Genomic DNA, 57,671 nt, shown 5'->3' with positions numbered 1-57,671 from the left:
ATAGCCGTCCTCTGCCAGCCTGGCCAGCAGTCGTTCATAACCAACCTGGCCCATGCCAATCGCAACAGCCTCCGTCCGGCCTTGTTCCCGCACGGCGTCCTTGACGTGAATATGGCAAATATCTCTGCGCAGCGCATCATAAGCGTCCGGATAAGGCAACTCGCCTTCCGGATCCCACATATTGTTGCCGGGATCATACAAAGCTCGAATCCATTGAGAAGACACTTCCTGCACGAGTGCGGCAACCTTTGACCCGTTGGTCGCGAAAACGGAAGGATCCGCTTCCAAGGCAAATTGCACCCCGTATTCCTCCAGTACAGACACGGTGCGCCGTAGCTCCCGCACAATATCCGGATATGCTGCACTGAAATCCCGGTCGTCCGCCCAGAAGCTGAACCCCCGAATAATCCGGGTATCCAGCCGCCGCGCCAGCTCCGCATACCGGCGAAGCAAGCGGTGATGCGCAGCTACCTCCTCTTTGTTTTTCAGATTGCACTTAAAAACCGGAGTGGACAACCCACAGACGCTTAAACCTGCGTCATGAATCATAGCGGCGATCTCCTCCAGCCGTTGAACACTGAGGCGATGCAGCTGTTTACCATCCACTGACCGCAGCTCCAAGCCGTCAAGACCATACTGCTTGGCGATCCGGATCGCATCCTCCACGTTTTGCGAAATTTCATCCGTGATGACCCCCAAATGAAAGCCTGCCATGGCATCGTCCCCCTTTTCTCCACTAACGATTCACGATATTTATTACTGCATATGGATTGACTTTATAGGTTTGCGCCGGTTTCATGGATGTTCAATGGAACAGGTTTACCGGTCATTCTGCTTTCATTCGCTGCCTCAAGGAAAGCTATAACCTCAAGGGTTTCGGTAATAGGAATTGGCGGTGTTTCGGTTTGGAACATTCGGATGACCGCTTCCAGCATACTGGCGTAATAAGGCTTTTCCTGGGCATAGATATCCACATGATCCGTTTCCTTTTCACGGTGCAGCAGAGCCCCGAAGCGCTTGTTACCTTTCCGGTTACCGCGAAGCGTACCGATCCGGCCATCGGCCCAGATGCCAATGGCCAGGTCATGCTCTTCTCCCGTTGTCACCCTCACTTCAGTGCAGCCTGTGCCCATGCAGCGGTAAAGCATTTCAGCCATATGAATTCCGTACCAGAAGAATCCCGGCTGGGTCGGCTGCAGCTCCATCGGACCGTAGCAATCTACACCAAAGAGTTCACCTTTATCCGTCTCACCTGCGGCGGCGGCCAGATTCTCCGCGAAGCGGACAGATGAGCAGCTCATCAATGGTACATTGTATTTGCTGGCAAGACGCGAGATCGCTTGGGCATCCCCGCGGCTAAGAGCAAACGGCTTATCGATAAATACCGGTTTACCGTAAGGAGCCACTGCCTCGAACTGCTCCACATGCAGCCTGCCGTCAACGGTCAGAAGCATCAGCGCATCCGTCTCTTCGGCAACCGCTTCCACAGTTTCAACCATCCGGACACCAAAATCATCACGGATTTGCGCGGTGTAGCCTGGAACTCTGCTGATACTGAGCGGGAAATCCGGTGATCCTCCCGGAAATGCCGTTGTCACCCTTCCACCTGGGACATGATGAGGATGTCCGGAATGATTGAGCATCTCAGCGAACAGGGGAGCATGGGATGTATCAAGACCGATCATGCCAATGTTAAGCAGCCCCGTTTTCATAACGCTGCACCTCCCGGCTTTAGCCGCACTTCCCGGCCGGTCCGGGCGGATTCATAAATGGCCAGAATCAAATCGACCGATTTGCGAGCCTCTTCTCCGGAAATCAGCGGTTCACGGTTCTCCCGCACTGCCTTGATCAAGTCATCGACCAAGATATAATGTCCATCAGACGAGATGGCCTGCGGATCATCGGTACCGTCGGATGCCCCCTTTAACGAACTGCCCGGAGCCTCGTCTCCATCAATGGTTTTCCATACTTTGAATCCGCTGTCCCCATAAATGATGGACCCATGCTCGCCGTGAATCTCAAAACGGGCTTCCTGACCCGGATTCACCGTTGTTGTCCCTTGAATGACGCCATAAGCACCACTAGTATACTTCACGACCGCAACGGCCGTATCCTCCACCTCAATGTCATGAATCAGCGGGGAGGCATAGGCAAATACGCTTTCCACGTCGCCCATCAGCCAGCGGATAATATCCACGCCGTGGACCCCTTGGTTCATCAGCGCCCCGCCGCCGTCGAGCGCCCACGTTCCGCGCCAACCGGCGCTCTTGTAATATTCGCGGCTACGGTAATATTTCAAGTACGCGTCGCCCAGCACCAGACGACCGAGCTTGCCTTCATCCACCGCCTTTTTGGTCAGGAGCGCCAGTTCCGTCGTCCGCTTCTGGAACACGGTGGCCAGCTTCACGCCATGCGTGCGGCACGCCTCGATCATCTCATCCATATCCTTCGCCGTAATGCCCAGCGGCTTTTCGCAGAGCACATGCTTCCCGGCCCTGGCCGCAGCCACGGTCACATCCCGGTGCAGACCGCTTGGAACACATATGCAGACCGCATCCACTTCTCCATCCTTCAGCATCTGATCCAGCGTGGCATATATGGGCGGCGACCCAAACTCCTTGGCCAAGGCCTCAGCCTTTTCCTGCACTTCATCAACGATGGCTGTGAGCTCCGCCTCCGGATGGCTTATGATCGCACGTGCATGGAGCGGGGATATGACACCCGCGCCGACAATGGCAAAACGCATTTTTTTCGTCATTGCAATCTCCTCCTTATCGGTGAGTGCACCATGGTTTACATCCCCCATTCTAGAATGCTGATTCTCCGCCGCCAATCCTCCGTTGTTACGCTTTGCTCACACCTTAGGCGGTATCCGCAGAACGGGAGATGAATCTGAAAAGATGTATACAAAAAGAAGATGCACGAAGCATCCTCTTCATTCCATTTGTTCAAGCTTTTTTTCTATCATCCTCTTGAGACAGTTCCTGTCCATTCCATCTGGCCGCCCAACGTTCCATCTCCTGAAGCGCCGTCTTAAAGTCCATGCCTTTCTCCGTCAGCGAATATTCCACTGTGACCGGCACCGTCGGAAACACTTGGCGCAGAACGATTCCGTTATCCTCCAGATGACGCAGTGCGTTGGACAGGGACTGAGTTTTTACGATTGCCAAATCCCGATTCAGTTGATTAAACCTCTTGGGTCCTTTCGACAACTCCGCAATGATTAAAAATGCCCATTTCGCTCCCAGAATTTGCAGCACCGAGCAAATATTCGAGAAGTCCTGTTCTACCTTCTGATCTTGTTCCATCCTCTTTCAACTCCTTACTATTCGTAAGTTAATCCATTTAATTGGATTATTTCCAAATATTTTGCCTTCTTACCAAAGTAATGTACCGTCATTATAATGCAATCAAGAGCTCTCTAAAACCCTTTGAAAGGAATGAATTACATGAATCGCCTGTTTATATATATTTTGACTTTAGGTGTTTTTCTCACAGCAACCTCTGAATTGGTGGTATCCGGTATTTTATATGTTATTGCCTCGGATCTCCATATTTCCATTGCACTCGCTGGACAGCTGATTACGGCCTACTCGCTTGCCTTCGCTATCGGAACGCCAATCCTAATATTCTTCACATCACGCTGGGAACGCAAAAAGGTGCTGCTCCTTTCCCTCGCCCTATTTATGCTCGGATGTGTCGCTTCCTTTGTCTATCCTCACATTAGCGTTATTCTGGTATCCCGGGTACTGCTGGGTGTCAGCTCGGGCGTATATCTGGTCACGGCCTTCGGGGCCGCCGCCAAATCGTACCTCCCGAAAAAATAGGCGGGGCCATCGGTACCATTGTGCTCGGATTCAGCTCCGCCATGATTTTGGGCGTTCCGATTGGAATTGCCATTACGGGATGGTTAGGCTGGCAGGCTATATTCATCATTCTGGGGCTGCTCAGTTTAGGTATGGCATTCATTATCCACCGCTTCCTTCCCCGCATGTCTGGCGATATGCCCGCCTCATTCCGGCAGCAGTTCAAAGTCCTTGGTTCTACCGTCATCGTCAGTCTACTCGTGCTCACCTTTTTTCGCGAGTCCGGCAATTCCGTTCTTTTGACGTATTTGACGACATTTATTAATGACATCCTCCACCTGAATGCCGCCGCAATCAGCCTCCTCATGCTTGGTTACGGAATACTTGGCGCCCTTGCTGCGAAGCTGGGCGGCTCCGGAGCGGATCGCTGGGGAACCAAGCGCATCATCGTCTTAAGCTTAATCCTCCATGCAGCTGCATTAATTCTGCTGCCCTTGTTCTCTGGCTCCATCATCACCGAATGCCTGCTGATCGCCATCGTCATGTTCTCGATGTTCATGGGCGGGCCAGCCCTCCAGACACACTTCATTCAACAGGCACCCGGGTCCTCAAGCCTTGTTCTCAGCCTGAACACATCGATGATCCACTTGGGACTTGCGGCTGGTGCCGGTTCAGGCGGAATGCTGATTAGCCAAACATCCACGGTACTCTACAATCCATGGCTCGCCGGTATCGTGGTTGTTCTGGGATTGGGAACAGCTGTGCTGAGCTTTTCACTGGGAAATAGGCGTGCTCCACAGACATTGTAAGTTCTTTCTTATGGGACTCGGTATAAAACCTGAATCTTGTGCTTGATTGCCTTCTGACAAATCAATTCAACAATAAAAGAGCCTGCCGTTTGACCGGCAGGCCCTCAATAACGTATTCCAGTTAAAAATCAAAGACCATGAAACCTTCGTAAATCTTATTTTACGACTGCGGAAGGTCCTAGCTTAATTTGTTCATTCCCCGTACTTGTCCGCGTAAAATAATGATCTTGGGAAGCCTCTTCAATATCCCGGTAAGCCCAGTGCTTGGACGGAGCATCCTTCCATGTCGGTACGACCACGCCTTCCAGTGGACCGCGTTTCAGAATGCGGTTCAGTACCGTTACGGCTTCGGCGCGCGTCAGCGGCTTGTCGGGACGGAACGTGCTGTCCGGCATCCCTTTCATAATGCCCGCCTGGATCACCAGCTCCAGATCCTTCTCGGCCCAATGCCCCTGGATATCCTTCATATCACTTGCAGTGGAAGTTTCGGCTCCTTCTTCCAGACCAAGCCAGCGGGTGACGATCGCAGCCATCTCCGCTCGGGTAATCGATCGTTCCGGACCGAATCGTCCATCCGGGAAGCCCTTCATCAATCCCGTCTTGGTCATTTCCAGAACGGCATCCTTGGCCCAATGCGTGGCTGTCATATCCGGATAATTCACCGGTTCCAGGATGCCGGCTTTTCCGGTACCTACCCGCGTCAGCATGGTTGCCATTTCGGCTCGGGTGAGGCTTTTTTCCGGCTTAAATGTGCCATCAGGGTATCCTTTGATATAGGCTCTATGGTTCCCCTCGGAATCCGTTGCCGAAGTGCCGGAGCCTATATTTCCTGCCTGCCCCAGGCTTTGACCGTGATCCTTCAAATACTGGGCAAGATTATCAATGTTTACGATGGTAAACGTGCTGAATTTCGTAATGTTAAAAGAAAGCCCCATTCTGTCTTCATCATATGTGCCGATCTCAGGCTTCACGAGAACCCGCTCGCCATCGCTATGCTCGATGAATACGGCCAGATTGGACATGAATCTTTCCCGTTCCGCGGCTCCCGAAGGAATCGAGGACGGATCCAGCGGCAGCATGATCGTCACGGCGCGGCTGCTCATATTGGTCTCGATCGTCATTGGACGTCCAACAACATAGATGCTGCCGTTGCCGAGAACTTCCCGAACCACTTTCTCCTGCTTGGCACGCGTTTCTACCTGCTTGCGTTCATCTTCCTTTTTAATCGGAACGACACGGAAATACAGGTCCTTAGTTAACCCCAATAAAGATTCAGCAGGTAAATGGATTTGGGCGTTTTCCGTATATATATCCAAATCCAGGCCTGCACTCACCAATTTTTCAATGGCATCTTTGGAAATGTTGACATCAATGGATGATACTTCGTCCTTCGCATCCGGAATGTACAAGCGGGCCGTCGTCGAGCCGTTCGCTTGAGCCATTTTCACCGTTTCCTCGGCCTGGCTCTGCGTGTAATTGACAGTGTCTTTTTTCGTTTTGTCCGGCAGCGTAGTCCGGGTAATGGTCGTTTTGGCCGCGTTTTCGAACTGCGATCCTTTGCCTACCTGGACATTAAGTGTAATCGTCTCGGTCTCAGGCTGTGGAGCCGGCGCTGGAGATGGGTTTGATCCTCCCGATCCTCCGCCGGTGCCGCCTCCTTGGCCGTTACCCGGTGCAGGCGCCTCAGCCTTGACGGTGAGTGTAAATTCTTTCGTTTCAGTAGCGTCTCCTTTTGTAACGGTCGCCTTCAAGGTGATCGTCTGATCCCCTTGACCGCTGGCAGGACGGGTAACTTTCCCGGTAGCCGGATCGACGTAGCCTTCCGGTTCGCTGCTCCATGTGATTTCGGTTCCATGCTCTCCGTGCTTCGGAAGCTCAACGTCGTTTGTTACGTTATTTTTGTCTTCGCCTTCACGATATACGATGTTCAGATCGGCTTTGTCCAGCTCAACGGATTCCTGATCCGACATCGGCAGTGCTTTGACGATCAACGTAAATTCTTTCGTTTCCGTAGCGTCTCCCTTTGTAACGGTCGCCTTCAAGGTGATCGTCTGATCTCCTTTATCATAAGCCGGACGCGTAACTTTTCCGGTAGCCGGATCGACGTAGCCTTCCGGTTCGCTGGTCCAAATGACCTCGGTTCCATGGTCTCCTTGCTTCGGAAGCACGATGTCGCTTGCTACGTTATTTTCGTCCTCACCTTCATGATAGTCGATGTTCAGATCGGCTTTGTCCAGCTCAACGGATTCCTGATCCGTCTTCGGCCGCGCTTTGACGAAAAGCGTGAAGGTTTTGGTATCCTTCGCGTCGCCATTGGTAATCGTTGCGGTCAGTGTAACCGTCTTGCCGTCTGCTGGACGTACCACGGTACCATCCGCCCCGATCACGCCGGAATCGCTGGAGGTCCAAGTAATCCGGGAGCCGTTCGCTCCGCTCGTCTTCAAACCGACATCGCCGGTAACGCTGGTGCTCGAATCGCCGTCCTGATACATAATGTCCAATGTGTTCTTATCCAGCTGCACCACTGTATTTTGACTAGGAACGTCCAAATAGAAGCTGTTGGAGGTCAGGCTGTTCCCCGTCCCCTCCACTCCATTCGGCTGAATCGTGACTGACGCATACTTGGAAACATCATCTTTTACGATGGTCTGGCCAGTAAAAGTTACGATAATAGTCTGATCATCCTTTTGGATGACACTATACGTGATACCTTCAGGCAAGTTATTCACGATCAAGCCCGTTCCCGCTTCAGGAGCAAACTTGCCGTTGCTAAGCGTAACCGTCAGCTCGGGAGCAATCGTTCCATCCGGCTGGTCCATAATACGGTCCGGTGTCACCGTAATGGTTGGCGGCGGGTCTTGGAACATAACACCGAACGAATTCGATGTTACGTCTTCGGTCAACGTGATCTTCTCGCCCGGAGCATCGATTCTTTCCTCGTTCGGGTCAATGCATTCCTTCGCTATGGATAGGACGATATCCGAAACGCTATTCGCCGCCGAATGATCCAGCGCTTTGCCGGTCAGCGTAATGGATAGCTCGTGATCTGTGCTGCTTACGGAGCCGACTTCAAGTCCTGGCGGAAGTTTATCGATCCGAATGTCCTGAACCGTCAGCGGACTGTGAAACGATCCATGATACAATGCTGCGACGATGGTATTCGCGGACTCGCTCAGTGCGCCATCGTTATCATCCGATTCCCGGAGCTCAGGCGTTTGCACCAACAAGTACGGTTCGGGTTCATTGAAATTGATTTTAAAGGAGTTGCTGGTCAGATTGTATCCATTGCTTCCGATTACTTTACTCGCATCAACGACAAGCGACGACATCAGATCGTTAACATTATCATGATCATTCGCATACGTATCGAAAGTCACTGTGATGTGGGAAGGGTCTACGAAAGTCACTTCTGGATCGGCCATTCCGCTTGGCAAAGGATCCAGGTTAACATCGCCGGTAGCGATATCAGCTGCAAAGATGCCATTTTCGACGCTGACATTCAGCGATCCTTGAACCCATCCATGACTGAAATCAGCAACCTCTGCGATCTCGCCTTCCTGGACATGAATCCGTGCCGGATCGGCAAAGCCGATCGAAAAGACAGGGGTCGTCAAATCCTTGGTCGCTCCCGTGATCGCTGCTTTATTGATCGTGATGGAGACGCGGTTCGATGAAAATTCCTTGCTATGGTTTGCCGCTTGCCCGTTAAAGGATACCGCAATGCTCTTTCCATCCCCGCTTGGTACGACGGAAGGGGCCAAACCGCTTGGCAGATTGTTGACTTTTACATCACTCGCTTGAATATTAGGGCTAAACGTTCCGCTAGAAATGTAAATGGTTTGTTCTCCTGCTACGGAACCGTTATTTTCAGGCGCTTCCTGCAGCATTGGTTCACTTAAGCTCAGATTCGGATTCACGTAAGGGAAAATCGTCACCATTTTCTCGGCAAAAATCCCGCCTGGCCCTTCGATCCGCACCTTGGTCGTGATCTGCTTATCCGATATTAAATAAGTAAATGCTTTTCCATCATTACCGGTCGTTACCCGATCCTGGACAATGCGCACTTCGGGATTATCAACCTTAAGGGTCAGGGGAATGTTTCCTGCCGGCGTGTCGTTGACCTCCAGCGTGGAGATGTCCAGCTTTACGCGCTGATCAGCCTCTGCAGTCGGGGTGAACGACACACTTTTCGGCGCCTCCACGTAATTCTGGGAATGGATATCGATCGGGCTATAGGTGTTGGCAAAGTACCACTTGGTAACGTTGTGCTCCTGCCATGCCGAACCAGTCGAAGCCGTAAACCCGACATACACATCGTCCGACTGCAAAATGTTCGTCAAATCCAGGCCGGTTTTGCGCAGAACATATCCTTGAGGACGGATATCGGTCGTGCTCATCCGCACTTCGATGGACTTGTCCTCACCGTTGTAGTCGATCCATGCATGCTGAGTTGCCGTGTTTTGACGCATCCGGATGTCCGGCGTGCTATCCAGGTTGCGGTAATCCCCGATGAAAGAGTTCGCGGCAGTCGCTTCTTTTTGGACTCTATGGTTCACGTCTCCATTGATGTCGACCGCCGTGTGATTCGTATAAATACTGTCCGAGGCATTTGCTCCGAGACCTGCCGGGTCGCCCAGGTTCCCGATGTCCGGACCGTTGCGGAACGTGTCGAACTCGACGCCGACGCTTTTGCCGATTCCGGCATATCCAAGACCCGAACCCACTCCTCCGGCACCATTCGAAGTTGTCTGAACGGTAAAGACCAGGCCGTCCGCCCAAGTCCACGGCTTACCGTTTACGACTTGGCCGCTACCCTTGGTCATATTGAATTCTAAATACGTACTGAAGGACTTATTATTGGACAAGGAAATCCGGTTATTGTTAAACACGGTTCCCCATTGACCACCCACATTCGGCGTCAATCTCAGCACCTTGTTCACGATCGCCGAGTTGCCGTTCAGCTTCAATCTTCCATCCTGGTTGAATTGATCGTATTTAAATGTCAAAAAATTCTGTTTATCCGTTTGAGCATGACCGACAGAAACGAACAAATGACTCGCCTGCAGGCATATCAGCGCAATAACCAACAAGCAGGAAGTCAGTTTTTTCTTAAACATGTTCCAATCCCCTTTTAATATAAAAATTTGTTCGGCGACAATGCGACCTTCCGATCAGAAAATGATTTTATTGAGCACATCATACTCCTTTGAATGAGTCATAATACCTATCCATGATTGAAATGTAACAGATGCCACTGAACCGATTCTGAACATTTTTTTACATGTTTCTACAAATTTAGACGAATTTAGAGGGACCGGAATCGAATCTCATGAATAGTCACTCCTTCTCGCTTAACTCTAGCCAGCGCCATCCCACAACAAAAAAAGAGGACGCCTCAGGCGCCCTCTTTTCACTTCCATCTCGTTTAGATTCCAACTCAGGAAAACGCAATATTCAATGTTTTGATTTCATACGGCGCCAAGGCGACCTCGATGTCCCGTCCGGCAAACGGCAGCGCTATTGGATGCTCCTCCATCAGGTCGGTTTCCTCCGCTGTGCGAATCGTTCCAAGGTACGGGTCAACCGACACCGCCGCTTTCGTCCGGATGCCTCCGAATTCATAGAGGCGTACGATCAGCGTTTGGCCATCCTCAGCTTTCTTAACCGTGTCGATCATGACGTTGCGGGCATCTACCTTGAGCATGCCAAGCACATCAGGGAGTCCGGCGCTGCCTGAAACGGCAGCGGACATCAGCGGCGCATTCAGCTCACAAGCAGTCTGATGCGTTCCGGCTTCATACCATCCCCCGCTGTGCGGATACAGTGAATACGTGAACTCATGCAGCCCTTGATCCGCATTTCCGTCAGGGTACACAGCTGATTTGATGAGGCTCAAGCGGATGACGTGGTTCCGGATGTCATGTCCGTATTTGCAATCATTCAGCAGGCTGACACCGTATCCGCCTTCCGACAGGTCCACCCAGCGCTGGGCCACGGATTCAAACCGGGCATAATCCCAGCTCGTATTCCAGTGCGTCGGTCGCTCCACGTTGCCGAACTGTATCTCATAGGTCGCTTTCGTCGAACGAATCTCCACAGGGAATGCCGTTTTCAGCAGCTGCTGATGCTCGTTCCAGTCCACGCTCGTCTTAAAATCAATGCGCGGATGATCACGGTAAACGGTCAAATGCTGCTCGATGGTAGAGTTCTGGTAGCTGTAGACCAGCTTCAGCACACCCCGCAGCGGACCGGCTTCAAGTACTGTCAGCTCCTGCAGATTGTCCACGACAGTCATTTTATCCTGGTAGTAAATATCGATATCCCAGGCATCATGAGCCATAGGCTTATCCTCAAACACCTGAAGCACGTTTGCCGGCTGATCCGGCTTCAGCACTTCACGTCCGGCCTGCTTGTCAAAAAGTGAGACGATCTGACCGGATGCATTCAGACGGATGCTGTAATACGGCGTTTCCAGATAATCCGTCTTGATGCTCCATGATTCCGAAGCATGGCCTTCACTAGCAGGCGCATCCACTGAGCTGCTATCTTTTTCGCTGCGCCCGTAAATCGTAATATATCCATAAGCAGGGACATCCTGAACTGCTACCAGTACTTTGCCCGCTTGTGCTGCGGATTGCTCCGCTGCAGGCTGAATATTCAGCTTCACGCCGTCTGCGGTATACCAGCTGAAAGCCGCTGTATCATCCAGATCAACTTCAGCCAGGAAGGAGCGCGTCCAGCCAAGCGAATTAAAGATGCGCACAGGCAGTCCTTTTTCCGCACCGTCTTCTGCCTTACTACCCTTATGCCCATTCAGACCGGCTAGCCCAGTTTCAATTGCCGCAAGCGCGAGCTTTTCCGATTCCTCATATTCAATCTTGCTGTCCTCATACACTTCATGGATGGAAGAGCCCGGAATAATGTCATGGAACTGGTTGCGCAAAACGATCTCCCAGCTCTCCGCCAGCTGTGCGGACGGATAAGCATGCTCCGGATTTAAAGCGAGCGCGAAGGTATTCAAATATTCCGCATTATGCAGCAAAAGCTCCATCCACCGGTTCATCCGCTTGTTGTAAGCCTGGGAAGTATAGGTCCCGCGATGGTATTCGAGGTAGAGCTCGCCGTCCCATAAATGGAGCTGCTGCTGATCCTTGACCTGTTCTTCCAATTGGACGAAGAAATCTTCCGCTCCACCCGCCTTAACCTGAGGTGCCCCTGGCATATCCTCATAACGCCGTACAGCCTCGAGCATATCGCGGGTCGGACCGCCGCCCCCGTCACCCCAGCCGTAGGCCAGCAGCAGGTTGTCATTGATATCCTTTTGACGGTAATTATTCCACAAGCCCTGAACCGAAGCGCCTGTCACATTGCCGTTGTACGTATAGAACCAGCTGCCGTCATTATCCGGAGTCGTAATGTAATGCGTCAAAATTTCCGTTCCGTCAATCCCTCTCCAGGTAAAGGTATCATATGGGAAGCGGTTGTATTGGCTCCAACTGATCTTGGTCGTCATGAAATAATCGATGCCGCTCTTTTTCAGGATCTGCGGAAGCGCCCAGCTGTAACCGAACACATCAGGCAACCACAGCACACGGTTATCCACGCCGAATTCATCCTTGAAGAAGCGTTTGCCTGTCAGAAGCTGGCGGACCAGCGATTCGCCGGAAGGAATGTTGCAGTCCGACTCCAGCCACATTGCCCCGGTTGCCTCCCAGTTACCGCTCTGAACACGGTTCTTGATTTTGTCATACAGCATCGGGAAGTCCTTCTTCAGATAGGCATAGAGCTGCGGCTGCGATTGAAGGAATACATATTCCGGGAAGCGTTCCATCAACTGCAGAACCGTTGAGAACGACCGTCCTGATTTCTCGCGCGTATGCTGCAAACGCCACAGCCAGGCCACATCGATATGGCAGTGTCCCACCGCAGTAACCTGCGGGCGAGGCCCGCGCGGGATCGCTTCAAGCCGCTCCCGCAGCGTCTGACGGGCCACCACCGCGGATGCGTAGAATCCCTCGGAGCCAGGCTGACTCCAGTCCAGACAGCGGAACGCTTCTTCCAAGGCTGAGGTCAGCTCATGTCTTTCCAGTTGGCGTTCATCCAGCTGCTTCACAGTTTGCAGCATATGCAGCGATGTATAATACAAGTCATCTACATCTGCGTCCAGGACCGCCATGCTCAGCGAGTCGATACGATGATCGAATGGCGAGCGTCCATCTGGTGCTGTCAGTCCGCTCCAGGCGTAAATAGCCAGCTCGGCGCTGCCTGCATCCACCGTATCTGCCGGGAAAAACAGCTCGGCATGATTTCGGTCCACTGCTTGCAAAGGCTCCCCATTCAAGTAGACCTGGGCTTCATAGCCGCTGCAGTTGCCCCCGCCCGTTTCCCCAAGCTTGATCAGACCAATCACATCACGGCCCTTCCAGCTCTGAGGGAATTCTACTTCTGTCATAAACCAGGCGTACTGGTCTCTTCCGCCCCAATGATCGCCAACGCGGACCACAGGACCTGAAGCAGCCTGCTGCCATGCTTCCTTTAGGTTTTTTACATCGGGCACCATATGAATGGCATCTAAAGTCCGGCCCTCTCTATATCTGAGTCCGGCCAGCTCCCGGATACGATTTTCCAATTTCTGCAGAACGAATCTCATAACTGTTCATCTGCTCCCTTCTCCGTACTTCTGTTTTAATATATATAATATATCATTTATGTCTAATATAAAATATTTGATTTTACTCATTAATAAAAAAAAGTAAAAACCGGTCCCCCTCGGGAAAACCGGTTCTCATTATTCATTGTTTTACTGCTCAGGAAGGTACAGGGCCTGTAGTTTGATTTATCACCAATTCGGGCTGTAAAATGATTTTGCTGTATTTCGGCGTGCTGTCGGGATGTTCAAGCATGCTCAGCAGCCTGCTCGCTGCCTCAAAGCCCATTTGCTCTTCATTCTGGTCGATATACGAAAATACGCTGAATTCCTCCATCATCGGGCTTGGATTATCAAAGGTGATGATGGACACATCCTCCGGTACCCGCAGACCCGTCTTTCGGGCTACGGACCAAATATGCACTCCAAGCCTGCAGTTCAAAGCGATATAGGCGGTCGCCATTCTGCTTTTAATAAAACGGTGCAGCGCGTAATCTTCCTTATAGGGCGCATCCTGGATACTGAAATCGGTCAGTATAAGCGCCGGATTGATCAGAGCCCCCTGCTGCTTCAAGGCCTCGTTATATCCCTGAATCCGCTCCTCCACCGTCACGGTTGGCATCGGCGTATCCGAACAGATCGCAATACTGCGGTGTCCCTGGTTCCATAGATGCTCCACAGCCAGTATAGAACCTTGAAGCGGATCCGACAGGACGACATTCGTCTCAACGCCCGGCAGATGGCGGTCCAGCAGCACGAACGGATAGTTCTGCATTTTCAGCGCAATGATTTCTTCGTTATATACTTCGGCATCAACCGGAAAGATGATCAATCCGTCCACGCTTGCGCGCAGCTCGCGGATCGCTTCCTTTTCCAGCTCCTTGGAATTGTAGGTAAACATCACAATCAGTGAATACTTGCTGTCCTTCAGCGCATTGCGGATTCCTCTTACCATTTGTATGGCGAAAAAATCCTCAATCGACGGGAAGATGAGTCCGATTTTGGGTGCATGCTTGGCATGGATCTCCGAAATGACAGCGCTGCTGCGAGCGCTCCTCATGTAGCTCTCCGGAATGCCTTTGACATAGCTGCCCCGGCCCGGTATGCGGTATATCCAGCCTTCATTCGCAAGATCCGCCAGTGCGTTCGCCACCGTAATGCGGCTGACCTGAAACTGGTCGATCAATTCTTTTTCGGTTGGAATCCGATCATCCTCAACCAATTGTCTGGATGAAATCAATTGCTTGAAGTGATTTTGAATCTGGATATACAGCGGTTCCCGTTCCTGACTCATTAGCTAATCCCCCATTGATGTGTTATCCTTCGCTTCCATACCGTTCTCATTTTTCTTGGCATGTTTATGTAAGCATTATATCATCTTAGCCATGAGACAAGTCAACGGATTGCAACCGCTTTCTGCCTCGCAGCTCCCGGGGAGTACGATTGTATTTCTTTTTGAAGGCACGTTCAAAATGGTTCAACGTCCGGAATCCTGACGCAAAGCATACCTCGGTAACGGGCAGCTCCGTCAGCCGCAGCAGCGAACTTGCGAACTGAAGCCGCTGCTCCTGCACAAAGACTTGAAAAGGCAAGCCAAGCTGCTTTCGGAAGCATTCGCTGAAATAACTGTCTGACAGGCCGGCATGCCTGGCCACATGATGGAGCGTCAACGGCTCCCGGAAATGATGCTGAATATACGTTACCGCGGCCCGGATGGACGGGTGCAGATGCCCGCCTGCCGGATAATCCTGTCCTTCTGATGTCCCCAATCGCGCCAAATCGATCAATACCCGCTCCAGGGCACCCTGGGCGACCCAATCGCTGCCGGTCTGCCTCTGCTCACTCTCTTCCCACATCCGGTCAAACTCGGCGCGAAAGGCTTTCCATTCCTGCTCATTCAAGTCATAAACCCGTTCGGTGGAGCTTTGAAAAAGCCACTGGAACAGTTCCTGACGAAGCATATGCTGGGTAAACACCACATCATACAAAACGATAACACGTCCCGGATCAGGAATGATTTCGTGGAAATCAGCCGGCGTGACCAGGAAAAGGCTGCCTGCTTCAAGGGGCATGCTTTTCCCGTTCAGCACATGCGTGCCCGAGCCTTCGAGTACCAACGCCATTTCAAAAAATTCATGCCAGTGCACCTCGACGGCCCCATCGATCCGATGCCTGAAGATGCGAAAGGGAGAAGATTGGGACAAATAATGCTCATTTAGCAGCCGTTTTGGCTGATTGTCGTCCATATCGTCACCCTTTCTTATTCATTTAATATATATTACACGTTAACAAACGGGTTGCCTGCGATATCCTTGCCCCGAGCCAACCAAATCCGGAAGCCTGCATTTTTCTCCGGCAGAACCTTCGCTTCCGTGGAAAAATAACGCATCGTGTACCCGCAGCGGCGGTATGGACTCGTGTTCGGCTGGGCTCCATGAATAATACGCGAGTCATGCAGGGAGCATTCTCCAGGCTCGAGTTCAAAATACACGGCTTTGGATTCATCCACGCCTTTAATCTGGGTGGAGAACGTGTTTATTTTACCATCCACATCCTCATAATCGGAAAAGCCGTTATCATGCGTGCCCGGAATGACGCGCATACAGCCGTTTTCCTCCCAACTCCGGTCGATCGCGAGCCAGACGGTCACAATCTTGTCGAATCGGTCAAGGCGGCCTTCCCAATAGGCGGAATCTTCATGCCAAGGCGTAGCGCGTCCCGTGTAAGGATCTTTACAAATAAAATGGCTCGACCACAAACCGATATTCGGTCCGATAACCGTCTCCACCAAATCCAGCACCTCGTCGCTCATCAGAAAATCAAACAGGCGCTCATCGCGAAAATGCGGTGTATCGAGCTCATCAGACAGCTTATTTCCCTTTTCGGCCAGCTGCTCCTCGAAAATCTGCTTCAGCTCGCTGAATTTTTCCGGACTAAACAGCTGTTTTTTGTATAATGCATATCCATCTTTACGGTAATCGTTAACCTCTTCCACTGTCAACTTGGCTTGGTTCATATCGTCTCATCCTCCCGGCGGCGTGTGATATTTGTTACACCTTTAATGGTACGGATGCTCTTGATCTCATGCTTCGTTTATTGCCGGGAAAAGTGTGCATATTTTCGGATTGTTGTCATGGATGGTCTGCATCGCCCACGTGTGTACAAGCCCTGTTTGCAGGTATAATAGAAATACTTACTACTGACTACCGATTGGCGGGGGAGTTGACCTCATGATTCATATTTTAGTGGCGGATGACGATGCTCATATTCGTGAACTGCTGAGACATGTCCTGCAGCATGAAGGATACGCCGTGTTTGAAGCGGCAGACGGCATCAAAGCTTCAGAAGTACTGTCCAGAGAGAAGGTTCATCTCGCGGTGATTGATGTCATGATGCCGGGCAAGGACGGCTTGCAGCTGTGCAGTGATATCCGGCAGGACTTCGATTTTCCCGTAATTTTGCTGACGGCGAAGGATCAGCTGCCTGACAAAGAGAAGGGCTATACGGCAGGCACCGACGACTATGTGACCAAGCCTTTTGAGCCGAAGGAGCTGGTATTCCGGATTAAGGCGCTGCTGCGCCGCTATCAGATGGTCAATTCACAGGTGATCAAGCTGAACAATACCGTGATTGACGCAAAAAATTACATGGTGCACTGCGGCGACCATATGTTCATGCTGCCCATGAAGGAATTCGAGCTGCTGACACAGCTGGCCAGCTATCCCGATCGCACGTTTGCCAGAGAGGAACTGATACAGCTGATCTGGGGATCGGACTTTGAAGGAGATGACCGTACGGTCGATGTCCATATCAAAAGGCTGAGGGAACGCTTCGCGGATTTGACCGATGATTTCAGCATTCGCACCGTGCGCGGCATCGGCTACAAATTGGAGGCGGCCAAACCATGAAATCCCTGTACATGCGGATCGTCCTCACAACAATTGCCGTAATGATGCTGAGCAGTGTGCTCGCCTTTGTCGCGGCCAACATCTTTTACCAGTATGAACTAAAGCCTGTAAACGACGGCAAAGTCACGCATGTAGCGGAAAACATCAAGCATTTCTACGAGACCAACCCCGTGGAGGAAAGGGAGCCTTATCTCCAAAACATCGGCACGCTCGGCTACCAGATCTACGTCGTTGACCCGCGGGGCAGCGGCATCTTTTACGGCGGGGAATTCCGCAATCAAGAGCTCTCCCCTTCGATCATTCGGCAGGTGCAGCAAGGGCAAGTGTATCACGGCATCAAGCACTTCCCTTCCAAAGCCTTCATTACTGGTTTTTTTGATAACACGCTGATCAATACCATCGGTATTCCACTGCAAAATGGTACGGAAACCTATGCCCTATTCGTGCGGCCCAATGTGGATATGCTGTTCGGAGAGCTGCATATTTTTCTGGCGGTCATTGTTGTTCTGATTATCCTGCTGAGCATTCTGCTCGTCGTCATCAGCACCCGGTATATCGTCAAGCCGGTCACGAAGCTGACCGAAGCCACGCGGCTGATTTCGCAGGGAACGTATCATTTGAAGCTGAACGTGAACCGGAAGGATGAAATCGGCCGGCTCGCAAGCCACTTTTCCCAGATGGCCAAAGGACTGGAGCAGCTCGAAGCGATGCGCCAGGAGTTCGTGTCTAACGTATCGCATGAAATCCAGTCGCCGCTCTCCTCCATTCAGGGCTTCTCTCAAACGCTGCAATCCGGCGGAGTAAGCGAAGAACAGCGAAAGCACTACCTTGCTGTCATCGAAAGCGAGGCCAGGCGTATGTCTCAAATGAGCCGGCAGCTGCTGATGCTGGCTTCGCTGGATAAAGAGGAAGAGGTGCTGGAGAAGACCCGCTTCAATGTCGCCGATCAGATCAAGGAAGTGCTGCTGACGACCGAATGGAGCTGGCGGGAAAAGGAACTTGCCTTGAATATGCAGCTTCCCGAGGTGAGCATCTGCGCAGATCAGAAGCTGCTGCATCAGGTATGGGTGAATCTGATGACGAACAGCGTCAAATTCACGCCGGAAGGCGGCATTATCTCGATCCGGCTGCATCAGGATGAACAGAACTGTCACGTGGATTTTAAAGATTCCGGCATCGGAATATCCGAAGAAAATCTGCCACATATCTTCAACCGCTTTTACAAAGCCGATAAAGCCCGCAGCCGCCATGAAGGCGAGACGGGCAGCGGGCTGGGACTGGCGATTACTCATAAAATCATCAGCATGCATGGCGGTAACATAACGGTGGAGAGCAGGGAAGGCGCAGGAACCGAATTTCATATCTGCCTGCCGCTCCGATAACTGCATGGACGATATCAGGATGATCTGGTTCGAAAACAGCTCATCCTGATTTTTATTAGATTATAGGCGTATTCGTAGTTTCTGAACCCCGATATCCCGCCTTGCCTCTCAAGCTGGCTTCTCTGGAAATCCGGCAGACCAGCCGCATCAGCTTGCGATGCAGTCCAGGGAAAAGGATAAAAAAGACATCCATGGTACGCCGCATCGGCATGGGACAAATGATCGCCTCATGACGGTGTATTTTCGCAAATGCGATTTTCGCGAATTGTTCCGGGGTCATCGATTTTTGCTTTTTGACCTGCTCGTTGATTTTTTCCTTATCCATGCCAACGGCATCAGCGGTTGCGTAAATCGGCGTGTCCACGAAAGCGGGGCATAGGGCACTGACATGAATGCCGTACGCCTCGGCTTCATAATGAAGCGAGGTTGTCATGCCCACAACGGCGTGCTTGGTGGTTGCATAAGCAGATGTCATCGGTGCCGGTCCGAGACCTGTAGCGGAGGAAGTATTCACAATATAGCCGAACCCCTGCTGCTTCATCAGCGGATAGGCGGCATGCGTACCATGGATTGCGCCCCACAGGTTGATGTTTATGATTTTCTGCCAGTGTTCCAGCGTCATGTCGCAGAGCTCGCCGTACATCGCAATGCCCGCATTGTTGAACATATAATCAAGTCTGCCGTATGTGCCGAATACCCGGTTCACGAGATCCTCCACCGCCGCGGCACTGCTTACATCCACTTTTTCAAAACAAGCCTCTCCCTGCCCCGATTCATTGATCTGCCGGGCTGTAGCTTCGCCGCCCTCCTGATTGATATCCGATACGATCACGACCATTCCCTTGCCCGCAGCCTCCATGCAAAGGGCGCGCCCGATGCCCGATGCACCTCCCGTAATAATTGCCACTTTCCGATCGTTAGTTTGAAGTGTCGTCTCCGCTGCAAAATTCGATGCTGTCCGCTGATTTTCCATAGTCGTTTTCTCCCCTTCTGTTTTGGATCGTTTCACGAGATTAGAATTTTTAGAACAATCGTTCTAATGTGAATAATGAAAAGCAAGCCGGATCAAGCTTTATCTTTTCCGGATGCCTCCCACAAAAATAGTCACCGCCTGCTGAAATAGACGCTGCAGCGGTTCCCCTTCCATCGTCAGCGTAAACTGGCACAACGTTCCCATCCAGGTCCCAAACAGCAGGGTCGTCTCCTCCACATTGTCGATGTCGAACTCACCGCGCGCTACCCCTTCATGAAAAATGGCTGCATAGGCTGCCATCGGCGTAACCGCAAGCCCTTGCAGCGCCTGCAGTGTGTCGGGAGAGGTACCCGGATTCATGGCGAGCTCCTGTCCGACTGGGAGCAAAGGTGTCTTGTAATTGTTCATGACAAAATGGGCCATCCCGTACAGCTTCTCAACCGAGGTGTTGTACGAGCCGGCAATCGCCTGCCACTTTTCACCCCAATGACGCATCGTTTCCAGGGATAAATGCACAAAGAGCTTCTCTTTATTTTCAAAGTGGTAATAGATATGCCCTTTGCTGAATCCTGATTCCCGTGAAATATCCGCGATCGACGTTCCCGCAAAGCCTTTTTGGGCGAACAGCTGCGTCGCCTTCTCGGCGATCACCTGCCTTGTTTCCTCGCTGTTGTAATGACGTTTATTCACTTGAATGCCCTTCTATCCTTCAATTCATTTGAACGATTGTTCTATTTTGAGTATATTTCAAATTTTTACTAACGGCAATTGAAAAGTGTAACGATCCTGTGTCAAATGCGGCATCATGCAAAAAAGCCGGGCAGAGCCCGGCTTTAAGCTTTTTTTATATCATTACTCTACCAAACTGATAATCCGTTTCTTTTTCCATGACAGCCAGTAATAAGAATAGACCAATATCATGCTGACGATAAATGCTGCCGGATATCCCAGCCAAATGCCGCGGATGCCGAGATTTGTATGGTAGGAGAGCAAGTATGCCACCGGCACCTCAACACACCAGATCGAAATCACGCTGAAAATCATCGGCCAGAACACAACCCCGCTCGCCCGCATCGTTGCCGCAATAATCTGCACATGACCAAAAATCAGGTAGCTCCATAACGTAATCATAAGCAACTGATGGGCAATATCCAGCGTCTGCGGACTTGTAATGAACCAGGACAAAATATTTTTCGAGAAAATGTAAATCGGAATCATGAGCACCACGCCGATGATATAGTTCAGGACGATGCCGGCGCGGATGACCTCTTTCAGACGTTCTTGCTGTTTGGCACCAATGGACTGCGCCGCAAGGACGGAAACCGTCATGCCCAAGCTGATTGCCGGCATCTGCACATAGCTCACCACCTGATTGACCGATCCGTACGCGGCGGTGGCATTTGAGCCAAACCGGTTCACGAATACGATTACTGCAATCTCAGACAATGAAACGAGAATCATGCTAACGCTGGATGGAATCCCCAGCCGGAGCAGCAGCTTCAGCATCTCCTCGTTCATACGCAAATGCTTGCGGACTGAAGCATCCAATCGAAGCGGGCTTTTCTTCCAATGCGCATACAGAAGCAACAGAACAAACGTAATGACGGTTGAAATCAAATTCGCATATGCTGCTCCGTAAATCCCGCATTTGGGCAGACCCAGCCATCCGAAAATCAGAACCGGCAGGAATACCAGATTCAAGACCGTACTGACGATCAGTGAATAAAAAGGTGTCTTGGAATCGCCGGTTCCCCGCATGAACGTGGTATATACCATATATAGAAACATAACCGGCAGGCTCCAAAACATAATGCGCGCATAGTTTACCGTGACCTCCATAATGTTAGCCGGGGTGCCGACCAGGCGCAGAATATCCTCCGTAAAAATACCACCCGCTGCAGCGAGCACGATACCGAGCAGGAAGGTAAAGGTCAGCGTCGTTCCCACTATGCTTTTCAGTTTATCCATATTTCCGGCTCCATACGCCTGGCCAATCAGGATTGCGCTGCCTGAACCGATTCCGATCACAAACGATACAAGCAGGAAAAAGAGTGGAAAAAAAGCAGATAATGCTGCGAGTGCATCCACTCCGATCCAGCGTCCGACAACAATCGCACCAGCCAACTGGCCGATGGACTGCAGAACATTGCTAAGAAGCAGGGGAATCAAAAAAGCGATCATTGCACGGTAGACGCCGGGCTGGACTTGAGAAGCCAGCTGGGGCGCCCCCTCAGGCCTTCGGTTCTCCGCCGCATGTCCGGCGGCTTGCTGTGACGAATTCATTACACCATCTCCCTTTATCCTATAAATTGAACGAAAGTAAAGGTAAAGCACCTCATTTACAACAGCTTGGGCCAAGAAGGTGACAGAATAACCATTATTTCGATTTTTATAGACAATTAATTAATTCGTTTGATTAATACTTAGACATTATATTTTATAGTTTATTTATTATCAAGATATAATTAAAAAAAATCCAGAAAGAGATATTCTCCTCCTGGATCACACCGATATTCAAACGCAGTAAAAATCAAAACATTAAGAGCCGAATTCAGGAGCAGTAATGGAATAATGATAATGGAAAGGGGAATTTATATTTTCCTGCTCTTCATCTTCGCCTGTTCCATTAACCATCGACCATTGACCCGTCATGTTATATTCCCCAGACTCTGCACCCAGCCATACAAGCTTAAATCCTTCTTCTGAAACATCGGGTACTTCATTCGCCTGACCATGCAGTTTAGCGATCCCGTCACCGTTCGTCTCTCCGTCCCCGACAAGCTGGCCGTGGTAATATAGCTTAAAATGCTGTCCAAGAGCTGCGCTGCCGCCCTCTTCGAGCTTCTGAAGGCTCAGCTGCAGTCTCAGCTTCAACGGATCCGCCACAGCAGGTGGCTCCAATAGCTGCTCTACATGGCTTCCATGTGTTCCGGTAACAGCTGGATACCCGGATATAACGTTAAACGAGCGTGTATAGGTTCCCAGAGACTTCTGCGTCTCCCCGGCCTGAATGAGCTCTACGGTTATGGTGTATTTTGCAGGCTTCATCCAAATCGTGCGCAAAGAGATTGGATTTACGGAAAGTTCCTGCAGCGTAAACGGGGTCCCTTCACCAGCATCGAGCGTGACGCTGCGATTTACGAAATTCCCTGTGGAAGAATAATCCTTATACCCATAGTAGTATGCGATTCCGTCAAAGCTCATCTCTTTATCCGGAGTATATGTCACCTTTATCTTAACAGGCGTCTGCGGATCCTGCTTTTCCGAACGAAGTTTAAAATTCAGAGAGTGGTCTTCTCCGGCCAGCCTATCTCCCGTAGGATCCTCTTGAAAATTAAGAACGAACTCCGTGGAATCCACTGGTGGTTCAACCGGCGGATTGACGGGCGGCTTCACTGGAGGAGTTACCGGAGGCTGAACAGGGGGCTCAAGTGGCGGGTTCGGGTTCGATACTGTTCCTCCTGCGGAAGATCCAGATCCTGAGGAAGCCGGGGGCTGCTGTGCACTTGCCGGTTTGGGAGTCTCCATCCGGTCCTGATCCTGTTGACGTTGGTCCTGATCCTTCTTGAGCTGCTCTTTCTGTTCATCTGTCAGTTGTTTTCCGTAGTCTTCTCCAGCCTTACGGTCTTTGTCTTCCTGGGCTTTTTGATTCGCTTCATCCAGCTTCCTTTTCATCTCATTGAGTTTATCTAGCTGGTCCTGCAGCTTTTTACTCAGCTCTTCCTGCTGGCGCTTTTTCTGTTCATCCCTCTCTTCCTCTTGCCTTGCCGCTTCTTGCTGCTTTTGCCTTATCGCCTCCTGCTGCCTTTTGCTGACTTCATCAAATGCATCCTTGGATGGATTCAATGCAGAGCCTGGATTCAGATTTATCGGTTTGGTTGAATCAGAGGAATTACGGTTTGCTTCTTGTATGGCCTTTTCCAGCTCCGATTCAGAGAGTTTATTGCTTCCTAATGCCTGTTTGGCAATATCGGAGACTAGCGTATTCAGGTTTTGCTGTACCTTCTGTAACTCCTCAAGTTTTTTGATTTGTTCTGAAAGATCAGAAGGACCACCGGACTGTTCAAGCCCCTTCTTCATTTTGTTAATGAAATCATCATTCTCCTTATCAATCTCTCCTTTACTTCGGATGAGAGCTTCAATGACTTCCGGCGAAGCATTGGATATGAATTGGGAGATATCCGAGATCGCAGTCTCCGGATTACCTGACTCCGAACCGGAAATGGGTGCAAGCTGCTGGCCGGGATACAGGAGCGTTGAAGACTCTTCGCTGCTGGCCGAATTGCCTTGTGGTGCTGCATTTACGGTTCCGGCCGCAACGAATACCGTCGATTGCCCGGTTAAAGGATCCACGCCCACATAAAAATGCGTCCCTTTGACTTCGAGCCTCCGGTCTGAAGGACTGAGCTCGAAGAAATCCCGGGATTGCCTGAGATCATGCACATCTGCATAGGCCTCTCCGCGCACCAGCTGAAGTTTGGTCGCTGTGTGTCCGTTGGAGGCATTCAACAGCACAACATTAAGCTCGCTGTTATCCCCAAGCGTGATTTGATCCCCCTCATCGGGGATGGATAAAGTAATGCCTCCAATGCCGCTGACAATCCGGTCTCCTGTTCTAAGCTCCATGCCTTTGTATGCGCGGATCTGTTTCGTACCGCCATGACTGATATAGGCAGTGCCCTTGATTTCGCTAATCACGATGGAGCGGTTGCCAGTATCCGCAGCGGATGCTGCGCCTGCGGCCGATGACAGCCCCAGCAGGAGCGCTGCCAAGGAGCCTGTAATTTTAAAGGTTAAACGATTCTTTTTCATTTCGGTCCTCCGTTTCCGTTTATTTGTCCCGAATCATAATGACCTGCTGTTTCTGGAGCCACTGCACATCCCTGCCCAGGCTTTCTGCCAGCAGATGCAGCGGGACATACAGCAGATTGTCACGGTTATATATGCTTTCAGGCAGTTTGAATTGTACTTGCCGTCCATTCTGCCGCAGTTCCACCGTACTTTTCGTAATTGACGTTACCGTAAAACCCAATTCCTCTGCCGTCTCACGAAGAGGTGTCATGATCTGCCCATGCTTCATCTCCGGCTGGACCGTTAACCAGCTTGATCCATAAGCTGCAGCGATTGCGCGATCCGGACGCCCCACTGGCAGCTCGGCCAGCTTCCAAGTACGCGTCCCATCACCCGTGATCCATCCACTGGAACCGTCAGGATTGACGCTGACTCCTTCCGGATGATCCAGCTTTGCGCTTTTTTCAGTCCCGTCCGTTTTGCCCGTTTCGCCCTGAAGCGATCCGAGCAGCGTGTATACCGAGTTGCCTTTTATTACGCGCGAATAACACCGTTCTGGGAATCGGCCACATACAGCTGCTGCAGCCTTGAGGACCAGGCAAGTCCTTTGGGAAAACGGAATTCAGCCAGCTGCGTAGGACCATCCTGGTAACCGCCATCGGCATACAGCATTTTGGTGCTTCGTGTATATTCTGAATGGACTTTTCCAGCGACCGTTGAGACCTTGCCTGAACCAAAATCAATATATCGTATGACCTGATTGCCGGTATCGCTGACATACAAATTCCCCTTGTCGTCGAGAGCCAGTCCCGATGGTTCATTGAACAGAGCCTGGGCCATAGGCCCATCCCTATAGCTCCCGGCAGCGGACACCACTCCCGGATATACTTCGACAGCCCGGTCAGAAACAGTGTTCAGCGTGCGGACTTCACCCGCCGCAGTCACTTTTCGGATGGCATGATTCATGGTGTCGGCGACATAGATCGTACCATCCTTGGCTACGGCTACATCCTCCGGAGTATCAAACCGCGCTTCAGCACCTTTTCCGTCGGCAAAGCCCAATACACCATTGCCCGCTACCGTTGTCACTTTTCCCTGCGTATCGATTTTGCGGATGACATGATTGCCTGAATCGGCAACATACACATTGCCTGCCTCATCGGCAGCGATTCCAACGGGTCTATCGAAAAAAGACTTGCCGGTTGCTCCATCGAGGTAGGCACCAAGCGGCCGATCGGTTCCATCATATCCGAGTGGAATCTCCAGTCCGGCGAATACCGACTTCATCCCGTCTTTGACTTTCCAGATGACATGATGGACCGCATCCGTTAGCAGCACGCTTCCGTCCGGTCTCATCAAGGAACGCTCCGTCATTCGCCATTCATGGGGGATCAAATCCAGTCCGCTGCCTGTTCCCGGTACTGTTGGAAGATCCGGCACGGTCCTCACCTCGGTAAGCAAACCCTCTGGGCGGCTGCCTTCTCCATAGGCATACACCGGTATACTTAGTGCCATAAGCAGCGATAAGGACGCGGCAAATATTTTTTTATGGCTACGCAATGATATTCCTCCGTTTCAGCATGTTTCGATGTTTTTGCTCAAAATGCTAGAAGAAAATCCCACATTTCGATATAAAATCATTTTAATATATTAATCTTCGTATATTAAACCAACTAAAGTTTGTTCTTTTGACATCTCAGGCTTATACCGCGCATAGGAAAAGATTAGGCATGCTTCGATACAAAAAAAAAGCCCGCTTGGCTCCAAGCGGACTTCCCGTTTACCGGTCTTGATCATATTTTTACAGATTACATTGAGTCTATCATCCCACGCGCAATCCAAACGCCCGCTGCACCCGCCTGCGCCAGACCCCGTGTAATTCCCGCGCCGTCACCGCCGCAATACAGTCCGCGGATTTCCGTCTCCAGCGTCTCCGACAGCTTCGGACGAGCCGAGTAGAACTTTGCCTCCACACCATAAAATAACGTATGCTCCGAGGCAATCCCCGGCGTCACCTGATCGAGCGCCTGCATCATTTCGACAAGGCTCTTCATCGTATTGTAAGGCAGTACAAGCCCCAGATCCCCCGGCACAGCCTCCTTCAGTGTCGGCTCTAGAAAGCCTTCGCGGATCCGCGCTTCCGTGGATCGTCTGCCGCGCAGGATATCCCCATACTTCTGAACAATAATCCCGCCATTTGACAGGTCATTGGCTCTTTTGCAAATCTCGCGCGCATATTCATTGGGCTTGTCAAAAGGCTCCGTGAACTTATGCGAGACCAGCAGGGCAAAGTTCGTATTGGATGATCCAAGCGCCGGATCCTTAAAGGAATGGCCGTTAGCAGCCATCGCTCCCGTATGGTTTTCCACCACCACATGACCGGATGGATTGCTGCAAAAGGTTCTGACTCTTGTTCCCACCGAGGTGTTGAAGATGAACTTTCCTTCATACAGATGCTCGTTGATTTCCCGCATGACCACATCTGAGGTTTCCACGCGAACGCCCACATCCACCTGATTATTGTACATTTTCAGGCGGCGTTTCTTAAGAATCGAGGTAAGCCAGCCCGAACCGTCCCGGCCCGGCGCAATCATCACCCGTTCCGCTTCGTAACTCTCCCCATTTTTAAGCAAAATGCCGTGCACCGTATGCGTGCTGCCGTCTTTGGTCGTCACAATATCCTCGACTTCGGCTTTGAACATCATATCGATGCGGGTTTTCAAATATTCATATATCGATTTCAGGATCTCCTGATTCTGCTCGGTGCCCAGATGCCGCACCTGTGCCCGCAGCAGCTTAAGTCCGGCAGCATAGCCGCGCTGCTCAATACCGCGGATGACATCCGTTGTCGGGTCGGTGATGTTCGTCGTCGCGCCATGCTCCAGGTTAAGGGCATCTACGTAACGGATCAAATCTATGACCTTGGAAGGCGATAAATAATCCGTCAGCCAGCCGCCGAATTCGGTCGTAATGTTGAATTTCCCGTCACTGTATGCCCCTGCGCCACCAAAACCGGCCGTTATCGAGCATGCTGGCATGCATCCTGCGAATTCTTTACGGCCTCCTGCAGGCGGACAGAGTTTTATTTTGTCCTCTAGAATCGGACAGCTGCGGCGATAAATATCATGTCCTTTATCCACGAGCAGCACCTTCAGATGCGGTGCCTTCAGCACAAATTCATAACAGGCGAAAATACCGGCTGGACCGGCTCCAACGACAATGACATCATATTTGTTCATCGTGACCCTCCCGAAAAATAATGAGTAGTTTGCACAAAAAAATCCCTGACAAATGAATAGGTATGCCAAAAGCAGCCTATTCGTAGCCAGAGATTTACGGTCTCTTGTAGAAACCCTCACACCATATCAATGAGGATATACGAACAATCATCTTTATATAATCAACAACAGTGGTAAGTTTATCGAATAAATACGAATGTGTCAATCAATATATTATAAATAATTCGTATTTTACAAATTTTTAAACGTTTATCATTTCATATATTACAATATTACGCTCAGAAACCGAACATTAACTGAAACGTCCTTTCCACTCAATTATCTGTCGGCTTACATAAACCCTATGAATTATATTGAAAAATAACCCAACCTTGATTACGATGAAGGCGTTACCAAATAAACGCTGCGTTTTCATTTCGCGGAAATTAACGGGAGGTTATCCAAATGATCAAACGAATTGGGCATCTGGCATTTGACGTGGCTGATATGGAGCAGTCCCTGAACTTTTACTGCGGCATCCTCGGCTTCAAAAAGGCATTCTCTATCGAAGATGATCAAGGCAATCCCTGGATTGAGTATATTAAGGTAAGCGATGGCCAGTTTATCGAGCTCTTTTATGGCGGCCAAAATAAACCGCAGAAAATAGCCCATCCGATCGGTTTCTCCCATCTGTGCCTTGAGGTTGAAAGCATCAATGAAATCGCTGCTCATTTGAAAAACAGCGGCGTGCCACTCGATGTGGAACCCTTGCAGGGCAAGGACCATAACTGGCAGTGCTGGGCGAAGGATCCTGACGGAAACCGGATTGAGTTTATGGAGCTGCATCCCGATTCACCGCAGATGAAGGCGTAAAATACAAAAAGGAGTGTCCTCACCCATACCTGGATGAAGGACACTCCGAATCAGTAATTTTAAAATATTATTTTTTACCGGTATCCTGTGTGCTGCTTTGATCGCTGCTTTGTGTATTCTGAGTACCGTTCAGCGAGTCACCTTCTGTGGTATTCTGCGTAGTGTCTTGTGTGCTATCTGCCGGAGGCGTCGTCTTACCCAGTTGGTCCTCCGGTATGATCACATAAGGCACATTATCCACCAGCACCTTATCTACTTTGGTCAGATCGAGCTTTTTGATGAGTTTAAGATTGACCGAGCTGGTGTAGTCAGCTGCACTGCTGGTTTCGGAACCTTCAGAACCACCACTTCCCGAAATACCGGCAGTCCCATCTCCAGTAGTCCCTGAATCCTTACTGTCATCTGATTTACCGGCTCCGCTTGTATCGCTTTTGCCTGCGGTATCCGCAGTGCCGGTACTGCCTGCCGTACCATCTGTCGTACTGCTGCCGTTTTGCCTCGTTGTCGCATCTGTTCCAGCATCTGTTCCCTTACCCTGATCCTGAACCGGATCCGCAGCACATTTATGATCAAATGCAGGCGATGGTATCTCCAGAATGATACTACCGTCTTTTCCCATAATCGTCACTTCACCGGCCGTAAAATCACGGCAGGACGCCGGCTCCTTAAAATGGAACGTCAGCTGGGTCACCCTGGTTTTATCAGCGTTTTTAAGCGTTTTGGATGTTAATACCGGCACTTCTTTTACAATCTCCGGCTCTTTCTGCGGCGTAACTGCAACAGGCGGCTTCACAGCATCCACAGGCTTCTCTACCGGTTCCTTGATGAATCCACCGTTTGCCTTAAGGACGAGCAGCATGCCTCCAACCACGACAATTATCAACATCAGCACGGAGCTGAGCCTGAACACTTTCGGGTTGCCCCGCAGAAACCTAACTAGCGGTGAAGCCTGCTCGTTTTTCACTTTAGCATAGACCGGCTTCAGGACGGGAGCGGCGGTATCGAAATATTTCCGGACATTCTCTTTATTTTTGAATGCATGGTTATCGTAATTTTTAAAATAATTCACGATGGCTGTCGCATAGGCCGGGACAAGACCGCGTGGACGAACAAATGCCGGCTGTGACGCCGACCACTGAATAAACTCGTACACCGTTTCCGGATTCGGAGCATGCTTGTGCATGAACTCCATCAGCCCGCTGTAATCTACGGCCTCGGTATCCACATCATAGTAAAAGGCCATGGTGATGCTTTCAAAACGGGAAGCTCCCACTTCCTTACGAAGCCAGCTTTGCCCAAGCTGCTGCACCTCGTCCCGCTCCGCGGGTGCCAGTCCCTTTAGCACGGAAAGCTCAGGATGCGGATTCGAAAACCACTGGTACGCCGCCAGCATTACCTCTCCCTTGGATCGGGTACGGGAGTCAAAACGGGACACCCAGGTACGGAACTCCTTCGGATTGTTCAGAAAACCGATTTGCAGCAGCTGTTCTTTTGTAAGCTTATCCACCTGAATATCCTTTAGCAGGAACAAGTTAGCCGCATACATCAGCCTGTCCACAAACCGCGAACCGCCTTCGACTAACGAAAAGCCGCGCTGCGGATCCTGATCCAGCTTGTCCAGCTGATCCAGCAGCTGATTAACCGCTTTGACAGGTTCGGCTTCTTTACGGAGCTTATCGGCCATCTGCGTCTCCGCAAGCTTGGTGAAGAAGTCGCTGTCAAGAACAACCGGATGGTTAACTACCCAACGGTTCAGCAGCTCCACAACATCCCGTGCCTTTGGCGCTTTCTTCAGGCGGTTTTCGATATAAGGATCATACAGCAGCTTCGGGAGACCGGGGCTTGCCAGCACTCTGCTGAAAAAGGCCTGACTCAGCTCCGCATCACTCTCAATCATTGCATAGATCGCCGGCAGCAGATCCTTGCGGTTTTTGGAAATGGCATTATTCAAGGTCCGTATAAAATATTCCACAATTTTTCGTTCGCTATGTTTTTTATCGACCCGGTAATAGTCCTTGATGCATTCCATGACCTCAAGCTCTGGAATCTCCCCTTGTTTGACACTATCAAATTCCAGATCGAAGCTCGCCAAAAATAGATCATTCAGGCGCATTTTCGAGGGGAGGGCTCCCGCAGGCGACAAATAATCCAGCATTCCGCGGAGCACAGCCAGCTTATTCGGTTCATACAGCTTTGCATTGCCCTCCTCAATCTGGAAAAGCACCGCGAGCTCATGATAGCTGGCAATCGAAATTTGACGGATCGGTTCCATGTCTTTGAGCATACGGGCTGCGAACTCGTAAAAGCGCTCAGTACGTTCCGGATTGCCAAGGTTGTCCCATGCAAAATCCAGATACGGCTGGTCGCCCCAGTCCAGATCCGCATTGAATACCCGTCCTGCCGCCAGCTCGAACAGAAAATCCTTCTCGATGCTGCGGTCATTCAGGCGCAGGCTTCCTTTCTCTACGAACATGATCTGAATGCCTTTTTTGCTCTGCGGCTCTTTCGCATAGGTCAGGAACCCAAGCTGACGGCGGACACCGTATGGCAGGCTGGCAAAAAGCAGTGTCAACAGCTGCTTGGCTTTTTCAGACAGCTGCTCAATGTCCACATCCAATACGATATATACTTTTTTCTTGCCGGACACCGAAGCCATCGCCGCGAACAAAAGCTGTTTGAACACCTGCTCATCCATCTTAAGCTCCTGCAGCAGTCCCAGCGCCTCATCCCTGGTGAAATTCCCGCCGCGTTCCTTGGACGGGATCGCAGGCAGCTCCGGAAGCTCCATCCCCTGCTCAATATCATACCGTTCTGCGAAGGCAGCATTCAGCCAGGAGCGGTAATCCGTCTCCGGTGAATCCTTGAAGTCGGCAGGAATGACATAGTTATGTGTAAAAAAGGCGCTGCGCAGCCCGGTAAAGTCCGCCGGCTGATACACACTCCGGCCCACGATCGTCTCGCCGGCCTCCGTGTGAACCACATGCAGGGCATCCGGGTACTCCTGTCCCTCTTTTTCCGTACGTGCCGTAAGCTCTGCAGGAGCATCATATTGGCAGAATGGATGCAGTACTTTTTTGATATAAGCGTGATCCAGTCCCGGCGAGCGGGCAATGGTGTCGAAGCCTTCCGTTGAACGGAAAATGCCGCGCCGCTCACGTGTATACATCTGCTGCTGGATCATATTCGGGGTTAACATCACACTTCGTCTCTCCCCTCAATGTACTTCAGCTTATACATCAGCCAAATAAACGGTTCATCCACGCGGATTGGACTGACCACGGATTGCATTTTCTGATTGGTAGGATTGCTGCCGAGCGCAGACACCGCGAAATATGCCGTATCGGAAAAATAGACATCCATCGTGCCTTTGAACGGTCGGTCTACCTTTTCAATGAAGCGGCGGATTTCACCGTCGATATTTTCAAATTCAGTCAAATTCAGAGCTCTGCGATGCACCATATTGTTGAACACGTTACTGTTCGACTTGATATACTCGCCTTCCTCATCCTTCAGGGAGTGGAGCATATCGCTTTTGGTCAGCACCACAGCGGTGGGAATGTCGGTTTTCCCCTTATCCTCATAAGCGATAAAATCGCCAAACATCGTCAGCACCACATCACGTGGTTCGTCATACTGCGACACCCATTCACCGGGTTCATCTCCCATTTGAATGCGGATTTTGTCACGGATAGAGCGGATTTGCAGCGGATCGACCATAAACAGAATACCCGCAGAGTTCTTGATATGCTGGCCATGCAGGCCGAGGTAATCCTCATCAACCATGCCTTCGCCGGCGACATCGAAAAAGACCAGCGTCAGCGGCGGTTTCGTCTCATCCTTGAACACGAACTGGAAAATAAAAGGCTCCTGCATTCTTTCCTTCTGCGTTGAAGCCAGCAGATCTCCCCGCTCAAACAGCGGTTCCTCGTACATTGTACGGAATTTCCGGCTGATCTCAGCATTCAGCGGCATACAGGCCGCATTGAAATGGTCCGCAGTCGAATGTTGAAGCGTATGAATCAATGACGTCATATACACCGATTTGCCCACCTGGGACGCGCCGATGATGGAAATGATATTGCTCGGCACCTTGCCCGACGTGACCGGAAGCTCGTTATGGCATCTCGGGCACAAACGATGGCGCGTAACGACACCGTAGCGATCATTCAAGCCGACCAGCACATGGTCGGAGTAAACATGATGCTCCTCTGGAATGTCGCCTGGACGCAAAATGGCTTCCATGTCGTACACCGAGTCGAGGCCAAAACGTTCGCGGTAGCGATTAAGCGGCTCGTCTTCCTGGAGTGCGTAATCTTCATCGTCTTCCCGGCTGTGTGCCGCGCGGAAAACAACCTCGTCCGGAGCAAATTTGCTGAAGCAGTACGGACATACAATATCGTAAAAAAGCGGCCTTGGCTCAGCGATTTGTTTCTTTTTGAACATATCAAAAATGCCCATGATTTCTTTCTTCCCCCTTAGAAGTGGGTTATGCATAGGAGGCGCTGCGGAGACGGAATCGTTCCGTCCGCTGTGCTGCGGTGACGGATCATTCTTCCGATCGCTGTTGTCATCAGATTTTTTTGATTAATTTTTACAAGGTAAAAATCCGATGACAAAGCTTATGCTTCCGAAGTGAGCTTTCCTCCGGAAAGCTTTTAGGCGACAACTACGTTTCTTCAGAACGATTCCGTCCCCTCCGCTTCGCTATGCATTTGGTTGTGGTATCTTTGAACGAGTCTCAGAACCGACTCGTTATTATAAATTTGATAGAACTTACAAGGATGATTTCCTTAAAGACCCTGGTTTAATTATGGACTAGCTATGCCTCATCAGACAAACTCTATCCTTCATCTTCATGACTATCTATCCATCCTTCCGAAAAGCTCTCGTTAAAATTCGAAATCTCTCGAATTGAAAGCAATTAGATAGGACGCTGATTCAATTTAGAATCAGCCTTTCCTAGATACACATCCCTTAGGAGTAGCGTGCTTCCTTTGAAATCGCGTTATTACCGATAATTGGCTTCAGCGGAGAAGGCGGAATCGTTCTAAAGAAGCGGAGCGTTCGCCTAAAAGCTTTCCAACGGAAAGCTACATCGGAAGCATAGGCTTTCCTTGGATTCCTATTATTTCCCCTTCAATAATAGGAATCCAAGGGCAACAGCGATCGAAAGAATGATCCGCATTCGGAGCGGTGCTCTCCCGATAGCGCGATTTCAACAGAGCACTCGCTCACTCCGGCACCAGCTCATACAACTGCCCATACCTTTTCCCGTCAGTGAAGAACAGCCGCACATAATCGTTTTTCCCCACCTCGATGATGGGCAGTACATTGCGTCCGGCCTCGAAATCAGTGACAAACGGATACATGGTGCCGTCATCTTTATTCGCCGGATATCCGCCTTCCTTCTTGACGTAGCAGAGAGCTTCCTTCGGAATGGGAATCTCCGTCGTTACCTTGATCTGCACCGATTTGTATTTCTGCAGCCAGCCGCTCTTCTGACGGATGGAGAACCACACCTTAGCTTTGCCGGTGCTGAACTCTTTCCGGTTCTGCCCGTCATGCTGACGGATCAGCACCGGACCGTCCTCCGTATCGGTTGACCCGTATATCGTATAAACAACCTTGCCGACTCCATCGATCCGGTCATGATATCCATTGCCGGCTTTATACTCGTTGCGGGTATACAGCTTCAGCTTGCTCATATTCGGTCTTTGGATGTCAGACATCGGCTCTTCTCCCGCAATATTGCGCTCGATGTAGACCGCCGAAATATCCTCCGGCCAGCGCCAGCGGAGTGTGCAGCGGTCTCCATCCAGCTGATGGGTGACACCACGAATGAGCAGTGAGCTTATATCCGCATCAATAAACCGCATCCTTCATTCGCCTCCCGTGTTAAAATCCTCTGCTGCTGTTATCCTTCGATCGTCCTGAAAATCCGTCATGTGCGCGTCCGGCTGAGCCGGGACGCTGCAGGCCGCTCGCCAGCTTGCCGTTTTCCTTCACCGGAATGATTGCTGTGAATAGAGCAAGCACACCCGCGAGCACAAGGCAGGCTAAGAGGCGGATGACCGCATCGCTCCAGCCCTCACCGGATAATCCGAACTCCAGCAGCAAGCCTGCAAGAAGTCCTGAAACCACGCCGCCAACTCCAAAGCTGCGAGCCAGATATCGGTTATCAAAGATTAGTCCCAACGCGAGGCCAATACCTGCGCCAATCAGTGCCAGCGCCGCAATCCGAAGAATCATGTAAACCGGGCTGTTCTGCGTAGGTCCTGTCCGCTCGGTGATGAGCGTGCGCTCACCCGTATCCTGATAGATTTTCTGAAAGACCACTGATAAGTCGCCCGCATTCTGCACATCGTAATATTGTCCGCCGGTTTCCTGCGCGATGGATTTCAGCAAGCTGGAACCGTCCGACTGCACTAGGCTCAGGCCAATTGTATTCACCTGGACATTCTTTTGCTTATACAACGCGAGCGCCGAATTCAGATCAACATCACTAAAGCCGTCGGAGAGCAGAACAACCATCGTCCCACGTCCCGCATCCCCTTTGTCCTGAATATGCTGCATCGTTTCCGATAAAGCCCGGCTGATATCGGTCCCGCCATCCGTTGCTTCCAGCGCATCAATTTCTCCCAGGATCTTATCCTTTGCCGCCTGGTTCTTCACCTGCATAAAAGGCTGCAGCAGATTTGTCTGATCGCTGAAGACCATAACGGCGACCCGGTTGTCGCTGTCCATCCGGCTGATCATGCTCTTGGCTGCTGTGTAGCGCCCATTGTCCGGATCCGTCTCCTGCATGCTGCCTGAGTTATCAATGACAAGTGCAATATCCTTGACCGGCTTCGCCCCGCCGGCATTTATTTCGTACACGAATTCCAGACCCAGGCCAACCACGAACAGCATCACCAGTGTAGCCGGCACAAGCAGCTTCCACGAGGTTCCCGTATAGCGCTGTCTCCATGAGGGGCCATTCAGCCGCGGCGAGATCATCTCGGCAACCAGACAGGATAACCCGATAAACAAGGCTACCAGGCCAAAATAAAGGCCGATCACCACGATCCAAGGCCATTCTCCGCCCCACTTGTCCAGAATGACTTCCGAGACTCCAAAGCCGATGGCGCCCCCGATCAGACTGAAGAGCAGCAGGAGCAAATTCAATTTTCGCTGCATATGACATATTTCCTTTCCAAAATGGGATAGGAGCTAGCTTCACTCACCTTAGCTCCGGCAGCCGTTCAGCCTCAATACCATGAAATTCGTAGCCGTTCTGGACATACGTTTCATAGTATACCCTGCCATTGCGGTAATACATCAGATCCTCCAAGTGAAACCCGCCCATGATGTTCAGCTTCTCCACGCCGCTGCTTCGCTTCTCATGAACGACGCCCAGCTTGTATATGCGGGAGGTCTCGTCTGCAGTTGACGCATATCTTATAAATTCGCTTTCCGCATCGCCGAAGAAATATTTCTCTTCATAACGGTGCTCCTGCGTATATTCAAGGAGACGCGCATTGATGACCGCATTCTCCTCCAGGGTCCGGTACAGCTTTTTGAACAGCTCTTCCTTCGGCAGAACCTGTCTGTTGCTGTATTCCGTGGTGACATTCGCACGGTTCAGCAGCTCTTCTTCAAAGGTCTGGTCAAAAGCTTCCGCATCAAGCAGTTCCCTCCGGCATACCTCGATCAGCCGTGCCAGTATCCGTTCCCTGCCTTCATCCAGAAGCTCAGTGAAGCTTCCCATAAACCGTTCCTCGAAAAAGATATCGGCACCACGCCGGGATTCTAGCTCACGCATCAGTTCTTCTGTGACCACGCCGTAATATTCCATAATGTTCTGCCCGATGTAATCGTCGGCCGTCCGGATGCTCGCTCGGGCTGCATTCAGGATCGTACTCTGCAGCTCCGTCAGCTCCAGCGCCTTATGCTTATACTCCACATGAATCCTTACAAGCTCCGACTCGTAACGGCGATACAGCTTGAGTTCGGTTTCAAGCAGGAGGAGTTCCAGCTTCCGCTGATACACCGTTTCAAAGAAGTAACGGATAAAACTGCGGACATTATGCTTCTCCATCAGCGGCCGCTTCGGAAATGGCTGCTCCTCGACTCGTTCCTCGTAGTAACCCGCCAGCTGTGATCGCTCAGAATCCAAATGAGCCGACAGATCGCGAATGCGGCTCTGTATCGCTTCGAGTACACTCCCCGCGCCATTCTTCTCATCGGTCCATTCCGCAATTCCGAAAATACCGATCCCGGAAGGCTCGCGCAGACGGCGGCGAATCAATGCCCGCAGCTCCTCTCCGGCTTCCATCTGCTGAAGCTTATGCGCGGTATCCTGCACATAGTTGCCCTGGAAGTAAGCCTCAGAGCCTCCGCCGAAGAGTGCTTCTTCCGCCTCGCGCAAGGTCATCCGCTTCAAAGAAGCGTAGCTTACCGGATGTGTCATCATACCGGTCATTTCCGTGATTTTAGTGCTGTCAGGCACAAGTCTCCCTGCTCTCTCCGATACGGCAGCCTGATCCAGGCCGAAGAACGACATTTTCTCCTTCATTCCCCACTCCGGCAGATTTTTCATCCGCTGCAGCAAACCGCTGTACAAATGATACAGCACCGCGTGGGCAATAGATTCATTCGGACGCTTCACTCGGGAGAATCCGGCAGAAATATAACCCTGCCGTCCGGATTCGGTCATGATATTATTTTTGAAAGAGGTGTTGTTATATCCTCCGCTGTTCATGTCGTAATGACTTTCCTTCTGCTTGCGGTTCTTCAACAGGCTCAGATGGCAAATGATTTCATAGTTATCACGCAGGCCGCCAGCTGCCGAAATACCCCGCTCGTTTTTGTCGGAAAGCACATATACCAGATCAAACAATGGGGCTGGCTGATGCGTCACTGGTATGGACAGGCCGTCCTCCGTGACATGCAGCCGGGCTGAGAAGTTAAAATCAGGACTTTGCATCAGTTCGAGTTCTCTTAAAAAGGCAACCCCTGCCGAGCTGCCGTATCCGAAAGCCTCCATTTGCTCCCGTTCGCTGATCAGCACATATAAATCCATCTGGACCGATTTGAAAGACTGGCTGAAAATAGACTCGGCAAGCAGCGAAATTTCCGTTATGAACACATTAAGCGGGTCGTCGACCCGCGTAATGACAGAGAGATGTATACGGTCAAACGACGAATACAGCCGGCCGTAGTCCGCTATATCGTAGCTGAGCTGCCGCAGTGCGCGGTTAAGCCCATAGAGCTGCTGCTCATCGCGGTAAAAGGACTGATACAGTTCCTTCCGCAGTGATTTGGCATCCCCCTCAGCCGGAGCAGAGGTAAGGACAAAGCGGCTCAGCCGCTGTGCCGACTCTGCAGAACCTTCCCTGTTATACAATCTGGAGCTGCCTGTTCCTGCGGGAGAATGAGGCTGCCCGGAATCGCCATAGGCCGCCCCTGTTCCGACATGAAAGTACATCACGCCGGCGCTATTATCCCATTTTTTCTGGTTAATGCTCATCATGGGTTCGATCGCACCCGCCGCCTTATCGCCGATGAAGAGAAACACGGCCGGGTAATGGATACTGCTCTGGTCATCCCCCTTGCCTGACAGCTTATCCTGATCGGCGGCATAGCCTGCGGCAAACCGTTCCAGTAATTGGTCCATCGTTATTTCAACCTTCTGCGAATGTCATTTAATTTGGAAGACACCTGCTTGTAAAACTGATGACGTTCCTCCCCGTCCGCCAGCTCAACCTTCTCATATTCCAGGCGGTCACGCGCATCAAGGAACGTTTCAGCCAGTTCTTCCAGCTTGGAAAGCAGCGCCGAAATATCCTCGGAAGCCGTCATATCATGATCACGGCGGGCAGCTTTACGCAGCAGAGTGCTCCGGCTCTTCTCATCCAATCCGCGGAAATGCTTATAAACCTCGTACTCCACGTAATTGACGCTCTTCATAAGGTTCGCAAAGGGCTCCCAGGACTCCTCTTCAGGATCCCGATCATATACATACAGCGCGCCCTTTTTGGTAATCGTGCCGGTGTACATCGCTTCAATGAAATGATCCAGCCATTTCTCTTCGTCCTGGTTCTGGCTGATGACCATATCCAGCTCCTGCAGCTTGGCTGCAATCGTCTGATACTTGGCCAGCTCGGCGCGAACGCGCGTAATCTGCTCCGGTGAACGGATCAGATTTTCCTTCGCCAACTCTTCGTTGATACTGCCGAAGATATCCTTCGTGCTCTCTCTTTCCAGTCCGCCTTCAAGCAGACGCTTCAATTCGGTTGCAGCACGCTTCACTTCGCCCAGATTCGGCTTGGCTGTGTTCAGCTGCATATCATAAGCGCGCAGAACATCATTCAGATCAAACGGCTTGGTATGAATCACTGCATAGCGGTTGCTCGTATTCTGGTCGATATCCTTTTGCACAATAATCTTGTAGGTAAATGCCTGTTCGAATTCCGAACGGACACGGGCATTGTAGCCTTGAACCCGCGGATTGACGTAAGTTTCGCCCCAGGATTTTTCCGGAATTGGTGAAGGCAGATACGTCCAGTTCGCACGGTCGGTTTGCACCAGGTGACGTCCAATGCCTTCCTTGTCGAGAATGGTGCGCTCGTAGCTTTCTTCGAACACCTTCAGCGGTGTGTAGACGAAGAGCGGCACCCCGTTTTTCGTATTCAGCCAGAAAATCCGGTTTTTCACTTCGCTTTCCTTCACGGTGAAATGCGATTTGCCGACGGAATTGTTCTGGTAGTTCCGGATCCCCTTCAGAATGCTTGGAGCTTGAACCGGTACAGACACAAAACCCCATGAAGGGAAGTACAGGTTGCCCGCGCTGTTGCTGAGATGGAATACCGGTACGGCCTCCTCATCCAGCTTGCTGGCAATATTGCGTTCCACGAACTTCTCGATGGACTCCTCCTGTCCGAACTTCATGATCAGGAAATCCTCCATGGATTTCGTAATCAGATCTCCAAATTTCTCTGTCAGGAAATCCGAGATCGAGCTGATGATGTCGATTTCCTGTTCTTTGATCCACTGATTGGAGTGCTGCAGCAGCTCTTGGGAAAAGTCGCGGATCAAGTCCTCCACGTCCTTCTGCTCCATCATCTTGTTGATAACCTTGGAAATATCGGGCACGCTGACAATGTTCCAGTAGTAGGTTTTGTTGCCTTTATGATCCTGCTGTTCTTCGCCGCTCAAGAGAATATCTCCGTTTTTGGCGAAAATCGCGTTCAGAGCGTTCAGAATTTCGGTATATACATTATAAATGCGGTTGTTTTCCTGGTTCAAAAGATCATACAGATCTTCGTAGAACTCGATCATCTGCTCTGTACGCTCCACATCCGCCAACAGCCAGTACTCATTAATTTTGGCCTCAATGTAGACGTTCTTCTTTTTGTCCTTGGATACAAAAGCGCTCTTCGCATCACCAAGCCGGTCGTTCGCCTGCTCTCTTGCCGCTTCAATGTCACGCGGAATGCGGGTCAGATTCTCACGCAGCGCTTCGATGTAGGACAGCAGCATTTTCAGGAGACAGAAGCCCTTTTCCGTATACAGCAGGCGCGATACATAGAACGGCCCTTGTTCCGGATGCAGGAAAATACGGCGGATCTGATCGCTGAACTGCTCCACGACTTCGCCCGGAAGCTGCTTCTTCGCCTTGATGTATTCTTCACGGGCACGAGCCAAGAAGTTTTGTTCCAGCTCCGTGTCCATGTTGATGACCTGATTTTTCACGACGTTGGTGTAACTCAGACGTTCACTGTTCTGATAACCCGGCAGCGGCTCAGGCACGCGCGATTCGAAGGTCTTCATCATCGTGTCGAGATCAATGCCCAGCTTGCGGGCGAATTTCTCCACATCCTCCTGGCTTGGCGCCTTCTCGAACATCGTTTCCATTTTGCCGAACAGGCGGAATGCCAGATAAGTCGTCATTTCTTCAATGGGCAGCACCGCGGAGGATGCCCCGATAATGTTGTAATCATAGTTCGCCGGATACGCCTTATTCATCTGTGCAATATTCGTACGAATGTTGCTGATATAGTCATGGATCGCGAATTCTTCGCCCGACTGTTTTTCCTCGCTGGCCATAAAGTTCGTGATATTCTCTGCGGTTACGTTCATGCAGTAGTCATACGCGTTCTCCAGCAGCTTGCCTTCGGTGTTCGTTGCCGAGATCAAATGACACAGATTAAATGGCGGAAGCGGTGAGTTCACGCTCAAAATATTGCCGTACTGCTGCTTGAAGCGCTCGCTGCGGGCATCCACGTTCATCCAGTAGTCAAGCTCTTTCAGCGCGGCATAGCCGTTTTTCTTAATGTATTCGCGCGTATGCTCGCTCAGACTCTTGTTCGACAGGTTCACATCCGGCGTAAACAAGTAGCCGAGCGTATTGACGCGGTCAATCCCTGCCGAGCCGTGGTCGCGTTCGATAATACCGCGTACGATATAGGCGATATCGAGGAAGCAGCCGCTGCCCGTACCACCGGACAGACCCGTCAGCAGAAACACCATCAGCTTTTTGTTGGTGCCTACGGACAAGGTTTTAATCTTTTTATCGATGGCCTGCACCACCTGATTGATCTTGGTGAACAGAAGCAATCGTCCCGCCTGACGCACGCCGGCCGCGCCGTTCATGCCGTCGGTAATGCTGAGCTCCGGAGACAGCCAGTCTGTAACATATGGCTCCAAAATGCTGCGGTTCTGCAGCAGGCCGCCGATTTCCGCATTGGAGAGTAGCACAAATTCATTGATAGAGTCCAGTCCAACGCCTTTATAGCGCTTGTTCCGGTCCTGCTCGTTCGTTTCAAAAGCCAGGAACTCCACGTTGGACGGCTTCTCCATTTTCTTTTTGGAGAGTGGATCCTCAGGCAGCTTAAAGCGACGGTTAATCTGGTATTTCAGACGAAGCAGCGCATCGATGCCCGTACCTCCAAGGCCAATAATGAGAATCGGGTTGTCGATCGTGTCGACCCGAATCTTCTCGCTGACAATTCCTCCGCCAAGTGATACATCAAGCTGCTGTATATGTTCTCTTACTACCGGTTTCATAGTTTCCCCTCCTGAGTAGATCTCTAGGTTCTTATATCCGAATGTTCAGTACAGCACTTAAACCAAGTATTCGATTAATATCGTCTTATCCACCTGCGGCAGCGACACGCTGAGACGGTCGCCGCTTTTCAGCTCGGCTCCGCGGGAGGCATCCACCGCCCGGCCCGATTTCTCAACCATGCAGGCTGAGCCGTTCTTTATCATCAAGCGATCATTTTTTCCTGGCGTAAAGATGACCTTATCTGTTTCTTTCAGCTCCGGTGCCAGCTGGAGCAGCTGATGCAGATTGAACTTGCCTTTGAAGGCAGTCAACCTTTTATACTGCGGATATGTTTTCTCCCCGGTGTTTTCGTCGCGGATTTCCACCACCATTTGGCCGACAAAGCCTTTATTCGCCTTTCGGAACGCTCCAAGAATAAAGTAGGCTGCAGCTGCCAATGCCGCGAGAGCAATGACTCCAATCACTACGGGCCATACAGGAAATGGTTTCTTATCTTCCTTGCTTGGTGCGGGTGTCTGCGTGCTTCCCGCACCAGCAGTTTTCGCACTGATCGTCACCGGCTTGGTTTCCCGGTAAAAGCTTTTGTCCTCGGCACGGGCTCTCAGCTCGTACTGATGCTTCTCTTCCACGGTGTAGGAGCCTACAAAATGGTCTCCTTTATTCGTCAGCTTCACTTCCTTCGTATCTCCGGAATCGAGATCCTTGACAATCAGCTTCGCACTCATGTTATTGTAAAGCCCGTTATTCTGCAGCTTCTGGCCGTTGCTGACAAGATAGGCATTGATGTCGATGGAATCGCCTTTCTTCACCGTAGTAGAGGGCAGCGGATCCATGTCCAGCTCAAGATCATAGTTAAAGATCAGATTAATGTCGATTTTATCCTTTGGAACACCCTTCACCTGCAGCTTCCAATCGCCCTGCTCGGGCTTTAGCAGCTTAAGCAGGGAATAGGTCTTCGATTTGGAACGGAGCACATTCGCTGATGGAATCTGCTGTTCCTTCCCCGACGGATCGGTCAGCTTCACATCAACGGGACTGGAGGAAATCATCGAAATATTCGCTTCCAGCACGTTCGCATTGGGTACGTTTATCGTCACTTCCTGATAGCTGCCGTTAGCAGTAATTGCGGTCACAGGCACAATCTTGAGCTTCTGGTGACTCGCGAAAATCTCACTCAGAATTTGCGGCAGGTCATCCGCTGAACTGGTCGAGAAGGATTTGCCCCCGGTCTGATCCGAGAGTTTCGCCAGCGCATTCTTATTCAGCTTGCCGTCCGCATTCAGGCCGATGGTATAAATCGGAATCCCATCCGCTTTCGCCTCCTGCACAGATTGACTGAGCTCCTGATCGGCCTGCGACTCTGTTCTGCCCGATTTCGGATCGAGTGCATTATTGCCATCCGCCAAGACGACGATCATCGGCTCGTGGCCCTTTTCGGCCCCCTGCTTCAACACCTTAACCGCTTCCTTGACGCCTACGGAAATATCCGTATATGCCCCGCGGTCAAGCTGGTCAATGAACTGCTTGAGATCGGTTTTGTCCGCATCGGACTGAATTTCCAGCAGTGCCTTCTCCCGCTGGATTTTATCGGTATAGGAGACGATTCCTACCTTGTCTCCCCGCGTCGAGAGCATGTCGATGAACATTTTCATCGCTTCGCCGCTGATCTGGTTCGGGTCACTGGCTTTCATGGAGTTACTTGCGTCCATAACCAGCACGGCGTCGATATGAGAGGACTGCTGCGCAGCCGCGGCGGAGACCCCTTTGCCGCTTAGCGGCAGGATCAACAGGACAACCAGCAGAAGACATAGTGCTATTTTATTTTTATGAAGCATAGAATTTCGATACTCCTTCTCTATTAAATTGAACTGATTTTCATAAGCTTTCATTATACTCTAGGAAAAAAGTCTTAAGAATTTCTTAAGAAACGATAAAATTACATCCAAGAAGCATTTTTAACATTTTCCATATGATGAGCAGCGGGTACACACAGCCGACTAAAAACTCCCAATACTTTTATATTATGATATAATTAAAGCCGGCAAAGTTCAATGATCGCAGCCTCCGTGCTCCTTATAGGAAATAAGGCCTAAATCATGTTTTCCAACCATATTTACCCCCAGAAAGGAATTTGAGGAATATGATTGCATACGGATGCCTCGGCATTTTGTTTCTATTTATCATAATTAAAATTGCCGTTTACTTTGGTAGACAGAAGAAAGCACCCACGCCCGAGGATCTCGATGAAACACTCCTGACTATTTCCAACCCGCGGGGTGATCAAACGTCATGAATAAGAAAAAGCCGGTGCGCCTGCGCCCCTATTATAAGACAAGATATACCTATGAAAAGTTAAGAGTTTGCAAACATTGCCGTTCGTTTACCGTGCTTTGGGAAGATAAATGCGCGAGTTGCGGCAAACATATGCTGATTCCCGTCATGGAGCAGGCAAAAATCAACGCCAAACGTTCCATGCAAAGTGAGCGGCTCATCTCCCTCCTCATCACGCTTGCAGCCGTTCTGTTCAGCCAAACCTTTCTGCAGATCATCCTCTGTCTCTTAGGCGGAATCGCGTTGACAGCACTGCTCTGGTGGTTTCAGCGTAAAATGCTTGAGACTGAAACAAGAAGGCAGCTCGATAAGCTGCTGCGTATCAGCGAGCGGCGCATTATCGAAGGAATATATTTGAACCTCACGACCGCTTCTGCTGCCATCAAAGACGACGAACAGCTCGGTTATGAAATTTTGCGGGAGATCGCCACGATTGTGCATAATGACCGAATCCGTCTGCAGCAGATCATGCTGCTTCAGACGTTTGTGCTGCGCAAAGATATGGAGCTTGAGCTTGATCCGCTGATGCTGGACGGCTTCGAGCCCGCCCTCGCGGAATATATCGGCGAGCTTGCCAAAATCAAACGCGAGCTGGTTAAAAACAAAGCCATCCGCTACGTACTTTTATATGAACGGGAAATACTGCGCATGAAGAATGGTGCTGGAATCATGACGACGGTGGCGGGCGCTGCCGTGCGAATGAAGAAATATGTCGACTCGTACCCGGATTTCATTCACCGATATGCCCGTCAGCTTCCCCAAGAACGATTTCTCCGGTTATACCAGCTGGTTCGCCGCAATCCAAACCAATCCTGGAACGGTCTGCGCGATGAAGTCTCAGCCATTTATAACGAAAAATACCGCTGGGATCCCGAATTTCAAAAATGGGAATAAGCCATGTGTCCAAATTCTATTAAAGAGGCCATAAATATATGACGATAAAACATACGCTAACCCTGCGTAATCTTCTCATTTTGTTCTGTATCGCCATGCTGGTCCTGATCGGCCTGAAGGGAATCGATATCAACCGCAAAATGGCTTGGGTCGATGAGGCCGGCCGATATTATGATCAAAAGGACCTCATCGCCGCTGAAGAATGGTATCAAAAAGCGTCCAATAATAAATCCATTCATTATAAAGAGGATCTGATCGCGAAGCGTCTGCTTGAGCTGCAGCCGATTACCCTAATGAAACAGACGCTTTCCCAGCTTGATCAGCGTGCGGAGCGCACAGGCTCCGGACAGGATTTTACCGGCTTTCTTCAAGTGTACAACGAGCTCCAAAGCGCAAAGAGCAAATACATGAACACAGGGGACCGGTTTGCAGCTTACTATCCGAAGATTTCTGCAAGCTTTGGCATATCGGACGATATTACGCATTACTTCCAGCAGTTCAAGGCTTTGTTTTACAGTCAGCTGGAGGACCGGTTGAGCCAAGGGCAAACGGATGAGGCGACTCCCAAGTGGAATCTCCAGGCCATTCCCGATGTATTTTACGGCGGTGCAAACGAGAAAACCAAGCAGCTTTCCGCCAAATTCAAGGACTTTGATGAAAAGCTGATGTCCAAGCTGGCCGGAGAAGGCAAATTTCCTGAGCTTCTGGATGTGTCGCAGTCGATGATGAGCCAGTACCAAGGACGAAAGCTGGCGGCACCATGGGTCGAAGCCAAAGCGGAAGAGCTTGCACGGATCATTCTGAAAAAGGATGTCGACGGAGAACAGCCTGCGAACTATGCTCTCCATGCCAAAGCCTATGAAGCATATGCCAAGAGTGCTGGGATCAAATCAAGCTTGCTGAGCGAGATTGACAGGCAGATCCGGAAATGGATCACGGCTGCGCAGCGGAAAGTGAAAAATAATGATTTCGAAGGAGCCATCGCCATCTATGAGGCGCTGTCGTCCTATCAAGACACAACAAATGAAATTAAAAAAGCCAAGCTGGCCTGGACCGTGCATGATCCGCTGCGACTCCTGCAGCAAACCGACCAGATGAAGAATTACAGCCATGTCAGTGGCGGAGGCAACCGGTTCGGTGGCAGCGCTTATGCAATCGGTTCAGATGACAGCAACACGGTTTACTTCGCAAAAATGAATGATGATGAATCCGTGCAAATCCTGAGCACGCACGACTTCCCTGCTAACGTAAACATCCGGCAGATTTCCGTGGAGAAGTCGCTCAGCACGAAGACTGCGCCGGTGATTCTCGTCGAAGGTGATTCCAGCTCCCGAAATGCGCTCTATGCAGCTTATGAAGTACATGACGGTGGCATGACCCAGCTTTTCCTCTTTGATGCAGATCGCTATGAAGTGCAAGCTGATAAATCGCTGCTCGTTGCCCGTCCGAATGGTGTAGAAGGCGATGGCGGCGCTTCCCAGAATGCTATCTACATGCGTCAGGGAGACAGCTATCAATTCATGGGCTACCAAAAGGATTATACGGATATCAATGTTAGTGACTTGCTCAGTCACTCTAACGAAAAGGTCCGTTTCACCTGCTATATCGTTTACGGTGGCGAAGGTGACGCGCTTGCGCAAATGGGTGACTCATACGTGAAGCTGCACGGGAACTATAGCTTCTATGATGGCATGAGCGTGACCGTGACCGGCCTGTTCAGCCAGTTTGAGGATGTATACCCAGGCGGTGACCAGCTGGGCGAGCTGATCAGCGTGCCTGTGGTTGATGTGGAGAATATGGAGTAAGAGGCTCCGCCCCCTCCGCTATGTTTGCCTTTGCCTCTTGTCTGACACAAAAACAAACGGGCAGCTCAAGAATATCATTCTCGGGCTGCCCGTTTTTTCTATTGATAGCATGCTGTTCAAGATACTTTATTTCACCGTTACAATCACGCGCGTGGATTTGCCGCCGAAGCTGACTGTAATCGTCGCTTTGCCTTTGCCTGTCGCTTTGACCACACCGTCTTTCACGGTAGCGGACAGGATGCGAGAGGACTTCCACAGCGCAGGTGTGGAGACATCTGATTCGCTTCCGTCATTATACGTGGCGGTTGCTACCAGGTTGACCGTTTGACCAACGCTCATATTTAAGCTGACTTCATTCGTTTGCAGATATTTCAGAATATCCACTTCCACCGGAATGCGTACGGTTTTGTTACCATACTTGGCACTGATCGACGTTTTCCCGCTGGAGATAGCCGTAATTTTACCCTTTAATACGGAAGCGATCTTGTAATTCGAAGTGCTCCATTCCGCTTTGTCGCTGACATCCTTGGTAGAACCGTCACTGAAGGTTACGGTCACGGTAACATTTGCCGTTTTCTCTTTGGCTTTGCCAGCCGTTTTTAACGCAACGAAATCTATATCTGCATCAATCTTCGAAATCACATCAACCTCGACAGTAACCGTAACCTTCTTGCCACCGTATTCTGCCGTAATGGTTGCCTTACCGCTCTTCATACCCGTAACTACACCCTCGCCGTCCACACTGGCCACAGTAGGGCTGCTGGACTTCCAGGTTGCCCTTTTGTTAAGGCCTTCTGCCGACTCGGGATCGTTCACAGCTGATAAATCAATTGTCTTTTTATCCCCAGTGGACATAATGATCAGACTTTGCGGGGAAGTCAGCTCACTGACCAAGCCCACCTCAACCGTCATCGTATACGTCTTGCTGTCATACTTGGCTGTAATCGTGGCCGTACCTGAGCTAACACCTGTGATAATGCCTTTGTCATCTACTTTCGCGATGTCTTCCTTGTTCGAGCTCCAGTCGACTTTATCTGTCAGCTGCTCCGAAGGCTTGTCCGCGCCATAATCCAGCACAATGCTTGCCCCGTATGTTCCGTTTACTTTCAAAGAAACCTTCTTCGAAGAAAGCTCGGTCTTCAGCGGGATGTCCACCGCTACATGTGTTGTCACGGTTACACCGCCGTAAGTGGCAGTAATGTCCGCTTGGCCTTTTTTGTAGGCAGTCAGCAGCCCATTCGAAACATAGACAACATCTTCCTTGCTGGATTTCCATTCCGCTTTATTCTGTACTTTCTCGGTTTGACCGTTCGCATAGGTAGCATTCAATTCAAGCTGTTGTGTTTTCGTGCCTGTAAGACTGAGTGCTACTTCTTCTAACATATCGAGATGGCGCGGAACATCAACATCCACGTTGATCGTTACGCTCTTGTCGCCGTATTTGGCTGTAATAACTGCAGCACCAGGAGCGTTTGCAGTAACTGCGCCTTGCTTAACGAATGCCACTTTCTCGTTGTTGGACGTCCACACTGCGTCTTTTGTAATATCTACTGGATCTTTATCGGGATAAACAGCTTCCAGCTTGATCGGATTCTTAAGCGTTTCATTGGTATGCAGGAAAATATTCTGTTCGCTTGCCTGCAAACGGATGGTCTTATCAACATCCACCTGAACTGTTGCTGTTTGAGTGCCGTATTTGGCCGTAATCGTAGCCGATCCCGGTCCATAAGCTGTAATTTCACCTTTAATCACATCGGCAACATCCGCATTGCTCGTGGACCATTCGGCTTGTGCCGCTACATCATCCTTTACCTCCCCGTCAGGATAGGTTGCCTTCAGGGTGACTTGTACGGTTTTCTTTTCACTGACCAGCATAGACACTTTCGTCTCGCTCGGATCCAGGCGTTTCACCAGTTCCACGCTCACCGGAATGGATACCGTTTGCTTGCCATAGGTAGCCGTGATGGTTGCCGTACCGGAACCAATCGGTTTTACCACGCCATTCACAACCGAGACCACGCTGCTGTCGTCCACAGTCCATTCAGCCTTGTTCGAAGCATCCGTATCTGTAGAGTTATCCGTATAGGTTGCAGTCAGATGAATGGTCGGGTTGTCGCTCAGCTTCAGTTCAAGCTTCTTCTGAGGGTCCGCTACTGTAAGTGCCTTGACCTTCTTCGTTACGTTGACTTGAACCGATTCGGTTTCACTGCCATAAACGACCGAAATGGTCGAGCTGCCTTCCCCTACTGCGGTAATGGTACCGTTATATACGGTGGCCACAGCATCGTTTTTGCTGCTCCAGCTTGCTTTTATCGTCACATTTTCAGTTGAGTTATCTTTATAAACGCCCGTCGCCGTCACAGATGCCGTATCGCCAATCTCCAGTGTAACCCGGGATTTTGAGAGAACCAGCTTGGACAAATCGGCAGTTGTAGCCGCCCAAGTGACTCCGGAATATGCCATGCACAGCACCATAACCAGCGACATGACAAGCATCTTTTGAAGCTTCTTATGCAATGTAAATTCCCTCCAATTCCTATTTTGATAAACACATCATACCTCACATATCGGTCAAACGGGCGATGATTATTAGCTTTTTTGCATGTTTTTCGGGCTTTTTTCACGAAATTGAGTTATTTTGTCGATTGCGTCAAACATCCGTTTACAGGGTAATACAGTGGTTGGTAAGTTCCACCTTAGAACAACTATCCTTCCGATTGCACGTTTATTATATATATGGAGGTGCCTACCCATGATCACAACAGACCACCCGATAACGGGCAGAGCCGACGCACTGATACGGGAGCATTTTGGCAGCAAATTCCCGTTAACTCTCACGATCGGCATTCTGGAAAATGGGAACCAGTATTACTGGGGCCATGGTCAGCCGCAGGGCTTCGATTATTCATCAGCCATTTATGAAGCGGCCTCGATTACTAAGGTTTTCATGACAACACTGCTTTACATTCTCGAACAGCAGGGCAATCTGAAGCTGACTGACACCATCGGCAAATACATACCTGAATGTGCTTCCAATCGTAAAATCAGCTCGATAACCCTCGAACAGCTCGGAGAGCATACATCCGGGCTACCCCGTCTTCCTGCCGGACTGAAATCCGTCATGACGGACAAGCTTAATCCCTACCAGCATTACACAGAGGAGCATCTGCTCAAGGATCTGCTTAAATGCCGGCCAGCTGCACCTGGAAACTTCGAATACTCCAATCTTGGTGCAGGCCTGCTCGGCTATATCCTGACACGCTGCACCGGCCATAATCTGGAGGAGCTGGTGCGGGAAATGGTATGCGGACCACTCTTTATGGAGGATACGGTGTTCGGATTGAGCCCATCTCAGCAGCAAAGACAGCTTCCCGTGTATACTGCGAATGGTAAAGAGATGCCTTACTGGGATTTTGGCGTTCTGGCAGGGGCCGGGGGCCTGCGCACCACTGCCAGGGACCTGCTGCAGTTCGCCAAGGCGAACGCGGGCATGGGGGCTGCATCCGTGACGTCGGCCATGAAAGCGACCCAACTGCCGAGGCATCGTATCCGCCGGTATGACGAAGTTGGAATGGGATGGATGATCCGGACCGGTGTCTATCACGACCGGATGCACTGGCATAACGGCGGCACCTACGGCTCAAGCAGCTTTATCGGTTTTCACAGGGAGAAGAATATGGCGGTCATTGTTCTCTCCAACAACGGCAGCTTTGCGCTCAGGCCCTTTTCCAGGCTCCGTGCCCAGAAAAGACATGTCGATGAAATTGGGCTTGAGCTGCTCAGATCCATGACCAAAACGATCGATTAATGAGTAAACTTTCATTTTTCTGTTACCGAAATGCGGTTTTTCCATCTCTATATTGCATGTATGGTTATTGAAAGGGAATTGAATCTCTGGATATAAGGAGGGCCATCATGCAAAAATGGATCGCTTTTGGAATATTCAGCATTTTATTGCTGGGTGGTGCAGGCGCTGTGTGTGCCAAAATGCAGCAGCCTCCGCCCCTCACCGCTCCTGCCGGACAAGTTCTTCAGCACTCCGGCCCGGATGGAGAATCAGGCACTTCCCGGAAAACCTCCAAGACGGACTTTGAAGTGACAAATCTAACGGTACACAGAGCCCACTTCACCGCTGATTACCCGCAGATTAAAGGTCTGACAGGCGTACTCGCCGAGGAAAATATCAATCAGGATCTGGAAAATATCATCCGTAAATATAGCGAGGACATGACGACAAGCGACAAACTGAACCTGAGTTATGAGGTAGCCAGCAGCAGCGGAGACTTCTATTCGTTTGTCTTCCATGGCACCTTGACCCAAGGCATGCCAAACGGCGTAACAGGCGAATCCTTTCCTGTGCTGGATGCACTGAACTATGATGCCAGAACGAATTCCAGAGTCGTCTCTGAAAATCTGTTGAAGCATGACAAGGAATCCCTGGCGGCTTTCAGCAAGCTGTTCTCCTCCTATGCCGGCAAAGACGCGAAAGCATTCGGGAATGACATGGGTGTTTTCTTTACAGATGCGGATATTGTCTTTTACTTCTTGAAGGATGACGCTGCACCGGGATATACGCAGGTGCATATTCCATTAGTAGAAGCCAAGCCCTTTTTTAACGATCCGATCCAGCCCATGAATAAGTAAGCTGATTCCGGAAAATTGCATATTCCGTCGAATAAAAAAAGAGACTGAACTCCGTCAGGTTCAATATAGAACCTTTCGGGGACAGTCTCTTTTTTTACGTTCAAACGGTAAGGTTACGCTTTATCGGCTGGCAAAGCGCAGGAACCGTCTTGGCAAGCCAAGTCATCCGAGCCGCCGACCATGGTCAGCGGATGATCTTCCTTCCAGATGTTCTCGAGCGCATCCACAAACACATCCTCCGGCTGAGCGCCGGAAATACCATATTTCTGGTTCACAACGAAAAATGGCACGCCCGAAATGCCGAGCTTGGACGATTGGTTCTCATCCTCACGTACATCCGCTGTATAAGCATCACTTGCGAGCATATCAGCGGCAGCCTTGGCATCAAGACCAATCTCTCCGGCAAGACGCGCCAATGTATCACGGTCTCCCAAATGCTCCGAGTCGGTAAAATAGGCCTTGAACAAACGCTCGGTCATGTCATAACGCTTACCGGATTCACCTGCCCAATGCGTTAAGCGGTGGGCATCAAATGTATTCGTGGGCTTCATGGTATCAAAGTGGTAGGTCAGCCCCACTGCCTTGGCCTGCTCGGTCATATTGGCATTCATCGCTTTGGCCTTTTCGATCGTCATCCCGTACTTGGAAGCCAGAATGCTGTGCATGCTTTCTTCATTATCGCGAGGCGCATCCGGAGCCAGCTCGAAGCTGCGGAAAACCACTTCAACTTCATTTTTATGCTCAAAACGTTCCAGAGCCGCTTCAAAGCGACGCTTGCCGATGTAGCAGAAAGGACATGCAAAGTCGGACCAAACTTCAATTTTCATTTTTAAAATCCTCCTAAAGATATGGAATGTTATGTTATGCTAACTGATACTTTTTTATACACAGTATAGATTAAAAAGAAAGGCAGGATTACCCGCCTACTAACTGTAACTTCTTTATATACATTATATAATGAGTACTACTTTTGTGCAACTTGAATGGAAATACCGCTCGGTCTGGAACAACTAGCCCACGGTCGGAGCTGCCGCAGGAACCGGCTCCGGCTCCATAGGCTCAACGAGCGCATGCCGCTCCCAGGCCCGGCTTTTCCAGCGGAAATACATGATGACGGCGCGTGTCCATTCATCCGCGGCGATAGCCAGCCAGACTCCGACCAGCCCCAGATGAAGATGGAAGATAAGAAAATATCCAAGCGGCAGCGACATGCATACCATCGAAATCAGCCCCATATATACCGGGAACCGGGCATCGCCCGAAGCACGGAGGGAGTTGATGATGACGATGTTCACCGTTCGGCCCGTTTCCAAGATAATGCTCAGCAGAATCACCTGCGCACCCATACGGATAATCGTCATATTATCGGTAAAGAGGCTCATCAAAGGCACACGGAATGCAATAATGATGATATCGATGACGACGGTAGCGGCCAGAGCCCATTTTACACTTTGAAATACCCGGGTGTAAGCGTCCTGGTTGCGGCGCGAGCCGACATAATGGCCGACCATGATTGCGGTGCTCATACCGATCGCCATGCTGAACAAGTAAATATACATCGAGATATTACTGGCATACTGCCGGGTGGCCATCGCCTCTGAGCCGAGATAGGTCACATACAGCGTAAAGGTCAGCTGGCAGATCTGATAGACGATATTTTCAAAAGCCGAGGGAATGCCAATGCTGAGTATTTTGCGGACATACTCTTTGGACAGATGAATGTAATATTTCCATTCCACTCTCACTTCCATAACACGGTACATCAGCCAGAAGAAAACGAGCAGGCATACCAGGCGGCTGAACACCGTTGAAATGGCTGCGCCCTCCACACCCATGGCGGGAAAGCCCAGGTGACCGAAAATCAGCAAATAATTGCCGACCACATGCAGTATATTCATAAAAAGGGATACCACCATAGTTTCCTTGGTGAACCCGTGAGTACGTATAGTTGCAGCCAATGCATTGATGAGAGCCTGCAGGAAAATCCCGCCTCCGACAATCCGCATGTACGACTGTGCATAGTCAAAAATTTCCCCATGCACGTTCAGCAGCCGCAGCATATATCCGCCTAGTCCGAGAAAAATGATACTCAGGATCAAGCCGACAGCCAAATTCAGCGTCAATGCGTTGCCTGTCACTTTGGCGGCCTCCAGCCTTTTCTTCGAGCCCAGATACTGGGCAACAACGATAGCAGCCCCGCTTCCAATGACTTCAAGCAATAGAATCGCTATCGATATAATCTGGTTGGCTGCGCCTACCCCGGACACAGCGTCATCTGACACCGAGCTGATCATGAACGTATCCACGCTGCCCATTAGCATAAAAAGGAACAGTTCAAGAAAGATCGGCCAAGTCAAACTCACCAGGCTGAGACGTCCCGCTTCTGACCGTTCGGACGAATCATTAACAAGTGCGGTCATGAGTCAGAAATCACCTTACTTCCATTAAAAATTAACTTTAAAACAAAGGTATGTTAGCACACTTTGCTTGAAATTACAGTCTTTTCGCGAAAATTCCTCCATAGAAATTCATGAAAAATATTACAGCTTGTCCTTGCGTCTTTAACCGTTCTGCAGAAGCGTTTGGCAAGGATCCTATGCACGACTCAAATCAGCTCATCGAGGCAGCGCTTACATCTTTATAAAAAAAGAGTTGATAATTGAGAAATCATCCTCTATGATATTGTCATCAGACCGGATATGAAAATTAAAGCACTTTAACTTTATAACAACTAACATCCTATGAAACCTTTATAAAAGGGGCACGCACACTCTAAAAGTTAAAGCGTTATAATTTTTAAACTAATAGAAAGGTTGGTGTTTCCGTGACCCATCGCGAAAGCCGGCGGCAGACACTTTATATGTATCTTTTCATCGCTCCATGGCTAATCGGCTTCCTGGTATTTGCCCTGTACCCGATTCTGTCATCGCTCTATTACAGCTTTACGGATTATGACATTATTCACCCGCCCAAGTATGTCGGACTCGCGAATTACCAGGAAATGTTCCATAACGATTTGTTCTGGAAATCCGTCGTAGTGACGCTGCGGTACACGTTTATCAGCGTGCCGATCCAGCTGCTGCTGGCACTCGGATTTGCGCTCCTGCTCAATCAGAAAATACCATTCCGCGGCTTTTTCCGAACCGCCATGTATTTTCCGAGCATGGTATCCGGCGTTGCCATGTCACTGCTGTGGTACTGGATTTTCAATCCATCCATTGGACTGTTCAACTACGTACTATCCTGGTTCGGCATCAGTGGTCCATCTTGGCTCATGAGTCCGGACTATGCGCTCTACGCCCTTATGATTATGTCCTTCTGGACAGCGGGCTCAGGCATGATTCTGTTCCTCGCCGGACTGCAGGGTGTTCCTTCAAGCCTTGTTGAAGCTGCCAAGCTCGATGGCGCAGGCCGTTTCCGGATCTTCCTGAATGTGACGCTTCCTATGATTTCACCCGTGCTGCTGTTCCAGCTGATTATGGGTGTCATCGACTCGTTCCAGGTATTTACCCAAGCGTATGTTATGACCCAAGGCGGTCCGAACTACTCAACCTGGTTCTACGTCTACAACCTGTATACGAGCGCGTTCAAGGAGTACCGCGCAGGCTACTCTTCCGCCCTGGCATGGGTACTGCTGATCGTGGTTATGCTCTTCACGGGGCTCATCATGAAATTCTCGAACCGTTATGTCCACTATGAAGGAGGCGGACGCAAATGAGTACGATTCCGGCTGCCGGTCCGAACGCTTCGTCTTCCCTGACCAAGCCCCGGCGCAAAATCGATGCCGTAAGCATCGCCAGCTTCATCGCTTTGGTGGTTACCACCTTTCTCATGCTGCTGCCGCTGTTCTTCATGGTTTCAACTTCATTGAAATCAAAGAAGGAGCTGCTCAAGTTCCCTCCGACCTTTTTGCCGGAAACATGGCAGTGGAGCAACTATAAGGATATTTTTGAAACGCTGAATTTCGGTCAGATGTACGCCAACAGTTTAATTATCGGTATTCTGACGGTTGTCGGCACCCTGCTCTCGTCAGCCCTGGCGGCCTACGGCTTCGCAAGATACCGGGGCAAAGGCAGCAATCTGTGGTTTATGCTGATGCTCAGCACCATGATGCTTCCGTATCCGGCGATCATGATTCCGCAGTTCATTCTCTTTTCCAAACTGAACTGGATCGATACGTTCCTGCCGCTGATCGTGCCTGCATTTTTCGGCTCGGCGTACAACATCTTTTTGCTCCGCCAGTTCTTTTCCACGCTGCCGGATGAGCTGTTTGACGCCGGACGCATCGACGGCTGCAGTGAATTCCGGATGTGGCGGCAAATCGCCCTTCCGCTTTCAGGACCGGCGCTTGCGACGGTTGCCATCTTTGCCTTCATCTACAGCTGGAACGACCTTTTAACACCTGTGCTCTACTTAAGCTCATCGGATAAGTTCACGCTTCCGGTCGGCATGTCTTCCTTTACTTCATCGCGGTTCCGCATTCCGCCTTGGCATTTGCTCATGGTCGCCTCTGTACTGGCCATGCTGCCGATTGTTACCCTGTTTGCGATAGCCCAAAAGCGGTTTGTGGAAGGAATTGTACTTACAGGCATCAAGTAAAGGCCCCGCCGCAGCGGCGGCAAAAAAACTTGAATATATGGGGGATATCGTTCATGAAAAGGAAAAGGATGAAAAAGACTTTTGCACTTCTGCTTGCGACCAGCATGCTGGTTGTCCTGGCATTATCCGGCTGCAGCGGCGGCAAATCAGCAGGTGACGTGGCTCCTGCAGGCGATAGCGATACCGGCAAATCCGGTAAATCCGGCGAGCAGGTTACCATTACGCACTACACCATCGATTCCGAAGACCGTACCTTTATCGAAAAGCTGATTCCGGATTTTGAAGCCAAGCATCCGAACATTAAGGTCAAAGTGGAGAAGGCGCCTTACGAGCAGTTCGACAGTAAGCTGCAGACGCTGATTGCCGGCGGCAAATCTCCTGACGTAACAAGCCACTACGGTTATGGCGGTTTTGCGGAATATTACAACAAAGATATGCTGCTCGACATGAACGACATTATTAAGGAAGACGGATTCAAAGCATCCGACTACAGCATCCCGGATGATCTGATGAAAATTTATACGGTAAAAGATCATGTGTACGGTGTTCCGGTCAATATGTACGTCACGCTGATGCTCTACAACAAAGACATGTTCGATGCTGCCAATGTCCCTTATCCTCCAAGTGATTACGAGGACAAGAGCTGGACGTTTGACAAAATGGTTGAAGACGCGAAAAAAATGACGCATGTATCCGATGATATTGCCAAAACGCAGTATGGCGTTGACTTCACCTGGTCCGAGCGCGATATGCGCCCGCTTTATTTCGGTGTTGAGCCGTACTCACAGGATACCTGGACCAACGGCGGCGTACCGTCCGAGACCCACTTCGATTCTCCGGACGTGATGGCAACCTATAACAAGCTGTTCAATCTGATCTTAAAAGATAAGGTTTCCCCAACAACGGAATGGAGCAAGAGCGTAGCCGGACAAAACGGCGATGCCTTCGTAACCGGCAAGCTTGGCATGACAGTCAGCGGTTCCTGGAGCCTTGCGGGCTCCAATGACTTCCCATTCAAAGTCGGAGTAGCTGCAGTTCCAGCCGGCGGCAATGATAAGGTCCGCAGCGTGCTGTTCGTCGATCCGCTGCTGATCCTGAAAGGCTCCAAGCATCCGAAGGAAGCTTTTGAATGGATTAAATATCTCGTCAGCGACGAAGTACAGGAAAAATCGATTGATCTGAGCGGCGGTAACCCTCCAGTCAACACGAAGGCAGCCGAGGCTTACTACAAGCATTTTGAAGGCATTGATCCTGATGATGTGAAAAAGGTTTACGAAGGCGCTGTGAAATATGGCTTTGAATCCTATAACCATCTGATTACCAACTATTCGCAAATCAATGACATGTTTATTAACGAAATGCAGCCGATTGATACCGGACATAAAACGGTAGAAGAAGTCATGCCGACCATCCAGAAGAAGGTCATGGAAATTATCAAACGTTAATGCTGATCATGTGCCGTCCCGAAAGGGGCGGTGCATGTCTTAAATTAGCTTCGCGGCCAGCCCTCCGTACATGTATACTAGTGTTAAGTTGATGTAAACGTACGGAAAATCTGCCGCAAGGAGAATAAACGATGAAGGTTAGTATATTTGATGTAGCAAAAAAATCAGGACTGTCCGTCGTGACGGTCTCGCGGGTATTAAACGGCGCTGAATCGGTGCGCGAGAAAAACAGACAAAAGGTGCTGGATGCCATCAAAGAGCTCGATTACCGTCCCAACGCGGCTGCCCGCAGTTTGGCCCGCGGCAAAACCGGGATCGTTGGTTTGATTGTAACCACCCTGCAGGACTCCTTTTTTGACGCTGTCGTCAAGGAGCTGAATGAGGTGCTTGCACTCCATGGCTATTTTCTCGCTGTATCGGTCTCTACAGGCATTGGATCCGATGAAGCCCATTATCTGATCCAGGAGGACCGTGTGGATGGCCTCATCCTGCTCTCAC

Annotated in this window: 39 protein-coding genes and 1 riboswitch (2 of these 40 only partly in view); of the genes, 13 read left to right on the top strand and 26 right to left on the bottom strand. The window is 50.5% G+C overall.

Annotated elements, in window-relative coordinates; all coding sequences use genetic code 11:
- The 4 genes from E6W40_RS22915 to E6W40_RS22900 form a co-directional block, all read right to left on the bottom strand.
- Nucleotides 1–714: the 5' portion of a sugar phosphate isomerase/epimerase family protein gene (locus E6W40_RS22915; protein ID WP_136607873.1), read on the bottom strand. Its footprint begins 171 nt before the window's first position; the window shows 714 of its 885 coding nt (coding positions 1–714); the start codon lies at nt 712–714; the stop codon falls past the left edge of the window.
- A gap of 62 nt (nt 715–776) precedes the next feature.
- On the bottom strand, nt 777–1,712 hold the full coding sequence (locus tag E6W40_RS22910) for a Gfo/Idh/MocA family protein (RefSeq protein ID WP_136607872.1): 936 nt from the start codon (nt 1,710–1,712) through the stop codon (nt 777–779).
- Nucleotides 1,709–2,758 (bottom strand): Gfo/Idh/MocA family protein, encoded by a 1,050-nt coding sequence (locus E6W40_RS22905; RefSeq protein ID WP_136607871.1) that lies wholly within the window; start codon nt 2,756–2,758, stop codon nt 1,709–1,711. Before E6W40_RS22905 ends, E6W40_RS22910 begins: the two co-directional genes overlap by 4 nt.
- 190 nt (nt 2,759–2,948) lie before the next feature.
- Nucleotides 2,949–3,308: a winged helix-turn-helix transcriptional regulator gene (locus tag E6W40_RS22900; RefSeq protein ID WP_136607870.1), complete on the bottom strand. Its 360-nt coding sequence runs from the start codon at nt 3,306–3,308 to the stop codon at nt 2,949–2,951.
- 141 nt (nt 3,309–3,449) lie between these two features.
- Here E6W40_RS22900 and E6W40_RS30390 point away from each other — a divergent pair, with 141 nt between their 5' ends.
- On the top strand, nt 3,450–3,827 hold the full coding sequence (locus E6W40_RS30390; RefSeq protein ID WP_342774726.1) for an MFS transporter: 378 nt from the start codon (nt 3,450–3,452) through the stop codon (nt 3,825–3,827).
- 20 nt (nt 3,828–3,847) lie between these two features.
- Entirely contained in the window at nt 3,848–4,615 is a 768-nt protein-coding gene (locus tag E6W40_RS22895) for an MFS transporter (RefSeq protein ID WP_342774725.1), read from the top strand.
- 155 nt (nt 4,616–4,770) lie between these two features.
- Here E6W40_RS22895 and E6W40_RS22890 read toward each other — a convergent pair whose 3' ends face one another.
- The 5 genes from E6W40_RS22890 to E6W40_RS22870 all read right to left on the bottom strand — a co-directional run bounded on the left by E6W40_RS22890 (nt 4,771) and on the right by E6W40_RS22870 (nt 16,278).
- Nucleotides 4,771–9,732: an immunoglobulin-like domain-containing protein gene (locus tag E6W40_RS22890; RefSeq protein ID WP_136607869.1), complete on the bottom strand. Its 4,962-nt coding sequence runs from the start codon at nt 9,730–9,732 to the stop codon at nt 4,771–4,773.
- Nucleotides 9,733–10,052: 320 nt separating this feature from the next.
- Entirely contained in the window at nt 10,053–13,265 is a 3,213-nt protein-coding gene (locus tag E6W40_RS22885; protein ID WP_136607868.1) for an alpha-mannosidase, read from the bottom strand.
- Nucleotides 13,266–13,422: 157 nt separating this feature from the next.
- A complete protein-coding gene (locus E6W40_RS22880; protein WP_136607867.1) occupies nt 13,423–14,556 on the bottom strand; it encodes a GntR family transcriptional regulator in 1,134 nt (377 codons plus the stop codon).
- An 85-nt stretch (nt 14,557–14,641) separates the two neighbouring features.
- Nucleotides 14,642–15,508, bottom strand: a complete 867-nt coding sequence (locus E6W40_RS22875) for a helix-turn-helix domain-containing protein (protein ID WP_136607866.1) — start codon at nt 15,506–15,508, stop codon at nt 14,642–14,644.
- 32 nt (nt 15,509–15,540) lie between these two features.
- Complete coding sequence (locus E6W40_RS22870; RefSeq protein WP_136607865.1) at nt 15,541–16,278, bottom strand: phytanoyl-CoA dioxygenase family protein; 738 nt, start codon at nt 16,276–16,278, stop codon at nt 15,541–15,543.
- Nucleotides 16,279–16,492: 214 nt separating this feature from the next.
- Between E6W40_RS22870 and E6W40_RS22865 the strand changes: the two genes are divergently transcribed.
- The gene (locus E6W40_RS22865) at nt 16,493–17,170 is read left to right on the top strand and encodes a response regulator transcription factor (protein ID WP_136607864.1); all 678 of its coding nucleotides are present in this window, start codon (nt 16,493–16,495) and stop codon (nt 17,168–17,170) included.
- On the top strand, nt 17,167–18,552 hold the full coding sequence (locus tag E6W40_RS22860) for a sensor histidine kinase (RefSeq protein WP_136607863.1): 1,386 nt from the start codon (nt 17,167–17,169) through the stop codon (nt 18,550–18,552). The genes E6W40_RS22865 and E6W40_RS22860 overlap by 4 nt, the downstream gene beginning before the upstream one ends.
- A gap of 55 nt (nt 18,553–18,607) precedes the next feature.
- Here E6W40_RS22860 and E6W40_RS22855 read toward each other — a convergent pair whose 3' ends face one another.
- The 7 genes from E6W40_RS22855 to E6W40_RS22825 all read right to left on the bottom strand — a co-directional run bounded on the left by E6W40_RS22855 (nt 18,608) and on the right by E6W40_RS22825 (nt 27,555).
- On the bottom strand, nt 18,608–19,525 hold the full coding sequence (locus E6W40_RS22855; RefSeq protein WP_136607862.1) for an SDR family NAD(P)-dependent oxidoreductase: 918 nt from the start codon (nt 19,523–19,525) through the stop codon (nt 18,608–18,610).
- Between the two features lie 99 nt (nt 19,526–19,624).
- Complete coding sequence (locus E6W40_RS22850; protein ID WP_136607861.1) at nt 19,625–20,215, bottom strand: TetR/AcrR family transcriptional regulator; 591 nt, start codon at nt 20,213–20,215, stop codon at nt 19,625–19,627.
- Nucleotides 20,216–20,377: 162 nt separating this feature from the next.
- Nucleotides 20,378–21,706 (bottom strand): MATE family efflux transporter, encoded by a 1,329-nt coding sequence (locus E6W40_RS22845; protein WP_136608209.1) that lies wholly within the window; start codon nt 21,704–21,706, stop codon nt 20,378–20,380.
- Nucleotides 21,707–22,063: 357 nt separating this feature from the next.
- A complete protein-coding gene (locus E6W40_RS22840; RefSeq protein WP_136607860.1) occupies nt 22,064–24,337 on the bottom strand; it encodes a FecR domain-containing protein in 2,274 nt (757 codons plus the stop codon).
- A 19-nt stretch (nt 24,338–24,356) separates the two neighbouring features.
- Complete coding sequence (locus E6W40_RS22835) at nt 24,357–24,671, bottom strand: stalk domain-containing protein (RefSeq protein WP_136607859.1); 315 nt, start codon at nt 24,669–24,671, stop codon at nt 24,357–24,359.
- Nucleotides 24,672–24,850: 179 nt separating this feature from the next.
- Nucleotides 24,851–25,876, bottom strand: a complete 1,026-nt coding sequence (locus tag E6W40_RS22830) for an NHL repeat-containing protein (RefSeq protein ID WP_136607858.1) — start codon at nt 25,874–25,876, stop codon at nt 24,851–24,853.
- A 248-nt stretch (nt 25,877–26,124) separates the two neighbouring features.
- A complete protein-coding gene (locus E6W40_RS22825) occupies nt 26,125–27,555 on the bottom strand; it encodes an NAD(P)/FAD-dependent oxidoreductase (RefSeq protein ID WP_136607857.1) in 1,431 nt (476 codons plus the stop codon).
- Between the two features lie 63 nt (nt 27,556–27,618).
- Nucleotides 27,619–27,718, bottom strand: a riboswitch (purine riboswitch).
- Nucleotides 27,719–27,999: 281 nt separating this feature from the next.
- Here E6W40_RS22825 and E6W40_RS22820 point away from each other — a divergent pair.
- Nucleotides 28,000–28,407 (top strand): VOC family protein, encoded by a 408-nt coding sequence (locus tag E6W40_RS22820; RefSeq protein ID WP_136607856.1) that lies wholly within the window; start codon nt 28,000–28,002, stop codon nt 28,405–28,407.
- Between the two features lie 67 nt (nt 28,408–28,474).
- On the opposite strand, the gene E6W40_RS22815 is transcribed toward E6W40_RS22820, so the two are convergent.
- The 7 genes from E6W40_RS22815 to E6W40_RS22785 form a co-directional block, all read right to left on the bottom strand.
- Nucleotides 28,475–31,603, bottom strand: coding sequence for a GAP1-N2 domain-containing protein (locus tag E6W40_RS22815; protein WP_246073172.1), 3,129 nt, complete (start codon nt 31,601–31,603; stop codon nt 28,475–28,477).
- Nucleotides 31,603–32,865 (bottom strand): hypothetical protein, encoded by a 1,263-nt coding sequence (locus E6W40_RS22810; protein WP_136607854.1) that lies wholly within the window; start codon nt 32,863–32,865, stop codon nt 31,603–31,605. Before E6W40_RS22810 ends, E6W40_RS22815 begins: the two co-directional genes overlap by 1 nt.
- Before the next feature lie 773 nt (nt 32,866–33,638).
- Nucleotides 33,639–34,283, bottom strand: a complete 645-nt coding sequence (locus tag E6W40_RS22805; RefSeq protein WP_136607853.1) for a beta-mannanase — start codon at nt 34,281–34,283, stop codon at nt 33,639–33,641.
- Nucleotides 34,284–34,302: 19 nt separating this feature from the next.
- Nucleotides 34,303–35,583, bottom strand: a complete 1,281-nt coding sequence (locus E6W40_RS22800) for a vWA domain-containing protein (protein ID WP_136607852.1) — start codon at nt 35,581–35,583, stop codon at nt 34,303–34,305.
- Nucleotides 35,584–35,626: 43 nt separating this feature from the next.
- A complete protein-coding gene (locus E6W40_RS22795; protein WP_136607851.1) occupies nt 35,627–38,062 on the bottom strand; it encodes a transcription initiation factor TFIID in 2,436 nt (811 codons plus the stop codon).
- A gap of 2 nt (nt 38,063–38,064) precedes the next feature.
- The gene (locus E6W40_RS22790) at nt 38,065–41,454 is read right to left on the bottom strand and encodes a tubulin-like doman-containing protein (RefSeq protein WP_136607850.1); all 3,390 of its coding nucleotides are present in this window, start codon (nt 41,452–41,454) and stop codon (nt 38,065–38,067) included.
- Between the two features lie 57 nt (nt 41,455–41,511).
- Nucleotides 41,512–43,290, bottom strand: a complete 1,779-nt coding sequence (locus E6W40_RS22785; protein ID WP_136607849.1) for a vWA domain-containing protein — start codon at nt 43,288–43,290, stop codon at nt 41,512–41,514.
- A gap of 454 nt (nt 43,291–43,744) precedes the next feature.
- Between E6W40_RS22785 and E6W40_RS22780 the strand changes: the two genes are divergently transcribed.
- Nucleotides 43,745–44,680, top strand: a complete 936-nt coding sequence (locus E6W40_RS22780; RefSeq protein WP_136607848.1) for a hypothetical protein — start codon at nt 43,745–43,747, stop codon at nt 44,678–44,680.
- A 38-nt stretch (nt 44,681–44,718) separates the two neighbouring features.
- Nucleotides 44,719–46,485, top strand: a complete 1,767-nt coding sequence (locus E6W40_RS22775; protein WP_136607847.1) for a hypothetical protein — start codon at nt 44,719–44,721, stop codon at nt 46,483–46,485.
- A gap of 126 nt (nt 46,486–46,611) precedes the next feature.
- Here the strand turns inward: E6W40_RS22775 and E6W40_RS22770 are convergent, their stop codons facing one another.
- Nucleotides 46,612–49,002 carry an Ig-like domain-containing protein gene (locus E6W40_RS22770; RefSeq protein ID WP_246073138.1) on the bottom strand — a complete coding sequence of 797 codons (2,391 nt, stop codon included), beginning with the start codon at nt 49,000–49,002 and terminating at the stop codon, nt 46,612–46,614.
- Nucleotides 49,003–49,237: 235 nt separating this feature from the next.
- Between E6W40_RS22770 and E6W40_RS22765 the strand changes: the two genes are divergently transcribed.
- Together E6W40_RS22765 and E6W40_RS22760 are read left to right on the top strand one after the other, a co-directional pair.
- Nucleotides 49,238–50,293: a serine hydrolase domain-containing protein gene (locus E6W40_RS22765; protein ID WP_136607846.1), complete on the top strand. Its 1,056-nt coding sequence runs from the start codon at nt 49,238–49,240 to the stop codon at nt 50,291–50,293.
- A 107-nt stretch (nt 50,294–50,400) separates the two neighbouring features.
- Nucleotides 50,401–51,129, top strand: coding sequence for a polysaccharide deacetylase family protein (locus E6W40_RS22760; protein WP_136607845.1), 729 nt, complete (start codon nt 50,401–50,403; stop codon nt 51,127–51,129).
- A gap of 113 nt (nt 51,130–51,242) precedes the next feature.
- Here the strand turns inward: E6W40_RS22760 and E6W40_RS22755 are convergent, their stop codons facing one another.
- Together E6W40_RS22755 and E6W40_RS22750 are read right to left on the bottom strand one after the other, a co-directional pair.
- Nucleotides 51,243–51,956 carry a DsbA family oxidoreductase gene (locus E6W40_RS22755; protein ID WP_136607844.1) on the bottom strand — a complete coding sequence of 238 codons (714 nt, stop codon included), beginning with the start codon at nt 51,954–51,956 and terminating at the stop codon, nt 51,243–51,245.
- Between the two features lie 183 nt (nt 51,957–52,139).
- On the bottom strand, nt 52,140–53,549 hold the full coding sequence (locus E6W40_RS22750; RefSeq protein WP_136607843.1) for an MATE family efflux transporter: 1,410 nt from the start codon (nt 53,547–53,549) through the stop codon (nt 52,140–52,142).
- Nucleotides 53,550–53,989: 440 nt separating this feature from the next.
- Between E6W40_RS22750 and E6W40_RS22745 the strand changes: the two genes are divergently transcribed.
- The 4 genes from E6W40_RS22745 to E6W40_RS22730 all read left to right on the top strand — a co-directional run.
- On the top strand, nt 53,990–54,847 hold the full coding sequence (locus E6W40_RS22745) for a carbohydrate ABC transporter permease (protein ID WP_211147081.1): 858 nt from the start codon (nt 53,990–53,992) through the stop codon (nt 54,845–54,847).
- A complete protein-coding gene (locus E6W40_RS22740; RefSeq protein ID WP_136607841.1) occupies nt 54,844–55,728 on the top strand; it encodes a carbohydrate ABC transporter permease in 885 nt (294 codons plus the stop codon). Before E6W40_RS22745 ends, E6W40_RS22740 begins: the two co-directional genes overlap by 4 nt.
- 53 nt (nt 55,729–55,781) lie before the next feature.
- A complete protein-coding gene (locus E6W40_RS22735) occupies nt 55,782–57,173 on the top strand; it encodes an ABC transporter substrate-binding protein (protein ID WP_136607840.1) in 1,392 nt (463 codons plus the stop codon).
- Nucleotides 57,174–57,304: 131 nt separating this feature from the next.
- On the top strand, nt 57,305–57,671 hold the 5' end (the start) of the coding sequence (locus tag E6W40_RS22730) for a LacI family DNA-binding transcriptional regulator (RefSeq protein WP_136607839.1). The gene runs 632 nt beyond the window's last position; only the first 367 of its 999 coding nucleotides appear in the window; it begins with the start codon at nt 57,305–57,307; its stop codon lies beyond the right edge, outside the window.

Source organism: Paenibacillus dokdonensis (genome assembly GCF_004916975.1).
GTDB classification, from domain to species: Bacteria; Bacillota; Bacilli; order Paenibacillales; family Paenibacillaceae; genus Paenibacillus_AQ; species Paenibacillus_AQ dokdonensis.
This window is presented reverse-complemented; position numbering and strand designations above follow the sequence as displayed.

Excerpts from the sequence above, each read along its gene's own strand:
- E6W40_RS22910 (WP_136607872.1), bottom strand. The coding sequence starts at position 1,712 with ATGAAAACGGGGCTGCTTAACATTGGCATGATCGGTCTTGATACATCC.
- E6W40_RS22905 (WP_136607871.1), bottom strand. The coding sequence starts at position 2,758 with ATGACGAAAAAAATGCGTTTTGCCATTGTCGGCGCGGGTGTCATATCC.
- E6W40_RS22900 (WP_136607870.1), bottom strand. The coding sequence starts at position 3,308 with ATGGAACAAGATCAGAAGGTAGAACAGGACTTCTCGAATATTTGCTCG.
- E6W40_RS30390 (WP_342774726.1), top strand. The coding sequence starts at position 3,450 with ATGAATCGCCTGTTTATATATATTTTGACTTTAGGTGTTTTTCTCACA.
- E6W40_RS22890 (WP_136607869.1), bottom strand. The coding sequence starts at position 9,732 with ATGTTTAAGAAAAAACTGACTTCCTGCTTGTTGGTTATTGCGCTGATA.
- E6W40_RS22885 (WP_136607868.1), bottom strand. The coding sequence starts at position 13,265 with ATGAGATTCGTTCTGCAGAAATTGGAAAATCGTATCCGGGAGCTGGCC.
- E6W40_RS22880 (WP_136607867.1), bottom strand. The coding sequence starts at position 14,556 with ATGAGTCAGGAACGGGAACCGCTGTATATCCAGATTCAAAATCACTTC.
- E6W40_RS22875 (WP_136607866.1), bottom strand. The coding sequence starts at position 15,508 with ATGGACGACAATCAGCCAAAACGGCTGCTAAATGAGCATTATTTGTCC.
- E6W40_RS22870 (WP_136607865.1), bottom strand. The coding sequence starts at position 16,278 with ATGAACCAAGCCAAGTTGACAGTGGAAGAGGTTAACGATTACCGTAAA.
- E6W40_RS22865 (WP_136607864.1), top strand. The coding sequence starts at position 16,493 with ATGATTCATATTTTAGTGGCGGATGACGATGCTCATATTCGTGAACTG.
- E6W40_RS22860 (WP_136607863.1), top strand. The coding sequence starts at position 17,167 with ATGAAATCCCTGTACATGCGGATCGTCCTCACAACAATTGCCGTAATG.
- E6W40_RS22855 (WP_136607862.1), bottom strand. The coding sequence starts at position 19,525 with ATGGAAAATCAGCGGACAGCATCGAATTTTGCAGCGGAGACGACACTT.
- E6W40_RS22845 (WP_136608209.1), bottom strand. The coding sequence starts at position 21,706 with ATGATCGCTTTTTTGATTCCCCTGCTTCTTAGCAATGTTCTGCAGTCC.
- E6W40_RS22840 (WP_136607860.1), bottom strand. The coding sequence starts at position 24,337 with ATGAAAAAGAATCGTTTAACCTTTAAAATTACAGGCTCCTTGGCAGCG.
- E6W40_RS22825 (WP_136607857.1), bottom strand. The coding sequence starts at position 27,555 with ATGAACAAATATGATGTCATTGTCGTTGGAGCCGGTCCAGCCGGTATT.
- E6W40_RS22820 (WP_136607856.1), top strand. The coding sequence starts at position 28,000 with ATGATCAAACGAATTGGGCATCTGGCATTTGACGTGGCTGATATGGAG.
- E6W40_RS22815 (WP_246073172.1), bottom strand. The coding sequence starts at position 31,603 with ATGTTAACCCCGAATATGATCCAGCAGCAGATGTATACACGTGAGCGG.
- E6W40_RS22810 (WP_136607854.1), bottom strand. The coding sequence starts at position 32,865 with ATGGGCATTTTTGATATGTTCAAAAAGAAACAAATCGCTGAGCCAAGG.
- E6W40_RS22805 (WP_136607853.1), bottom strand. The coding sequence starts at position 34,283 with ATGCGGTTTATTGATGCGGATATAAGCTCACTGCTCATTCGTGGTGTC.
- E6W40_RS22800 (WP_136607852.1), bottom strand. The coding sequence starts at position 35,583 with ATGCAGCGAAAATTGAATTTGCTCCTGCTGCTCTTCAGTCTGATCGGG.
- E6W40_RS22795 (WP_136607851.1), bottom strand. The coding sequence starts at position 38,062 with ATGGACCAATTACTGGAACGGTTTGCCGCAGGCTATGCCGCCGATCAG.
- E6W40_RS22790 (WP_136607850.1), bottom strand. The coding sequence starts at position 41,454 with ATGAAACCGGTAGTAAGAGAACATATACAGCAGCTTGATGTATCACTT.
- E6W40_RS22785 (WP_136607849.1), bottom strand. The coding sequence starts at position 43,290 with ATGCTTCATAAAAATAAAATAGCACTATGTCTTCTGCTGGTTGTCCTG.
- E6W40_RS22780 (WP_136607848.1), top strand. The coding sequence starts at position 43,745 with ATGAATAAGAAAAAGCCGGTGCGCCTGCGCCCCTATTATAAGACAAGA.
- E6W40_RS22775 (WP_136607847.1), top strand. The coding sequence starts at position 44,719 with ATGACGATAAAACATACGCTAACCCTGCGTAATCTTCTCATTTTGTTC.
- E6W40_RS22765 (WP_136607846.1), top strand. The coding sequence starts at position 49,238 with ATGATCACAACAGACCACCCGATAACGGGCAGAGCCGACGCACTGATA.
- E6W40_RS22760 (WP_136607845.1), top strand. The coding sequence starts at position 50,401 with ATGCAAAAATGGATCGCTTTTGGAATATTCAGCATTTTATTGCTGGGT.
- E6W40_RS22755 (WP_136607844.1), bottom strand. The coding sequence starts at position 51,956 with ATGAAAATTGAAGTTTGGTCCGACTTTGCATGTCCTTTCTGCTACATC.
- E6W40_RS22750 (WP_136607843.1), bottom strand. The coding sequence starts at position 53,549 with ATGACCGCACTTGTTAATGATTCGTCCGAACGGTCAGAAGCGGGACGT.
- E6W40_RS22745 (WP_211147081.1), top strand. The coding sequence starts at position 53,990 with ATGTATCTTTTCATCGCTCCATGGCTAATCGGCTTCCTGGTATTTGCC.
- E6W40_RS22740 (WP_136607841.1), top strand. The coding sequence starts at position 54,844 with ATGAGTACGATTCCGGCTGCCGGTCCGAACGCTTCGTCTTCCCTGACC.
- E6W40_RS22735 (WP_136607840.1), top strand. The coding sequence starts at position 55,782 with ATGAAAAGGAAAAGGATGAAAAAGACTTTTGCACTTCTGCTTGCGACC.